The organism is Pseudomonas sp. B6001 (genome assembly GCF_013386015.1).
Classification (GTDB): Bacteria; Pseudomonadota; Gammaproteobacteria; order Pseudomonadales; family Pseudomonadaceae; genus Aquipseudomonas.
The window spans coordinates 520025-577129 of the sequence record NZ_JACAOX010000002.1 but is presented as its reverse complement, the minus strand read 5'-3'; the positions used below and the strand labels follow the sequence as shown (position 1 = coordinate 577129).

51 protein-coding genes (1 of these 51 running past the window's edge) are annotated in these 57105 nt (G+C 60.9%); 24 read left to right on the top strand and 27 right to left on the bottom strand.

Annotated features, from left to right (window positions below):
• The 3 genes from HX821_RS05000 to HX821_RS31730 form a co-directional block, all read left to right on the top strand.
• Positions 1-1901: the 3' portion of a GGDEF domain-containing phosphodiesterase gene (locus tag HX821_RS05000; protein WP_008439498.1), read on the top strand. The gene continues 973 nt to the left of window position 1, outside the view; the window shows 1901 of its 2874 coding nt (coding positions 974-2874); the start codon falls outside the window, past its left edge; its stop codon occupies positions 1899-1901.
• A gap of 162 nt (positions 1902-2063) precedes the next feature.
• Positions 2064-2930, top strand: a complete 867-nt coding sequence (hexR, locus tag HX821_RS04995; RefSeq protein ID WP_003213447.1) for a transcriptional regulator HexR — start codon at positions 2064-2066, stop codon at positions 2928-2930.
• A 222-nt stretch (positions 2931-3152) separates the two neighbouring features.
• Entirely contained in the window at positions 3153-3350 is a 198-nt protein-coding gene (locus tag HX821_RS31730; protein WP_003213445.1) for a PA3496 family putative envelope integrity protein, read from the top strand.
• Here HX821_RS31730 and HX821_RS04990 read toward each other — a convergent pair.
• Positions 3280-4254, bottom strand: coding sequence for a LysR family transcriptional regulator (locus tag HX821_RS04990; RefSeq protein WP_177035365.1), 975 nt, complete (start codon positions 4252-4254; stop codon positions 3280-3282). The two genes, HX821_RS31730 and HX821_RS04990, sit on opposite strands and share 71 nt — an antisense overlap.
• Before the next feature lie 194 nt (positions 4255-4448).
• Between HX821_RS04990 and HX821_RS04985 the strand changes: the two genes are divergently transcribed.
• Together HX821_RS04985 and oadA are read left to right on the top strand one after the other, a co-directional pair.
• Positions 4449-5864, top strand: a complete 1416-nt coding sequence (locus tag HX821_RS04985) for an acetyl-CoA carboxylase biotin carboxylase subunit (RefSeq protein ID WP_003213442.1) — start codon at positions 4449-4451, stop codon at positions 5862-5864.
• An 11-nt stretch (positions 5865-5875) separates the two neighbouring features.
• Positions 5876-7684 (top strand): sodium-extruding oxaloacetate decarboxylase subunit alpha, encoded by a 1809-nt coding sequence (gene oadA, locus HX821_RS04980; protein ID WP_102370189.1) that lies wholly within the window; start codon positions 5876-5878, stop codon positions 7682-7684.
• Positions 7685-7754: 70 nt separating this feature from the next.
• Here the strand turns inward: oadA and HX821_RS04975 are convergent, their stop codons facing one another.
• Positions 7755-9083 carry an autotransporter domain-containing protein gene (locus tag HX821_RS04975; RefSeq protein ID WP_177035364.1) on the bottom strand — a complete coding sequence of 443 codons (1329 nt, stop codon included), beginning with the start codon at positions 9081-9083 and terminating at the stop codon, positions 7755-7757.
• A 111-nt stretch (positions 9084-9194) separates the two neighbouring features.
• Positions 9195-12167, bottom strand: a complete 2973-nt coding sequence (locus tag HX821_RS04970; RefSeq protein WP_177035363.1) for an autotransporter domain-containing protein — start codon at positions 12165-12167, stop codon at positions 9195-9197.
• A gap of 87 nt (positions 12168-12254) precedes the next feature.
• On the opposite strand from HX821_RS04970, the gene HX821_RS04965 reads away from it, so the two are divergent.
• Positions 12255-12530, top strand: coding sequence for a helix-turn-helix domain-containing protein (locus tag HX821_RS04965; RefSeq protein WP_087694596.1), 276 nt, complete (start codon positions 12255-12257; stop codon positions 12528-12530).
• A 220-nt stretch (positions 12531-12750) separates the two neighbouring features.
• Here the strand turns inward: HX821_RS04965 and HX821_RS04960 are convergent, their stop codons facing one another.
• From HX821_RS04960 to HX821_RS04950, 3 genes are read right to left on the bottom strand one after another with little or no spacing between them, the layout of a single operon-like run.
• Positions 12751-13422: a GNAT family N-acetyltransferase gene (locus tag HX821_RS04960; protein ID WP_177020311.1), complete on the bottom strand. Its 672-nt coding sequence runs from the start codon at positions 13420-13422 to the stop codon at positions 12751-12753.
• 13 nt (positions 13423-13435) lie between these two features.
• Positions 13436-13882 (bottom strand): GNAT family N-acetyltransferase, encoded by a 447-nt coding sequence (locus HX821_RS04955; RefSeq protein WP_003213433.1) that lies wholly within the window; start codon positions 13880-13882, stop codon positions 13436-13438.
• Complete coding sequence (locus tag HX821_RS04950; RefSeq protein ID WP_177035362.1) at positions 13879-14514, bottom strand: FMN-binding negative transcriptional regulator; 636 nt, start codon at positions 14512-14514, stop codon at positions 13879-13881. The genes HX821_RS04955 and HX821_RS04950 overlap by 4 nt, the downstream gene beginning before the upstream one ends.
• A gap of 90 nt (positions 14515-14604) precedes the next feature.
• Between HX821_RS04950 and HX821_RS04945 the strand changes: the two genes are divergently transcribed.
• A complete protein-coding gene (locus tag HX821_RS04945; protein WP_177035361.1) occupies positions 14605-16167 on the top strand; it encodes a PLP-dependent aminotransferase family protein in 1563 nt (520 codons plus the stop codon).
• Positions 16168-16188: 21 nt separating this feature from the next.
• Here the strand turns inward: HX821_RS04945 and HX821_RS04940 are convergent, their stop codons facing one another.
• The 6 genes from HX821_RS04940 to aspA form a co-directional block, all read right to left on the bottom strand.
• Positions 16189-17280, bottom strand: coding sequence for a polyamine ABC transporter substrate-binding protein (locus tag HX821_RS04940; protein ID WP_008439486.1), 1092 nt, complete (start codon positions 17278-17280; stop codon positions 16189-16191).
• Positions 17277-18311, bottom strand: coding sequence for a histone deacetylase family protein (locus HX821_RS04935; RefSeq protein WP_008439485.1), 1035 nt, complete (start codon positions 18309-18311; stop codon positions 17277-17279). Before HX821_RS04935 ends, HX821_RS04940 begins: the two co-directional genes overlap by 4 nt.
• A 154-nt stretch (positions 18312-18465) precedes the next feature.
• Positions 18466-19458: an AraC family transcriptional regulator gene (locus tag HX821_RS04930; protein WP_177035360.1), complete on the bottom strand. Its 993-nt coding sequence runs from the start codon at positions 19456-19458 to the stop codon at positions 18466-18468.
• 50 nt (positions 19459-19508) lie between these two features.
• The gene (locus tag HX821_RS04925) at positions 19509-20486 is read right to left on the bottom strand and encodes an asparaginase (RefSeq protein WP_087694602.1); all 978 of its coding nucleotides are present in this window, start codon (positions 20484-20486) and stop codon (positions 19509-19511) included.
• 77 nt (positions 20487-20563) lie between these two features.
• On the bottom strand, positions 20564-22015 hold the full coding sequence (locus tag HX821_RS04920) for a sodium:alanine symporter family protein (RefSeq protein ID WP_003213417.1): 1452 nt from the start codon (positions 22013-22015) through the stop codon (positions 20564-20566).
• Between the two features lie 392 nt (positions 22016-22407).
• Complete coding sequence (gene aspA, locus HX821_RS04915; protein ID WP_003213415.1) at positions 22408-23832, bottom strand: aspartate ammonia-lyase; 1425 nt, start codon at positions 23830-23832, stop codon at positions 22408-22410.
• Between the two features lie 181 nt (positions 23833-24013).
• Here aspA and HX821_RS04910 point away from each other — a divergent pair, with 181 nt between their 5' ends.
• From HX821_RS04910 to HX821_RS04890, 5 genes are all read left to right on the top strand, one after another.
• The gene (locus HX821_RS04910; RefSeq protein WP_003213413.1) at positions 24014-24922 is read left to right on the top strand and encodes a LysR substrate-binding domain-containing protein; all 909 of its coding nucleotides are present in this window, start codon (positions 24014-24016) and stop codon (positions 24920-24922) included.
• 332 nt (positions 24923-25254) lie between these two features.
• Entirely contained in the window at positions 25255-25746 is a 492-nt protein-coding gene (gene purE / locus HX821_RS04905) for a 5-(carboxyamino)imidazole ribonucleotide mutase (RefSeq protein ID WP_003213411.1), read from the top strand.
• Positions 25747-25758: 12 nt separating this feature from the next.
• Positions 25759-26844: a 5-(carboxyamino)imidazole ribonucleotide synthase gene (locus tag HX821_RS04900; protein WP_177035359.1), complete on the top strand. Its 1086-nt coding sequence runs from the start codon at positions 25759-25761 to the stop codon at positions 26842-26844.
• A 103-nt stretch (positions 26845-26947) separates the two neighbouring features.
• Complete coding sequence (locus HX821_RS04895; protein ID WP_003213408.1) at positions 26948-27193, top strand: GlsB/YeaQ/YmgE family stress response membrane protein; 246 nt, start codon at positions 26948-26950, stop codon at positions 27191-27193.
• A 78-nt stretch (positions 27194-27271) separates the two neighbouring features.
• On the top strand, positions 27272-27805 hold the full coding sequence (locus tag HX821_RS04890) for a DUF3299 domain-containing protein (protein ID WP_023659290.1): 534 nt from the start codon (positions 27272-27274) through the stop codon (positions 27803-27805).
• Positions 27806-27925: 120 nt separating this feature from the next.
• Here the strand turns inward: HX821_RS04890 and HX821_RS04885 are convergent, their stop codons facing one another.
• Together HX821_RS04885 and HX821_RS04880 are read right to left on the bottom strand one after the other, a co-directional pair.
• Positions 27926-28825 (bottom strand): D-hexose-6-phosphate mutarotase, encoded by a 900-nt coding sequence (locus tag HX821_RS04885; protein ID WP_177035358.1) that lies wholly within the window; start codon positions 28823-28825, stop codon positions 27926-27928.
• Between the two features lie 58 nt (positions 28826-28883).
• The gene (locus tag HX821_RS04880) at positions 28884-29288 is read right to left on the bottom strand and encodes an acyl-CoA thioesterase (protein ID WP_003176975.1); all 405 of its coding nucleotides are present in this window, start codon (positions 29286-29288) and stop codon (positions 28884-28886) included.
• Between the two features lie 457 nt (positions 29289-29745).
• On the opposite strand from HX821_RS04880, the gene HX821_RS04875 reads away from it, so the two are divergent.
• The 8 genes from HX821_RS04875 to HX821_RS04840 all read left to right on the top strand — a co-directional run bounded on the left by HX821_RS04875 (position 29746) and on the right by HX821_RS04840 (position 40222).
• Positions 29746-31035: an MFS transporter gene (locus HX821_RS04875; RefSeq protein ID WP_177035357.1), complete on the top strand. Its 1290-nt coding sequence runs from the start codon at positions 29746-29748 to the stop codon at positions 31033-31035.
• 330 nt (positions 31036-31365) lie between these two features.
• Positions 31366-32355 carry a phosphate ABC transporter substrate-binding protein PstS gene (locus HX821_RS04870; protein ID WP_076013198.1) on the top strand — a complete coding sequence of 330 codons (990 nt, stop codon included), beginning with the start codon at positions 31366-31368 and terminating at the stop codon, positions 32353-32355.
• Positions 32356-32785: 430 nt separating this feature from the next.
• A complete protein-coding gene (locus HX821_RS04865; RefSeq protein WP_177035408.1) occupies positions 32786-34819 on the top strand; it encodes an ABC transporter permease subunit in 2034 nt (677 codons plus the stop codon).
• Between the two features lie 15 nt (positions 34820-34834).
• The gene (gene pstA / locus HX821_RS04860) at positions 34835-36505 is read left to right on the top strand and encodes a phosphate ABC transporter permease PstA (RefSeq protein WP_008439475.1); all 1671 of its coding nucleotides are present in this window, start codon (positions 34835-34837) and stop codon (positions 36503-36505) included.
• A gap of 138 nt (positions 36506-36643) precedes the next feature.
• Entirely contained in the window at positions 36644-37477 is an 834-nt protein-coding gene (pstB, locus tag HX821_RS04855; RefSeq protein WP_003213395.1) for a phosphate ABC transporter ATP-binding protein PstB, read from the top strand.
• A gap of 72 nt (positions 37478-37549) precedes the next feature.
• Positions 37550-38311 carry a phosphate signaling complex protein PhoU gene (gene phoU, locus HX821_RS04850; RefSeq protein WP_003213392.1) on the top strand — a complete coding sequence of 254 codons (762 nt, stop codon included), beginning with the start codon at positions 37550-37552 and terminating at the stop codon, positions 38309-38311.
• Positions 38312-38435: 124 nt separating this feature from the next.
• Positions 38436-39335: a response regulator gene (locus HX821_RS04845; RefSeq protein ID WP_177035356.1), complete on the top strand. Its 900-nt coding sequence runs from the start codon at positions 38436-38438 to the stop codon at positions 39333-39335.
• Between the two features lie 236 nt (positions 39336-39571).
• Positions 39572-40222 carry a M23 family metallopeptidase gene (locus HX821_RS04840; protein ID WP_003213387.1) on the top strand — a complete coding sequence of 217 codons (651 nt, stop codon included), beginning with the start codon at positions 39572-39574 and terminating at the stop codon, positions 40220-40222.
• 3 nt (positions 40223-40225) lie between these two features.
• On the opposite strand, the gene HX821_RS04835 is transcribed toward HX821_RS04840, so the two are convergent.
• The 3 genes from HX821_RS04835 to phoB form a co-directional block, all read right to left on the bottom strand.
• A complete protein-coding gene (locus HX821_RS04835; RefSeq protein WP_003213385.1) occupies positions 40226-41566 on the bottom strand; it encodes a hemolysin family protein in 1341 nt (446 codons plus the stop codon).
• A 124-nt stretch (positions 41567-41690) separates the two neighbouring features.
• Entirely contained in the window at positions 41691-43013 is a 1323-nt protein-coding gene (phoR, locus tag HX821_RS04830; RefSeq protein WP_008439473.1) for a phosphate regulon sensor histidine kinase PhoR, read from the bottom strand.
• 43 nt (positions 43014-43056) lie between these two features.
• Complete coding sequence (gene phoB / locus HX821_RS04825) at positions 43057-43746, bottom strand: phosphate regulon transcriptional regulator PhoB (RefSeq protein ID WP_003195617.1); 690 nt, start codon at positions 43744-43746, stop codon at positions 43057-43059.
• A gap of 152 nt (positions 43747-43898) precedes the next feature.
• On the opposite strand from phoB, the gene HX821_RS04820 reads away from it, so the two are divergent.
• Complete coding sequence (locus HX821_RS04820; protein WP_003213380.1) at positions 43899-44279, top strand: hypothetical protein; 381 nt, start codon at positions 43899-43901, stop codon at positions 44277-44279.
• 33 nt (positions 44280-44312) lie between these two features.
• On the opposite strand, the gene ubiA is transcribed toward HX821_RS04820, so the two are convergent.
• A complete protein-coding gene (gene ubiA / locus HX821_RS04815) occupies positions 44313-45203 on the bottom strand; it encodes a 4-hydroxybenzoate octaprenyltransferase (protein ID WP_177009045.1) in 891 nt (296 codons plus the stop codon).
• Complete coding sequence (locus tag HX821_RS04810; protein WP_003213376.1) at positions 45203-45766, bottom strand: chorismate lyase; 564 nt, start codon at positions 45764-45766, stop codon at positions 45203-45205. The genes ubiA and HX821_RS04810 overlap by 1 nt, the downstream gene beginning before the upstream one ends.
• 195 nt (positions 45767-45961) lie before the next feature.
• Here HX821_RS04810 and HX821_RS04805 point away from each other — a divergent pair, with 195 nt between their 5' ends.
• From HX821_RS04805 to HX821_RS04795, 3 genes are all read left to right on the top strand, one after another.
• Positions 45962-46129 carry a rubredoxin gene (locus HX821_RS04805; protein WP_003213373.1) on the top strand — a complete coding sequence of 56 codons (168 nt, stop codon included), beginning with the start codon at positions 45962-45964 and terminating at the stop codon, positions 46127-46129.
• Positions 46130-46176: 47 nt separating this feature from the next.
• The gene (locus HX821_RS04800) at positions 46177-47325 is read left to right on the top strand and encodes an NAD(P)/FAD-dependent oxidoreductase (protein WP_003213371.1); all 1149 of its coding nucleotides are present in this window, start codon (positions 46177-46179) and stop codon (positions 47323-47325) included.
• Positions 47326-47516: 191 nt separating this feature from the next.
• Positions 47517-47792 (top strand): HU family DNA-binding protein, encoded by a 276-nt coding sequence (locus HX821_RS04795; RefSeq protein WP_003213368.1) that lies wholly within the window; start codon positions 47517-47519, stop codon positions 47790-47792.
• Positions 47793-47901: 109 nt separating this feature from the next.
• On the opposite strand, the gene HX821_RS04790 is transcribed toward HX821_RS04795, so the two are convergent.
• From HX821_RS04790 to HX821_RS04755, 8 genes are all read right to left on the bottom strand, one after another.
• A complete protein-coding gene (locus HX821_RS04790; RefSeq protein WP_177035355.1) occupies positions 47902-48276 on the bottom strand; it encodes a hypothetical protein in 375 nt (124 codons plus the stop codon).
• Between the two features lie 134 nt (positions 48277-48410).
• Positions 48411-48608, bottom strand: coding sequence for a hypothetical protein (locus HX821_RS04785; protein ID WP_017476743.1), 198 nt, complete (start codon positions 48606-48608; stop codon positions 48411-48413).
• A 129-nt stretch (positions 48609-48737) separates the two neighbouring features.
• The gene (locus HX821_RS04780; protein WP_177035354.1) at positions 48738-49499 is read right to left on the bottom strand and encodes a pentapeptide repeat-containing protein; all 762 of its coding nucleotides are present in this window, start codon (positions 49497-49499) and stop codon (positions 48738-48740) included.
• A 33-nt stretch (positions 49500-49532) separates the two neighbouring features.
• The gene (locus tag HX821_RS04775) at positions 49533-49670 is read right to left on the bottom strand and encodes a hypothetical protein (RefSeq protein ID WP_177035353.1); all 138 of its coding nucleotides are present in this window, start codon (positions 49668-49670) and stop codon (positions 49533-49535) included.
• 71 nt (positions 49671-49741) lie between these two features.
• Positions 49742-50329, bottom strand: a complete 588-nt coding sequence (locus tag HX821_RS04770; protein ID WP_177035352.1) for a hypothetical protein — start codon at positions 50327-50329, stop codon at positions 49742-49744.
• On the bottom strand, positions 50329-54651 hold the full coding sequence (locus tag HX821_RS04765) for an RHS repeat-associated core domain-containing protein (protein ID WP_177035351.1): 4323 nt from the start codon (positions 54649-54651) through the stop codon (positions 50329-50331). The genes HX821_RS04770 and HX821_RS04765 overlap by 1 nt, the downstream gene beginning before the upstream one ends.
• Positions 54652-54665: 14 nt before the next feature.
• Positions 54666-55100 carry a DcrB-related protein gene (locus tag HX821_RS04760; protein ID WP_017476738.1) on the bottom strand — a complete coding sequence of 145 codons (435 nt, stop codon included), beginning with the start codon at positions 55098-55100 and terminating at the stop codon, positions 54666-54668.
• Between the two features lie 15 nt (positions 55101-55115).
• Positions 55116-57062 (bottom strand): type VI secretion system Vgr family protein, encoded by a 1947-nt coding sequence (locus HX821_RS04755; RefSeq protein WP_134327538.1) that lies wholly within the window; start codon positions 57060-57062, stop codon positions 55116-55118.
• Positions 57063-57105: the final 43 nt, after the last annotated feature.

Below are 57105 nucleotides of genomic sequence, written 5' to 3'. Positions count from 1 at the left end.
AGCCACGCCTGCACCCGGACGACTTGCCGCTGCTCAAGCGCGCGCTGGTGGAGCACCTTAAAGGCCGCAGCGAGGACTACCTGGTGGAATACCGGGTGCGCCATGGCGATGGCCATTGGGTATGGATCCAGGACCGTGGCCGCGCCGTGGAGCGCTCGCCCAGTGGACGCGTCACGCGGATGCTCGGCACCCGCCGCGACATCAGCGCCGGCAAGGTCCTGGAAGAACAGCAGCGCCTGGCATCGACGGTGTTCGAGGCGGCCAGCGAAGGCATTGTGATCCTCGACCCGGACTACGTGCTGATAGCCGTCAACCAGGCATTCAGCCGCGTTACCGGCTTCGACATTGACGACATGATCGGGCGCAATGTCGTGGAGCTGCCCAGCAGCCGCGACGCACGGCGCCACTTCCCGGTGATCCGCCAGGCGTTGCTCAGCCACGGCACCTGGCAGGGCGAGCTCGTGGAAACCCGCAAGAACGGCGAACTCTACCCGCAATGGCTACAACTGAATGTAGTCCGGGATATTCGGGGAAATGTCAGCCATATCGTGGGTTTCTTCGCTGATCTGTCCGCGCGGCGCGAATCCGAGGAGCGCATGCGCTACCTCACGCACTACGACGAATTGACCGGGCTGGCCAACCGCTCGCTGTTCCGCGAGCGGTTGCGCGAAGCCCATCAGCGGGTGCGCCAGGGTGGCCGCAGCCTGGCTTTACTGCATATCAACCTGGACCGTTTCAAGCTGCTCAACGACAGCCTCGGGCATGAAGTGGCCGACCAGTTGTTGCAGAAAATGGCCCGCCGCTTGATCAACGCCTTGCCCGAAGCCGACACCATAGCGCGGCTCTCTGGCGATGAATTCGCCGTGCTGTTCGACGCCTACGGCAACCTGTCGAGCCTGGCGCGGGTGGCCACGCGGTTGCTGGCCAAGTTGCGGGTGCCGGTGACGGTGGAAGGGCACGAGCTGGTGGTCAGTGCCTCAATGGGCGTCAGCCTGTTGCCCGACAATGCGCGGGAAATATCCGCGCTGGTCAGCCAGTCGAACATGGCCATGCAGCACGCCAAGCACCTGGGCGGTAATAACTTCCAGTTCTACACCGACAGCCTGCAGGCCAGCACCCTGGAACGTTTGCAGCTGGAAAACCAGCTGCGCAAGGCGATTGATGAGCGCCAGCTTACGGTGTTCTACCAACCCAAACTGTGCCTGGCCAGTGGCAAGCTGAATGCGGCCGAAGCATTGATTCGTTGGGAACATCCGCAGTGGGGCATGGTGCCGCCCGGCGACTTTATCGGGCTGGCCGAAGAAACCGGCCTGATCGTGCCGCTGGGGGAGTTCGTGTTGCGCCAGGCGTGCTGGCAGGCTTGTGAATGGCAACGCCAGGGGCTGGCGCCGATTCGGGTGTCGGTCAACCTGTCGGTGCACCAACTGCGCCAGGGCAAGCTGATCAGCCTGGTGCGCCAGGTGCTGGAAGAAACCGGGCTCGATCCGCAATACCTGGAGCTGGAACTGACCGAAAGCCAGCTGCTCGACAGCGTCGAGCACATCATCTCGACCTTCCAGCAACTGCGCGACCTGGGAGTGAAGCTGGCGATTGATGATTTTGGCACCGGTTACTCATCCCTCAGTTACCTCAAGCGCATCCCCGTGGACTACGTGAAGATCGACCAGACGTTCATTCGTGGCCTGGGCCAGGGACGCGAAGATGCCTCGATCACCCGCGCAATCATTGCCATGGCCCACGGGCTGTCGCTCAAGGTGGTGGCCGAGGGTGTGGAAGATCAGCAGCAGCTGGACTTTTTGCGGGATGAGCAATGCGACGAGGTGCAAGGCTATTTGATCAGTCGGCCGGTGGAAGCGGATGGCTTGGCGGATTTGTTACGAAAAAATGCCGATTTTCCATAGTTGAGCCCAAGCCGCACGCGGGGCTACATCGAGCCTGCCCGCTGAATCAGCGGGCAGCAGCGTGATTAAGTGATGCATCGAACGGGCAAATCGTTAATTCTTGTAGTATAACTACAAGCTTGCTACATCCCTGGCGTCTGCCAATAACAAGAGTCCAGCCCTTTGAACCTGTTGCAACATATCGCCCAGTCGCGCCACCTGTTACGCAAATCGGAACTCAAGGTTGCCGATCACGTGCTGCTTGACCCTGCGGCCGTGATGCACAGTTCCATGGCCGACCTGGCCCACAGCGTGGGCATCAGCGAGCCGACCATCGTGCGCTTCTGCCGCGCCATCGGTTGCTCCGGTTTCCAGGACTTGAAGCTCAAGCTGGCCCAGAGCCTGGCAGCGGGTGCGAGCTTTGGCCAGTTTGCGATCCACGAAGACGATTCCGTCGCCGACTACAGCCTGAAAATCTTCGACACCACCCTGCACACCCTGATGGAAGTGCGCGAAAAGCTCGACCCGGTGGAGCTGCAAAAAGCCGTGACCGCCATGTCCCAGGCCCAGCGCGTGGAATTCTATGGTTTCGGCGCGTCCGGCGCGGTGGCGGCGGATGCCCAGCACAAGTTCTTCCGTTTGCTGCTGACGGCGGCGGCCTACAGCGACCCGCACATGCAGGCGATGTCGGCGGTGACGTTGAAGCCCAGCGACGTGGCGATCTGCATTTCCCAGTCCGGCCGCTCCAAGGATTTGCTGATCACCGCCAACCTGGTGCGTGAAAGCGGCGCGACCCTGATTACCCTGTGCCCGAGCCAGACGCCATTGGCAGAGCTGTCGACCGTCAACCTGGCGATCGATGTGCACGAGGACACCGAGATCTACACGCCGCTGACCTCGCGTATCGCCCACCTGGTGGTGATCGACGTGCTGGCGATGGGCGTGGCCATGGCGCGCGGCCCGAGCCTGGTCAACCACCTCAAGAGCGTGAAGCGCAGCTTGCGCAGCCTTCGGTTGTCACCCAAGTCCGTAAAAGCCCTCGACGACTGATAGTTTGTACGCGGACCAATTGTGGGAGCGGGCTTGCTCGCGAATGCGGAGTGTCAGTCACTGAATATGCTGGCTGGCCCACCGCATTCGCGAGCAAGCCCGCTCCCACATTTTGATTGGGTCCTGCCCCGCAAGATTCATCGTCCTGTCATCCCCATGCCGCTAAACCGTCATTGCCCGAGCCCATCCTGAACTCCCCTTACTCGCATTGGGAGACTCGAAATGGCTCGGCAATACGAAGAAAGCAACAGCACCGTCAAGACCCGCCGCCAGCAGGAAGACCAGCGCCGCATGGCCTTCCGTCGCGCAATTGAAGACCGCTGCGATCAGCGTCAATTGCAACAGAGCATCAGTGACTATCCAGAACTCCACTGGCAGGCACCCGCGGCTGCCCAGCGAAGCGTTCAGCCAGCGCGCTGATCTGTAGTCGCTCGCTGCGGATAAAGCCCAGGAATGCATGGGCCACCGGTGACAGGCGCTTGGCCTTGGCCTGCACCAGGCACCAGCTGCGGTACAGCGGCAGTTCTTCCACCGGCAGCTCCCTGAGCCCGCCGGTGGCCAGTTCCAGGTTGACCGCGTGGCGCGTCAGCAGCGCCACGCCCAACCCGGCGGTCACGCACTCGCGCTGCGCCTCGGCCGAAGACACTTCCACCGTCTGGGTGAAGTGCACGCGCTTCTCCTTGAAATACTCCTCGCACGCCATCCGCGTGCCGGACCCCGGCTCGCGCAACAGCAGCGTGTAAGGCTCAAGGTCCTGCAGGCGCAACGGCCCTTGATGACTCAGCGGATGATCGTGGGGCGCCACCGCGACAATCGGGTTGTTCAGGAACGGCAGGAATTCCAGGCCCATGTCCTGGGGCACCATCGACATGATCACCAGGTCGTCGCGGTTGTCTGAAAGCCGGCGAATCACCTGGGCGCGGTTGACCACCGTCAGGTGCAGGTTGACCTCCGGATGCTGGCGCTTGAAGGCGGCAAACAGGTGCGGCACGAAGTACTTGGCGCTGGATTCCACCGCCAGTTTCAGCTGGCCCTGCAACGAGCCCTGCATGTCGGAGAGCTGCATATCGAGGTTTTCCAGGCGGCCGAAAATGTCCCGGCTGGCCCGTTGCAAGGCTTCAGCAGCTTCAGTCATATAGAGCTTTTTGCCGACGTAATCGAACAATGGCTGGCCCAGCAGCTCTTCCAGCTGCTTGATTTGTAGGCTAACGGCCGGTTGCGTGAGGGACATTTCCTCGGCTGCGCGGCTGTAGGAACGCAAATCACAGACTTCATTGAAAATCTGCAATTGACGCAATGTCATACGCATCAATGACTTACGCATAGTTCAAACACTCCCGCCGACCCTTGATGCGACGACTATAAGTCTTTGCTTATACACAACCCAATAATTATTGATTTTTGTTAATCCCTGCAGGGGCATAGTGTGTGTCACGCGACTGCCATGAAACATTTGGTCACGCGCCGACCCGCTTCCAGGGTCGAAGTAGGTAGCAATCGGCTCAAGGGAATTTCCAAGTGATAAAAAAGATCCTGATCGCCAACCGTGGTGAGATTGCCGTACGTATCGTGCGTGCCTGCGCCGAGATGGGCATTCGTTCGGTCGCGGTCTATTCCGATGCCGATCGCCATGCCCTGCATGTAAAGCGTGCAGATGAAGCCCACAGCATCGGTGCCGAGCCATTGGCCGGTTACCTGAACCCGCGCAAGCTGGTGAACCTGGCGGTGGAAACCGGTTGCGACGCGCTGCACCCCGGCTACGGCTTCCTCTCGGAAAACGCCGAGCTGGCAGATATTTGCGCCGAACGTGGGATCAAGTTCATCGGCCCATCGGCCGAAGTGATTCGCCGCATGGGCGACAAGACCGAAGCCCGCCGCAGCATGATCAAGGCCGGTGTGCCGGTCACCCCGGGCACCGAAGGCAACGTTGCCGACATCGCCGAAGCCCTCACCGAAGGCGACCGCATTGGTTACCCGGTGATGCTCAAGGCCACCTCCGGTGGTGGCGGTCGCGGTATCCGTCGCTGCAACAGCCGTGAAGAACTCGAACAAGCCTTCCCCCGGGTAATTTCCGAAGCCACCAAGGCCTTCGGTTCGGCGGAAGTGTTCCTGGAAAAATGCATCGTCAATCCCAAGCACATCGAGGCGCAGATCCTCGGTGACAGCTTCGGCAATGTGGTGCACCTGTTCGAGCGCGATTGCTCGATCCAGCGCCGTAACCAGAAGCTGATCGAAATCGCCCCAAGCCCCCAGCTGACCCCTGAACAGCGCGCCTACATCGGCGACCTGTCGGTGCGCGCGGCCAAGGCCGTGGGCTACGAGAACGCCGGCACCGTGGAGTTCCTGCTCGCCGAGGGCGAGGTGTACTTCATGGAGATGAACACCCGGGTGCAGGTGGAACACACCATTACCGAAGAAATCACCGGCATCGACATTGTGCGTGAGCAGATCCGCATTGCGTCGGGCCTGCCGCTGTCGGTCAAGCAGGAAGACATTCAGCACCGGGGTTTTGCGTTGCAGTTCCGCATCAACGCCGAAGACCCGAAGAACAACTTCCTGCCCAGCTTCGGCAAGATCACCCGTTACTACGCACCCGGCGGTCCCGGCGTGCGTACCGACACGGCGATCTACACCGGCTACACCATCCCGCCGTTCTACGACTCGATGTGCCTGAAGCTGGTGGTGTGGGCGTTGACCTGGGAAGAAGCCATGGACCGCGGCCTGCGCGCCCTGGACGACATGCGCCTGCAAGGCGTGAAGACCACCGCCGCCTATTACCAGGAAATCCTGCGCAACCCGGAATTCCGCAGCGGCCAGTTCAACACCAGTTTTGTGGAAAGCCACCCTGAGCTGACCAACTACTCGATCAAGCGCAAACCCGAAGAGCTGGCCCTGGCCATCGCCGCCGCCATCGCCGCCCACGCAGGCCTGTGAGGAATATAAGAATGAGCAAGAAGATCTTCGTAACCGACACCATCCTGCGCGACGCCCACCAATCGTTGCTGGCAACCCGCATGCGCACCGACGACATGCTGCCGATCTGCGACAAGCTCGACAAAGTCGGCTACTGGTCCCTGGAAGTCTGGGGCGGCGCGACCTTCGACGCCTGCGTACGCTTCCTGAAAGAAGACCCGTGGGAGCGCCTGCGCAAACTGCGCGCGGCGTTGCCCAACACGCGCCTGCAAATGCTGCTGCGTGGCCAGAACCTGTTGGGCTACCGCCACTACAGCGACGATGTGGTCAAAGCCTTCGTCGCCAAGGCCGCTGTCAACGGTATCGACGTGTTCCGCATCTTCGACGCGATGAACGACGTGCGTAACCTGCGAGTGGCCATCGAAGCGGTAAAAGCCGCCGGCAAACATGCCCAGGGCACCATCGCCTACACCACCAGCCCGGTGCACACCATCGAGGCGTTCGTGGCCCAGGCCAAGCAAATGGAAGCCATGGGTTGCGACTCGGTGGCGATCAAGGACATGGCCGGCCTGCTGACGCCATACGCCACCGGCGAGCTGGTCAAGGCGCTGAAGGCCGAGCAGAGTCTGCCGATCTTCATCCACTCCCACGACACTGCGGGCCTGGCTTCGATGTGCCAGCTCAAGGCCATTGAAAACGGTGCCGACCATATCGACACCGCCATCTCCAGCTTCGCCTGGGGCACCAGCCACCCGGGTACCGAGTCGATGGTCGCGGCCCTCAAAGGCAGCGAATTCGACACCGGCCTCAGCCTGGAACTGCTGCAGGAAATCGGTTTGTACTTCTACGCTGTGCGCAAGAAGTACCACCAGTTCGAAAGCGAATTCACCGCCGTCGACACCCGCGTGCAAGTCAACCAGGTACCGGGCGGGATGATTTCCAACCTGGCCAACCAGCTGAAAGAGCAGGGCGCGCTGAACCGCATGAGCGAAGTGCTGGCCGAAATCCCGCGGGTTCGTGAAGACCTTGGCTTCCCGCCGCTGGTCACCCCGACTTCGCAGATCGTCGGTACCCAGGCGTTCTTCAACGTGCTGGCCGGCGAGCGCTACAAGACCATCACCAACGAAGTGAAGCTGTACCTGCAAGGCGGCTACGGCAAGGCGCCGGGCACCGTGAATGAAAAACTGCGGCGCCAGGCCATCGGCAGCGAAGAGGTGATCGACCATCGCCCGGCAGATCTGCTGAAGCCGGAAATGACCAAGTTGCGCGGCGAAATCGGCGCGTTGGCCAAGTCCGAAGAAGACGTACTGACCTACGCGATGTTCCCGGACATCGGGCGCAAATTCCTTGAAGAGCGCGACGCTGGCACCTTGAGCCCTGAAGTGCTGTTGCCGATTCCTGAAGCCGGCGGCGTGGCCCGTGCCGGTGGTGAAGGTGTGCCGACCGAGTTCGTGATCGACGTGCACGGCGAAAGCTATCGCGTGGACATCACCGGGGTGGGCGTCAAGGCCGAAGGCAAGCGCCACTTCTACCTGTCCATCGACGGCATGCCGGAAGAAGTGGTGTTCGAGCCGCTCAACGAGTTTGTCAGCAGTGGCGGCAGCAAGCGCAAGCACGCCACCGCGCCAGGCCATGTCAGCACGGCGATGCCGGGCAACATCGTCGACGTGCTGGTCAAGGAAGGCGACGTGGTGAAGGCCGGCCAGGCTGTGTTGATCACTGAAGCGATGAAGATGGAGACCGAAGTACAGGCGTCGATCGCCGGCAAGGTCACCGCCGTACACGTGGCCAAGGGCGACCGGGTCAACCCGGGTGAAATCCTGATTGAAATCGAAGGCTGATCAACAGCCTTCGAAACTACCGCTTAATCCTCGGGGGGGCATGTGCCCCCTTTTTTTTCGCCCGCAATAATCAGAACGCCAGGGTCCACTCGCCCAGCAAACCCTGGTTACTGCTGTGGGTGCCGACCTCGGCGGTATAGGCCAGGCCCACGGTGTGCCGGGTCGACAGCGCCAGGTCCACTCCGGTGTGCAGCGCCAGGCTGTCGCGGTCCAGGGAGGTGCCTTCGATGGTGAAGTCACTGTTGAAGCCCGGCCGTTTTACCCACGCGGAGGACTGGCGCACGGTGCTGCTCACGTCACCGTAGAGGTGCTTCCAGCCTGTGCTCAGGTGCGGCTTGAGGGCCATTTGGTTGTCCAGCGTGAAGGCACTGGCCAGGCGCAAGCCGAAGGTGCTGCTGAGGTTTTCCTGGGTCTGGGCGCCGACATTCAGCGCTGTAAAGCCGCCTTTTTCCTTGTAGCGGTCGCGGTGATAGCGCTGGTAGCCGATCCCCGCATAGGGTTCGACGCTGAAACTGCCCTTGTCCAGTTGATAGCCCAGCTCGGCGAAAGCGTTCTGGCTTTGGGCGTTGTATTTGCCTTTGGACTGCTCGCGGCGCTCAACGAAATCAAAGTCTACGGTGCGTTGGGTTTGGCCGGCATGGCTGCTGTAGATCGCCCCCAGGCGCAGTGCAAGGGGGCCGTCCTGACGCACGGCGTAACCGCCGAGGTGCCAGCTGTCCAATTCGCCCTTGAAGCGTTTGGCGTTCAGGTCGCTGGCGGACTTGGCGCCCATCACACCCACCCGCCAGGCATCGTCCACTGCCCAGTCGCCGCCCAGCATCAGGCCTTGGGTGTGTTGCTGCAGGCCCACGCTACCGTGCTGTCCTTCAAGCTTGCCAGCGTTGCCCAGGGCCTGGAGCCATACGTGGCCATTGCCTTCGGCATCCGTAAGGTTGCGTTCGTCGCCTGTCCGGCGCATGACTGAAAGCAGGCTGCTGTTGAGCTGTTTCATGCTGTCTTGAGTGGCGGCGCCAAGGTTGGCGTTCTGGCTGCCTGCCAGCTGCTCCAGAACTGCACCCACACGGCCCGGTGCCAGCCTGCCAAGTTCCCGGGCGATATTGTCCAGTTCGTACTCCTCCCAGTCATTGAGTTCGCCCGACTTGATGAGGGTGTCCACGGCAGAGTCCAGTACGCGGGCAACCTGCTGGCCGTTACGGGTGGTGGCGTGGTCGGTAAAGTAAAAGTCGGGAGTGGGCTTGGGTGGCTTGGGGCGCTGATGGCCTTGCTGGCCGACCTCTGGCGCCGGGATGAACCACTCGCTGTCTGGATCGATGTCCCCTCGCGCCTGGACGAATTGAGCGTTGGTGGCACCCAGCGCGAAGGTGATGGCGAGTGCGAGTTGTTTCTGAAGGAGTGGCATGCAGGTCCGACCTCTTGATGTATGAGGTCGGGAAATCTAGCGGGGTAAAGGGCGGATAAATGTCAGGCCATCCACCCTTTGCCTGCCAGAGATGTCTCTAGTGGGCCGCGATTAAAAACTCATCTGCCATTGCCCGATCAGCCCGTGATTGCGGCTGTTACTGCCTATTTCGCCGCTGTAGCCCACGCCGAGGGTATGGCGTGCCGACAGGCCTACATCCAGCCCGGCTTCCAGCAACAGGCTGTCGCGGTCCAGGGCGCTGCCTTCGACGTTGAACGCGGTGCCGCCCATCAGGAAGGCCTGGCGGGTGCTGCTGTCCACGTCGCCGTAGGTGTGCTTCCAGCCGGCGCTGACCCGCGGTGTGAGACTGATGCCGTTGTCCAGCTGGCTCAAGTGCGCCAGGCGCAGGCCGAAGGTGCTGCTGAAATTGTCCTGGGTTTGCCCGTCGACATGCAGGGCGGCGGCGCCGCCTTTTTCGTTGTAGCTGTCGCGGTGGTAGCGCTGGTAGCCGAGGTTGGCGAACGGCTCGGCGCTCAGGCGCCCGCTGCCCATGGCATAACCCAGTTCGGCGAAGGCTTGTTGGCTGTCGGCGTCGTAGTCACCTTTGGGCCGATCGTTGAAACCGTCAAAGGCCACCGTACGTTTACTGTCTCCCTGGTGCCCGCTGTACGCAGCACCCAGGCGCAAGGCCAGCGGTCCGCTCTGGCGCATGGCGTAGACGCCGGCGTGCCAGCTGTCGACGCTGCCGTCGACGCCGGTGGTGTCCAGGTCGGTCTTCGAATAACCGCCCAGCACGCCCACGCGCCAGTCCGAATCGAGCGCCCAATCGGCCCCCAGCACGCTGCCTTTGGTGCGCTGGGTCAGGCCATTGCTGCCGTGGTCGCCGTCGAGCTCGCCGTAGCTGCCGATGCCTTGCAGCCACAGGCGGCCCCGGGCATTGGGATCGTTGAGGTTGCGGGCTTCGGCGGGTACGCCGGTGGCGGCCAGTACGGGGGTGTCTTTTTGATCAAGGCCCACCAGCAGTCCGGCACCGCCGCCCAGTTGGTGCATGGCGTTCAACATGCTGTTGCCGACCTGGGCGCTGGCGCCGAGGGTGGCACTGGTCAGGTTGGCGGTGCTGCTGCCGGCCAATTGCTCGATGGCGGCACCGGCGCTGCTGTTGGTGGTGTTGAGCAAGGCGTTGTACAACGCGTTGTTCTTGCCCAGGCTCGCCAGGGCGTTGGCGGCGCGGGTGCCGTTGCCGGTGTTGGCGAACTGATTGAACGCCACGTCATTGCGGGAATAGGTCAGGCCGACCTGGGTAGGGCTGTAATCCAGTGTGGGGGTGAGGAAGGCATAGTCGCTGGTGACCTTGCCGAACGTGCCATTGATGCTGCCGGCCTGCAGTACCGTGTAGTGGCTCTGCCACGGGTAGGTGCCGGTGCCGGGATTGACCGCCAGGGTCGCGCCATTCAGGTACGCGGTGCCGCCGACCTGGACCGGTGCGCTGCTGCCGTCGGCGTTCACGCCATAGGCCAGGGTCGAGCCGCTGGTCATCGTCAGGTCGCGGGTGATGCTGGCGGTGCCGAGGGCGGTGCTGGTCTGCAAGGTGCCTTTGACCAACAGGCTGCCGACACTGCCGCCACCGGCATAGATACCGCCTTCATCGACGGTCAGGTTGCCAGCGATCCCACCCTGGTTGATCAGCTTGGCGCCGCTGAAAATCTCGCCGCCGTCGCTGAAGTCGCCGCTGCCGGTGAGGGTCCAGGTGCCTTGCTTCACGTCCAGCCATTCGAAGTTGCGGCTGTCGCCGAAACTGCCGCCGGCGGCGTCGTCCATGATCACGCGGTCATATCCGGTGCCGCCATCCACCACGCCGACAAAGCGGCTGCCGCCGAGCAGGGTCAGCGTGTCATCGCCGCCGCCCAAATCCAGGGCGAGGCCGTTGCTGCCGCTGATCAAGCCGGCGTTGACCACCGTGTCGGCAAACTCGCCGACGAACTTCACGCCGAAGCCGTTCAGGCCCTGAATGGTGCCATGGTTGATCAGGGTGGTTGCAGCAAGTCCCGGGCCGTCGCTGCCGTCGTCCACCAGCACCGCGTTGTTGGCACCGCTTACCAATGCACCCACGCCGTTGAACACATAGCCACCACCGAGGGCGATGCCTTCGCTGCCGTTGGCAAAGCCGTTCTTGTCGACACCACCGGCGCCGACGCCCTGGATGACTCCGTAGTTTTCGATGTGGGCAATCTTGTCGATGTCCACGCCGTCACCATCGCCGTCCGGCTGCAGTCCGGAGAATGCGCCGGTAATAGTGCCGTGGTTGATCACCGTGCCATCGCCGTCGGAACCAAAACCCGAGCCGTTGCGGCCGATTACCGTGCCGTAGTTGGTCAGCGTGGCGCCCAGGTCGGTGGTGATGCCGTGGCGGCCGCCGGAGATGAGGCCGTAGTTGGTGACGGTCACGCCAGTAGCGGAGTCGATGTCGACGCCGTCGAATTTGTCATCGCGCGAGTGGGTGTCGCCGGTGGAAATCTCGCCGTAGTTGGTGATCGTAGCGTTGCCGCCGGTCTTCATGCCGTCGCTGGCGTCACCGCGAATCAGCCCGCCCTGGCGGTTGATGATAGTGGTGGTGACGTTGGAGCTGCGGATCGCATCCAGGTCCAGCCCTTGGCCGGTGGCGGAGCGAATGGTGCCGTTGTTGTCGATCAACAGGCTGCCGCTGGCGAAGTTGCTGTCGATGCGCAGCGCGTCGTTGGCGCCCTGGATCACACCGCCTGCGCGGTTGTAGATGGTGTAGTTGCGAGCGGCGGTGAGGTCGCCGCTGCTGTCGATTCCGCGGCCGCCAGTGGAGGCGATAGTGCCCGAGTTATCGATCCGCACGCCGTTGCCGCTGGTGCCGTCTTTCAAGGTCACCGCGACTTTGGAGGTGGTGATACTGCCCGGTGCCGAAATCGTCAACGAGTCACTGCCACCCAGGGTTTGCCCGGTGGTGGTGGGCGTGTCGATCTGCAGCGTCTTGGTTGGCGTGGGCGCCGCATCGACAAAACCGCTGCTGACCAGCAGGCCGAGAGTGAGCGCAAGGCGCTGGGGCGAAGGGGGCATGGCGGGCGACCTTGTTTTTGGAAAAGAGTCGACCTGTATAGCGGAGGTTTTTTACAGAATGATGGCGAGGAGGTGACGGGGATTGAAATGAGCCTGACGGTTGAAGAACGAACCCGGTTGATCGAAAGCATTCAGGATGCATTGGCCGAGGGAACGCTGGAAATAGCCGAGGCGGTACGCCGGCTGCGAACGGAAGTCACTGGGCTGCATCAGAGCCAGTTTGCCAAGATGTGCAAAATCTCCGTACGCACGCTGGTACATATCGAACATGGCGAGGGCAATCAGACGCTGAAGTCGTTGAACGCAGTGTTCAGGCCGTTTGGGTTGAAGATGGGAGTGGTGAAGGTTCGCAGAAGCTTGTAGGAAAAGGCGATGGCGTGGTGTTTGATCGTGAGCAAGTATTTCAAGGTATAGATGCTCGCCTATTCGCCTCGGCTGAGCACAAGGCCCGGATACGCTGAAGATACAATGTGGGAGCCGGGCTTGCCCGCGATGACGGTGGGTCAGTTGATACATTCGTGACTGATACACCGCTTTCGCGAGCAAGCCCGCTCCCACATTTGTCAGGGGGTGGCAGGGTGGCTTAGGTACGGCACTCCACCAGCGTTTTCAACTGTCCCGAACCGGTCTGGTTGGCATCCGACAGCCACGCTTCAAACCCGGCCCCAATCGCCGGCCATTCCCCATCCAGGATCGAATACCACGCCGTATCCCGGTTCTTTCCCTTCACTACGGTGTGCTGGCGAAACACCCCTTCAAAACTGAAACCCAAACGCTCGGCGGCGTTTTTGGAGCGGGCGTTGGCGTTGTTGCACTTCCACTCCAGGCGGCGATTGCCCAGCTCAAACGAGTGCCTGGCCAGCAGGTACACCGCCTCGGTGCTTTTCGGAGAGCGTTGCATCGGGGCACCGAAGGTCACGTGGCCGATTTCAATGCGGCCTTGCTCGGGCACGATGGACATCAGGCTGAGGATGCCTTGCACCTCGCCGCTGGCCTTGTCGATCACGCTGAAGAAGTACGGGTCGCTGTGGGACGCGTGGTTGTTCAGCCAGGCATCGAAGGCGGCGCGCTCGGGGAACGGGCCGTAAGGCAAATAATCCCACAGCTTCGGATCCGCGCCGGGACCTTGCAGGGCGTTGAACAGGTCATCGCCGTGGCGGGCGGGGTCGAGTTTTTCCAGGCGCACGAAGCGCCCTTCGATAAGGGTGACGGTGGGCGCCGGGACACCTTTCCAGTCGGCCAATGATGTCGTCATGCTGTGCTTCTCCTTAAAGACCTTTGCGAAACTGGATAAAACCGGGGCGTTCGGCGATGCGTTCGTACAGCTGGATGGCGGTGGCGTTGGTCTCGTGAGTCAGCCAGTGGACCTTGCAGCAACCGTCGGCCTTGGCGGTGGCGTAGACGAATTCGATCAGCTTGCGGCCGACGCCGGTGCCGCGCTGGGCCGGATCTACCAGCAAATCCTGCAGGTAGCAGGAGTTCTCGATGCTCCAGTTGGAACGGTGGTAGATGAAATTGACCATGCCTACGGCCTTGCCGTCCTGCCAGGCCAGGGCCGAGTGGGTCGGCTCATTGGCGTCGATCAAGCGTTGCCAGGTGTTCTGGCTGACGGCGTCGGGCAGCTCGGTGTTGTAGAAGCGCAGGTAGGCTTGCCACAGGGGCAACCAAGCGGCGTGGTCGGCGGCACTGACCTGGCGGATTTCGATCTGGCTCATGATGGCTCCTTGGGAATAAAGCGGGCGAGGGTCTGGTCGCGTACGGCGGTGCTGGCGGCCAGGCCGTCGCGAACGCCGGCGATGTCCGCCGGGCTGCGGTTCTGGCTGAGTTTGCGTTTGCCTTCCAGGCGTTGGATCGGCAGGGCAAAGCCGACGATGGCCTTGAGCATGCCGTCGATGTAGTCGGCCGGGGCGTCGCTGACTTTCCAGGGTTGGGCGCGATTGCCTTCATGGCGGTCGGTGAGGGCGCTGACCAGTTCGAGCAGGCGCTCGGCGTCGGTGAACACTTCGCCGGTGCCGTAGGCGTGTACCGCGATGTAATTCCAGGTCGGCACCACTTTGCCGTGTTCGGCCTTGGCCGGGTAGAACGACGGGCTGATGTAGGCCTCGGCCCCGGCAAAAATCACCAGGGCCTCGCCGCCATTTTGCAGGTCCTGCCATTGGCGATTGGCCTTGGCCATGTGCCCGTAAAGGGTGCCGTTGGGCCCTTCATCCGGGTTGAGCAGCAGCGGCAAATGGCTGGCTTGCAGGCCTTGTTCGCCCAAGGTCACCAGTTGCGCCAGGCGCGTGTGCTGGATCAGTTGCTGGATTTCAGGCAAGTCATCGAGGGCAAAGGCGCGTGGTGTGTACATGAAGATTTTCCTTGGCGAATGCCTGCATCCTAGGCAGGCTATTGGTTCGTTGTAAGAGCCATCTACAGTCAATTTTATAGGTCCAATTCCATGCCTGCGCTAGAACCACCGCTCTCGTTCAACCCGGCGGGTATCGAGTTGGACCGCCGCCAGGGACTCACCCGCCAGCTCTATCAGGCGCTGCGCCAGCGAGTACTGGATGGCCGGTTAGTCAGTGGCACCCGGCTCCCCGCCAGCCGTGACCTGGCGGCGGCACTGTCGATCTCGCGCAACAGTGTGGTTCGCGCCTACGACCAACTGTATGCCGAAGGATTTATCGAAGGCCGCGTGGGTGATGGCACCTATGTGGCGCAATTGCCGCAGACGTCGACGCCCGCAAAAAAACTATCCACAAAAGTGTCCACAGGGTTATCAACAGGCTTATCCCCAGGTTTATCCACAAATCGCCCGGATTTACCTGTGTTTTCGTCCAGTCAAGTTATCCACAGCGGTGCGCTGGCGCGGGTGGAAAACAATCATTTGGCGCTTCCGCCCAGTGGTCCGCCGAGGGCTTTCAGGGTGGGCGTACCGGCTTTCGATCTGTTCCCGTTTGACGTGTGGGCCAAGCTGAATGCGGCTTTCTGGCGCAATCCGGACTTGCAGCAGTTGTGTTACGGCGACCCGGCGGGCGACGCGCGCCTGCGTGGATTGATTGCGGCCTATCTACGCAGTTCTCGCGGCATGCAGTGCACGGCTGAGCAAATAGTGATCACCAGTGGCGCGCAGCAGGCAATCAGCCTTTGTGCACAGCTGCTGGTGGAGCCCGGCGATGAGGTTGCCATCGAGAATCCGGGGTATCGGGCAGCAGGCCATGCGTTCGCGGTGGCGGGCGGCCAATTGCATGGCGTGACGGTGGACAGCGAGGGCATCGACTGCGCTGCCTTGAACCGCCTCGGCGGTTGCCGCCTGGCCTACGTCACCCCGTCCCATCAATACCCCACCGGCGTGGTGATGAGCCTGGCCCGGCGCCTGGAACTGCTGGCCTGGGCCGAGCGTACGGGCGGCTGGATCGTCGAGGATGACTACGACGGTGAGTACCGCTACAGCGGCGCGCCCCTGGCGCCACTGGCGGCCCTCGATCGCACGGGGCGGGTGCTGTATGTCGGGACTTTCGGCAAGGTGGCCTTTCCGGCGCTGCGCCTGGGTTACCTGGTGTTGCCGGCCGGCCTGGTCCAGGCCTTTGCCCGGCGCCGCGCGGTGGACGTGCGCCACTCGGAAGTCAGCACTCAGGCGGTGATGGCGGAGTTCATGGCGACCGGGCATTTCCAGCGTCATGTACGCCGCATGCGCCGCGCCGCGCAGAGCCGGCTCAATGCGCTATTGGCCGAATGGCCTGCCGACATTGAAGGCGTTGGCCGTCTGCCGTCGGTGGCGGCCGGGCTGCACCTGACCGTGCGGGTCGACAGCCTGGCGCGGGAACAGGCGCTGATCCAACAGGCGGCGGCAGTGGGTGTGGAGGTCAATGGCTTGAGCAGCTATTGGTTGCCGGAGTCACTCACGCCGCAGGATCAGCGTGCCGGATTGGTATTGGGGTTTGCTGCCGTGCCCGAGGCACAGATCAGCCAGGCGTTGAAGCGCTTGGGCCAGGTTTGGCGCGCGCCGGTTGCGCACTGAGGCGCAACCGGCGGCAACCGATCAGGTGCCGGACTTGATCTTGGTCCAGGCGCGGGTCCTGGCTCGTTCGGCGTCACGTCCCAGGGGCTTGAGGGTATACAGCGTGGCCATGGCCGCCTCGGTCGGGTACAGGTTGGGGTTGTTGCGAATCGCCGGATCCACCAACCCGGTGGCGTCCTTGTTGGGGTTGGGGTAACCGACAAAATCGCTGATCGGCGCGATCACGCCCGGTTGCAGCAGGTAGTTGATAAAGGCGTAGGCGTCTTCCGGGTCCTTGGCGCCTTTGGGGATCGCGAGCATGTCGAACCAGATCGGCGCGCCTTCTTTGGGTAGCCGCATGTCCACGGTCACACCGTTCCTGGCTTCCTTGGCGCGGTTGGCGGCCTGGGAGAAGCTGCCGGAATAGCCGACCGCCACGCAGATGTCGCCGTTGGCAATGTCGGCCATGTACTTGGACGAGTGGAAATAGGTGATGTACGGGCGGATCTTCATCAGCAGTGCTTCGGCTTTGACATAGTCCGCCGGGTTGCTGCTGTTGGGGTCCAGGCCCAGGTGTTGCAGGGCCAGGGGCAGGATTTCCGACGGCGAATCCAGCAGCGCCACGCCGCATTGCTTGAGCTTGCTGATGTTCTCGACGTTGAAGATCAGGTCCCAGCTGTCCACGGGCGCGTTGGCCCCCAGCGCGGCCTTGACCTTGTCCGGGTTGAAGCCGATCAGGATGGTGCCGTACATGTAGGGCACGGCGAATTTATTGCCGGGATCGTTGGCCTCGATCAGCTTCATCAACTTGGGATCAAGGTGGTTCCAGTTGGGCAGTTTGCTGCGGTCCAGCGGCTGGAACACCGAGGCTTCGATCTGCTTGGCCAGGAACACGTTGGACGGCACCACCACGTCATAGCCGGAGTTGCCGGTCAGCAGCTTGGCCTCCAGGGCTTCGTTGGTGTCGAAGATGTCGTAGACCAGCTTGACGCTGGGGTTCTGCGCCTTGAAATCTTCCAGGGCCTTGGGCGTGATGTAGTCGAACCAGTTGTAGACCCGCAGGGTTCTTTCTTCGGCGTGCGCGGCCCCGCTCAGCACGGCGGCGCAGAGGACGAGATGCTTGAGCATGTTCATTGGGCGAATCCCTCAAAACCTTCGAGAACGTTGACGGCATTGATGCCGATTTCTTCCACGGCGTAGCCGCCTTCCATCACAAACAGCGTCGGTTTGCCGAGGCGGGCGATTCGCGCACCCATCGCCAGGTAGTCGGGGCTGTCGAGCTTGAACTGGGAGATCGGGTCGTCCTTGAAGGTGTCGACGCCCAGCGAGACCACGATGATGTCGGCGCCGTAGCGCTCGATATCCCCGCAGGCCTGCTCCAGGGCGGCGCTCCAGCGGTCCCAGCCAGAACCTGCGGGCAACGGATAGTTGAAGTTGAAACCCTCACCGGCGCCTTCGCCCAACTCGTCGGCGTAGCCCAGGAAGAACGGAAATTCCGCCTCCGGATGGCCGTGGATCGAGGTGAACAGCACATCGTCGCGCTCGTAGAAAATCGACTGGGTACCGTTGCCGTGGTGGTAGTCCACGTCGAGGATGGCCACCTTTGTGTGGCCCTGGTCGAGAAACGCCTGGGCTGCGATGGCCGCGTTGTTGAGGTAGCAATATCCGCCCATCAAGTCGCTGGCGGCGTGGTGCCCGGGCGGACGGCACAGGGCGAAGGCACTGCGGGCGCCTTGCTGGATCGCCTGTTGCGCGGTGAGAGCGACTTGCGCCGCGCTGTAGGCCGCTTGCCAGGTGCCGGCGGTGATCGGCGCGCCGCCGTCGAAACTGTAATAGCCGAGCTGGCCGTGCAGGCTGGTGGGGATGACCCGGCGCAAGGTGCGTGCGGGCCAGGTGTAGGGCAGCAAGTCTCCGTCCTGGCCAAATGCCGTCCAGCGTTGCCAGGCGCCTTTGAAGAAGTCCAGGTACGCGGGGCTGTGAATACGTTGCAGCGGCGCCAGGCCAAAATCCTCAGGCGCTTGCACCGGGCCCAGTTCGCGGTCCTTGACCCGTTGCAACACATGGTCGGCGCGCGAGGGCATTTCGAAACAGGGCATCAGTTGCCCGTCCATCAACTCGCACCGGCCATGGTGCAGGTGGTGATCGTCCGAGTAGATCGTCAGCATATTGTTGTTCTCCGCAGGCTGAATCGGTGAGTCCAGTCTTGCGGCGGGTGGGATTAATGAGAATGGCAGGAGCGGCCAAAAGGGGATAAATATGGCCAAAGTGTGTGACCGCAATTCGCCCCGAAATGGCGCGGCCGTGCCCCAGCAAGTGGCTTCAGGGGCGGAACTGGCTGGGTGCGACGCCGCTCCAGCGGACAAAGGCGTGACGGAAACTCGCGGTTTCGCTGAAGCCCAGCGCCTCGGCAATTCGGTAAATGGGCAGCTCATCCTCGCCCAGCAATCGCTTGGCCCGCTCGAAGCGTAGCTCGTCCAGCAACTCCTGATAGCTGCAGCCCAAGTCATGCAGGTGCCGGCGTAGCGTGCGCGGGGAGCAGTTCATCTGCTCGGCCAGGCCGTCGAGGCCCGGCGCGGCGCTGAGTTGGCTGGCGAGCAGGTGGCGAATCTTGCCCTGCCAGGCCTGGCGCCCGGTGAACTCGGTGTTTTGCTTGCGGCAGCGCTCGGCCATGGCCTGGTGGGTGACGGCGTCGGCTAATGGCAGGGGCTGGTCCAGCCAGCTTCGGTCGAAGGCAAACGCGTTGGCGATGGCGCCGAATTGCAGCGGGCAGGCAAAGATTTCGGCGTACCGTGCGCGGTAATCCGGGGCGTCGTGTTCAAAGCGCGCCCCCAGCAGCGGCAGGGCATGCCCCAGCAGGTCGTCGCAGATCACCTTCAACGAGGCCAGGCAGAGTTCGACGTTGAACGTTTCCAGCGCCGGATTTTCCCGGTAATCCGCGGCGCTGAACCAGATGCGCGTGCCGTCTTCCTCAAGGTCCAGCTCGAAAAGTGTTCCCAGCAGCGCCGGATACCGCAGCGCCAGGCGCAAAGCGTCACCGAAGGTGGCACTGGTGAGCAGTGCGTAACCGAGCATGCCATAGGAAGAAACGTGCATTTGCCGGCCCAGCTCCAGGCCGATATCCCGGCGCAGGGCCACGGCGTTGGCGCACACGCGCATCTCCTGGTTGGTGGTGATGCGGGTGTCGGCGCGGCTCAAGTCCGCCGCGCAAATACCGCTGCCGGCCAGCAAGGCCTCGGCGGGTTGGCCTTCGGCCTTGAAGGTATTGAGCACCAACGAGACGGCATTGAGGGTGGTGAGGTGGGAGTGCAACATGGGTGCTTCCAGCCAGGGGATGGCTGGAAGAGGAGCAAGTTATATGCCGGTCAGCTCAGTTCGCCGCACAGGTCGAGTTCGACCAGGCGGCGGATTTCGGCGGTGTCCAGCCCGGCGCCGATCAACGCATTGAGCTTGCCGAACGCGGCTTCACGGGTCATCCCGCCACCTGACAACACCCCGACGCCCCGCAAGCGGCTGCCGGCCTCGTACACGTCCAGCTCCACACCGCCTTCATGGCATTGGGTGATTGCCACCACGACCACGCCGTTATCCTGCGCGCGCTGCAGGCTGGCGAGGAACTGTGGGTTGTCGCTCGGCCCGGTGCCGCTGCCGAAGCATTCCAGCACCAGCGCCTGGATGCCGCTGTCGATCAACGCGTCCAATTGCGCGGCGGCGATGCCCGGCACCAGTGGCAGCACACCCACATTGGCCAGCGCCTTGGCCTGGCGGTAATGCAGCGCCGCCGGAACCAACTCGGCTTGGGCGACGCCGCCGTTACGCTGCAACGCGGCAAACGGGTGGCGACCAAAACTGCGGATTTTCGCGCAACGGGTCGGGGCCATCAGTGCACCGTGGAAGTACAGTTGCACGCCAGGCGCCAGGCCTTGGCCCAGGGCTGCCAACGCACCGCTGACGTTTTCCCAGGCATCGCTGTCGGGCACACCGGCCGGCAGCATCGAGCCGGTAAACAGCACCGGCGCGGGCAGGCCCAGCAGTTGGAAACTCATGGCCGCGGCGCTGTAGGCCAGGGTGTCGGTGCCGTGCAGCACCAGTACGGCGTCGCAACCCTCGTCCACCGCCTCAACCACGGCGGCGCGCAGGCGCTGCCAATAGGCGGGGGTCATGTTCGCACTGTCGATCAGCGGGGACATTTCCCGAAAGCGCCAGGCTGGCATATTCAGTTGGGCGAGGGCTTCGCTCATGCGCGCTTCAAACCCCGAAGCGGGGGCCAGGCCGTTGGCGCTGGCCTGCATGCCGATGGTGCCGCCGGTGTAGAGCACCATGACGTTGTTGGCTGGTTGCATTGAAGAATCTCCTGAACGAAAAACGCCGCCGGGCCCAGAGCATGCCCAAGGCCGGGCGGCGTGTCATCTATCTAGGTTTAGCGTTGCGCTTGAGCGTTCAATTCTGCGGTCGCTTGAGCGGCTGGCTCAGGCTTCACCGGATTCGCCGGCCAGGCCTTGCGGTCCAGGTCCAGGTCCGGGAACTTGCTGGAATCAAACACCGGGGTCTTGATGCCCGCAGCACGCTGGCCGTCGTAGTCATTCAGGATGCGCATGGCGATCTTGAACAGGAACGCCAGGGCGAACAGGTTGACGAACGCCAGCATGGTCATGGTGATGTCGGCGAAGGCGAACACGGTGCTCAGGTTCTCGATGGAACCCCAGAAAATCAGCACCAGCACCAGCGCGCGGTAGCCCATCAGCACCTTGCGGTTGTCGCCTACGATGAAGCGCAGGTTGCTCTCGCCGAGGTAGTAGTTGTACATGATCGAGGTGAACACGAACAACGCCAGGGCCACCGAGATGAACATCCGGCCCCAGTCACCCACCACCGCTGCGAGGGAATTCTGGGTCAAGGCAATGCCGTCGCCTTCGAAGCCCGGGGTGTAGAAACCCGAGAGCAGGATCAGCAGCGCGGTGCAGGTGCAGATGACGAAGGTGTCGAGGAACACGCTGAACGCCTGAACCACGCCTTGGGCGATCGGGTGTTCAACCGAGGCGACTGCCGCCACGTTAGGCGCACTGCCCAGGCCGGCTTCGTTGGCGAACACGCCGCGTTTCACACCCATGATGATCGCGCTGCCCACCAGGCCACCGAAGGCCTGGTCGAGGCCGAAAGCGCTCTTGACGATGGTCGCGAGCATGGCCGGCACGTGGTCGAATTGCAGCACGATCACGTACAGGGTCACCGCGATGTAGACCAGGGTCTTGACCGGCACCAGCAGGTCGGCGATCGAGGCGATACGCTTGATCCCGCCGATGAACACCAGGCCCAGCAACACCGCCAGGGCCAGGCCGGTGTAGGTGGTGTCGAGGCCAAACGCGTTGTTCAGCGAGTGGGTTACGGCGTGGGCTTGCAGGCCATTGAAGGCGAAGCCGAAAGTCACCAGCAGCAGGAACGCCATCACCATGCCCAGCCAGCGTTTGTGCAGGCCGTGCTGGATGTAATACGCGGGGCCACCACGGTAGGTGCCTTCAGCGTCGGTGCGTTTGTACAGTTGGCCGAGGGAGCACTCGATAAAGCTCGAAGACATGCCCACCAGAGCGGTGACCCACATCCAGAATACGGCGCCCGGGCCACCCAGGGTCACGGCAATGCCGACGCCAGCGATGTTGCCGGCACCCACGCGCCCGGCGAGGCTGAGCATCAGCGCCTGGAACGAACTGAGCTGGCCGGCGCTGCTTTTCAGGCTGTCGCGAAACACCGAAAACATGTGGAAAAAGTGACGCAACTGAACGAAACGCGAGCGGATCGTGAAGTAACCACCGAGCCCGACAATGAGCACGATCAATACTTTCCCTGAGAGGAAGTCGTTGATGACTTCTAGCATGGAGTGTTCCTCGCTGATTTTTCTAATGGCAAACGCAGGACGGTCCGACGCATCGCTCGGCACCAGGCAGTGCACGACGCTTCGACCCCAATCCTTTTGCGGGTGTTGTTATTCATGCGGTTTCGCGCTTCCCAGGGTCTCGTTACCGACGACCGCTGACGCGAAGAGGGGCGGCACTATACCTAGGAGTGGGTGATCCGTCTGCACGAGGCGATTAAAGGTTTCAGCCAAGGCGTTACGGGCAAGGCGGGTTTGTTGGGCGATCTTGGAGTTTTTATTGGCGTCATTTCACAACCTTGAGGCAAAAAAAAGGGCCTGAAGAACGAGCCTTCAGGCCCTCAAAAGGTGAGAGGTGTCTAGTCCCTCAACCTGGTGAGCGGTGCAACAAACGCTTAGGCCTTCAGAGGCACCAAGCGTGGGGCAATCATGTTTTCGGGGCGCAGGATGTCGTCGAGCATGGCGTCGTCGAGCAAGCCTTCTTCGCGCACCAGTTCCAGCACGCCGCGGCCGCTTTCAAGGGCGATACGGGCGATGCGGGTGGCGTTTTCATAGCCGATGTACGGGTTCAGCGCGGTGACCAGGCCGATGGAGTGTTCCACCAGCTCGCGGCAGCGGGCTTCGTTGGCAGTGATGCCGACGATGCAGTGCTCGCGCAGCATGTCCATGGCGCGTTGCAGCAGGCGGATCGAGTCGAAGATCTTGTAGGCGATCAGCGGCTCCATCACGTTCAGTTGCAGCTGGCCGCCTTCGGCCGCGATGGTCAGCGCCAAATCGTTACCGATGATTTGGAACGCCACCTGGTTCACGGCTTCCGGGATCACCGGGTTGACCTTGCCGGGCATGATCGAGCTGCCTGGCTGACGCGCCGGCAGGTTGATTTCGTTGATGCCGGTGCGCGGGCCGCTGGACAGCAGGCGCAGGTCGTTGCAGATCTTCGACAGCTTCACCGCGGTACGCTTGAGCATGCCGGAGAACAGCACGAAAGCGCCCATGTCGGAGGTGGCTTCGATCAGGTCGGCAGCCGGTACCAGCGGCTGGCCGCTGATGGTCGCCAGGCGCTGGACGGCCAGGGCCTGGTAACGCGGGTCGGCGTTGATGCCGGTACCGATGGCGGTGCCGCCCAGGTTCACTTCGGTCAGCAGCTCAGGCGCCAGGGTCTTCAGGCGGGCCAGGTCTTCACCGAGGGTGGTGGCGAAGGCACGGAATTCCTGGCCGAGGGTCATCGGCACGGCGTCTTGCAGCTGGGTACGGCCCATTTTCAGGACGTGGCTGAATTCTTCACCCTTGGCAGCGAACGCCTGGATCAGGCTGTCGAGGCTGGCCAACAGCGCGTCGTGGCCCAGCAGCAGACCCAGGCGGATCGCGGTCGGGTACGCGTCGTTGGTCGACTGCGCCATGTTCACGTCGTTGTTGGGGTGCAGGTATTGGTATTCGCCCTTGCTGTGGCCCATGGCCTCCAGCGCGATGTTGGCGATGACTTCGTTGGCATTCATGTTGGTTGAAGTGCCAGCGCCGCCTTGAATCATGTCTACCACGAACTCTTCGTGGAAATCGCCGCGGATCAGACGGGCACAGGCTTCGCTGATGGCAGCGTGCTTGGCTTCGCTGAGTTGGCCCAGCTCGCGGTTGGCGTCAGCAGCTGCCTGCTTGACCATTGCCAGGCCGACCACCAATTTCGGGTAATGCGAAATCGGAACGCCCGAGAGACGGAAGTTGTTCACCGCTCGCAGGGTCTGGATGCCGTAATACGCTTGAGCGGGTACTTCGAGTACGCCAAGCAGGTCTTTTTCTGTGCGGAAAGATGCAGCGGAGGACATGACGGAAATCATCTCGATATGGACCCGGGCTAGGCCGGAACGCTGTGAATGCTAGGCTTGCAGGAGATTTTGGGCCAATGCTGTTAAACACTGGCCTATGCATAAACGGCATAATGTCGGTGTGACCCCGTTACCATGACGGACGTGTGTGCCAAAATGGTGCGTGCCCCGGGAGGATGTGATGAACCTTGAAAGCAAATGGCTGGAAGACTTTAGCGCCCTGGCTGCCACCCGCAGCTTCTCCCAGGCGGCTGAGCGGCGCTTCGTCACCCAGCCGGCGTTCAGTCGGCGCATCCGCAGCCTGGAGGCGGCGCTGGGGCTGACCCTGGTCAATCGCTCGCGCACGCCGGTCGAACTGACGGCGGCGGGGCAGTTGTTCCTGGTCACCGCGCGGACCGTGGTCGAGCAGCTCGGCGAGGTGCTGCGCCACCTGCATCACCTGGAAGGCGGGCAGGGTGAAGTCATGCAAGTGGCGGCGGCGCACTCCCTGGCCCTGGGTTTCTTCCCGCGCTGGATCGCGCAGTTGCGAAACGAAGGGCTGAACATCGCCACGCGGTTGGTCGCCACCAACGTGGGCGACGCCGTGCATGCGCTGCGTGAAGGCGGTTGCGATTTGATGCTGGCGTTCTACGACCCGGATGCGGCGATGCAGATGGACCCGGAGATCTTCCCGTCGCTGCACCTGGGCAACACCGAGATGCTGCCGGTGTGCGCCGCCGATGCCGACGGCAAGCCGCTGTTCGACCTGGAAGGCGAGGGCAGCGTGCCGCTGCTGGCCTACAGCGCCGGAGCTTTCCTGGGGCGCTCGGTAAACCTGCTGCTGCGCCAGCGGGCGCTGCGCTTTACCACGATTTACGAAACGGCCATGGCCGACAGCCTGAAAAGCATGGCCCTTGAGGGCTTGGGCATTGCCTGGGTGCCGCAGTTGAGCGTGCGCGCCGAGCTGGCCCGGGGTGAGCTGGTGGTGTGCGGCGGCCCGCAATGGCATGTGCCGCTGGAGATCCGGTTGTATCGCTGTGCGTTGGTGCGCAAGGCGAACGTGCGGTTGTTGTGGCGCAAGCTGGAAGGCGGCGCGGCGCAGAATACCTGAGCCCACACAGATCAAATGTGGGAGCGGGCTTGCTCGCGAAAGCGTAGTGTCAGTCAACCCATCGGTGGCTGATCCACCGCATTCGCGAGCAAGCCCGCTCCCACATTAGTTTTCTGGTGTGTTCGCTGACCTGGAAGTCAATAAAACCGCCTGTTTGAGGTGTAAGACAGATGGTCATTCCAGGGGCTGTTTATCTGCGTTATTACGGTATACTGCGCGGCCTTCGGCCGGTCCAACCGGCCTTAATTCGTACAACAAGCCACGCTGGATTTCCCGCGTGGCTTGTTGTTTTTTGACGCGCCTGCGGGCGCCCAGAGAGAAGAGGCACGACGATGAGTGCATTGGTTGGCGTGATCATGGGCTCCAAGTCCGATTGGTCCACCCTTAGCCACACCGCCGATATGCTGGAAAAACTCGGCATTCCCTACGAAGTGAAGGTGGTTTCCGCCCACCGCACTCCGGATTTGCTGTTCCAGTATGCCGATGAAGCAGAATCCCGTGGCATCGAGGTAATCATCGCCGGTGCCGGCGGCGCAGCTCACCTGCCAGGCATGTGTGCGGCCAAGACTCACCTGCCAGTGCTGGGCGTACCGGTGCAGTCGTCGATGCTCTCGGGCGTGGATTCGCTGTTGTCCATCGTGCAGATGCCCGCCGGTATTCCGGTGGCTACCCTGGCGATCGGCAAGGCCGGCGCGATCAACGCTGCCTTGTTGTCCGCCAGCATCCTCGGCGCCAAGCACCCGCAGTTCCACGCGGCGCTGAAAAAATTCCGTGCTGAGCAGACAGACAGCGTCCTGGACAATCCAGACCCACGCATTGCCTGAGGTGGTTGATTGATGAAAATCGGTGTAATCGGTGGCGGCCAACTGGGCCGCATGCTGGCCCTGGCGGGTACGCCGCTGGGGATGAACTTCGCTTTCCTGGATCCGGCACCAGATGCCTGCGCGGCTGCGCTGGGTGAACACCTGCGTGCGGACTACAGCGACCCGGATCACCTGCGCCAGCTGGCCGATGAAGTCGACCTGGTGACCTTCGAGTTTGAAAGCGTCCCGGCTGAAACCGTGGCCTTCCTGTCGCAGTTCGTGCCGGTATACCCGAGCGCCGAAGCCTTGCGCATCGCTCGTGACCGCTGGTTCGAGAAGAGCATGTTCAAGGACCTGGGCATCCCGACACCGGCTTTCGCCGACATCCAGTCCCAGGCTGACCTGGACGCCGCGGTCGCCTCCATCGGCCTGCCGGCCGTGTTGAAGACCCGCACCCTGGGTTACGACGGCAAGGGCCAGAAAGTCCTGCGCACCGCCGCCGACGTGGTCGGTACCTTCGCCGAACTGGGCAGCGCCGGCTGCCTGCTGGAAGGCTTCGTGCCGTTCACCGGTGAAGTCTCGCTGATTGCCGTGCGTGCCCGCGATGGCGAAACGCGTTTCTACCCGCTGGTGCACAACACCCACGACAGCGGCATCCTCAAGCTGTCCGTGGCCAGCACTGACCACCCGCTGCAAGCCCTGGCCGAAGATTATTCGAGCCGTGTGCTGAAGCAACTGGATTACGTCGGCGTGATGGCGTTCGAGTTCTTTGAAGTCGACGGTGGCCTCAAGGCCAACGAAATCGCCCCGCGCGTGCACAACTCCGGGCACTGGACCACCGAAGGCGCCGAGTGCAGCCAGTTCGAAAACCACCTGCGGGCGGTAGCGGGCTTGCCATTGGGCTCCACGGCAAAAGTCGGCGAGAGCGCCATGCTCAACTTCATCGGCGTGGTGCCGCCGGTTGATCGCGTGATCGCGATTGATGACTGCCATCTGCATCACTACGGCAAGGCGTTCAAGGCCGGGCGCAAGGTCGGCCACGCCAACCTGCGCTGCAAGGATCGCGCGACGCTGCAAGCGCAGATCCTCAAGGTCGAAGCGCTGATCGCCGAGCAATAACCCAAGGCCGGGCGGAACCATTGGTACCCGCCACCCTCTGATTGCAGGAAGCCAAAGTCTGACTAGGCTTTGACTGAATTCACTTCAATCAGAGGGAAATGCCATGGGTATCATTGGGACCATCTTTATCGGTTTGATCGTCGGCCTGCTGGCGCGTTTCCTGAAGCCAGGCGACGACAGCATGGGCTGGATCATGACCATCCTGCTGGGTATCGCCGGTTCGCTGGTTGCGACCTATGGTGGCCAGGCACTGGGTATCTATCAGGCGGGCCAGGGCGCAGGCTTCATTGGTGCGCTGGTGGGTGCCGTGGTGCTGCTGGTGATCTACGGTCTGCTGAAAAAGAAGTAATTTAGCGACCAAGCCCTCTGCGCTGCGCAGGCGCAGAGGGCTAGAATGCCGGCACTGTAATCCTTGCCGAGCCTCTCCATGCGCCGTCTTCTGTTATCCCTTCTTCTATGCACCGGGTTGGCCCACGCTGGCGAACTGCCGGAAACCGACTGGCTGGAACTGATGCCCAAGTCGGACCAGAAAGCCCTCGAAGAAATGCCGGAAATCGACCACAACTCCCCGGAAGCCCAAGGCACGTTCACCGCAAAGGGTGGCCTGAAGCAGAGCAAGGGTTTGCCGGCGGTTATGTATTCCACCAAGACGGTGGCTGCCATGAACGGCAAGAATATTCGCATTGGCGGCTACCCCGTGCCGCTGGAAACCGACGCCAAGGGCCGCAGCACGCTGTTCTTCCTGGTGCCTTATCCGGGCGCCTGCATCCACGTGCCGCCACCGCCGCCCAACCAGTTGGTGCTGGTGCGTTATCCCAAGGGCTTGAAGCTGGATGACATCTACACGCCGCTGTGGGTGACGGGCACGCTGAAGGTGGAGAAGGTCAACAATGACCTGGCCGATGCGGCGTATGCGTTGGATGCGGGGAAGGTGCGGGCGGTCAAGGAATCGGATCTCTGATCTGATGCAGAACCTAATGTGGGAGCGGGCTTGCTCGCGAATGCGGTGTGTCAGTCAGCACATGCACGAACTGGAACACCGCATTAGCGAGCAAGCCCGCTCCCACATTTTTGATTGGGGTTACAGGGCGATACCGCTGATGCTCACGCCCAGGGTATGGCTTTCACCTGGCGCCAGCGTCACCACATCGTCCAGCACATTCGCGGTCTCGATGCACAACATGCCCTGCCAGCCGTCGTCGGCCATGTCGCTGAAAGCCTTGGCACGTTCGGTCCACGGGTTCCAGATCACCGTCGAGCGCGAGCCTGTGCTGGTGAGCTGAACGCGGCGCTGCCAGTCTTTATCGACGATGTTCACTTGAGTCGGGGTGTCGAGGTAGATGCGGTCGGTCTCGGCGGTGAAGTGCAGCAGCCCGGATTGCTGCTTTGGGGTCCAGCCGTCGGCGGTATCGATATAGTCCCGCCCGTCCAGGCCGTCGACCTGCACGTTGCGTACATCGCTGACCGCAAAATAGCTGTGCAGCGCCTGGCTGAGGCTGACGGTCTCGGCGCCGTGGTTGTGGCTGGTCAGGCGGATGTGCAGTTGATCATCCAGCAGGATGCTCATCTTCAGGTCAACCTGATGCGGCCAACCCGGGAAGCCACCTTCAGGCACTGGCAGTTCCAGCTCAACCCTCAGCGCTGTGCCTTCTGCCTCAACGCCAGCCAACGTCCAGTCAGCGGTCCGCACGAAACCATGGGCACCGGCCGGCTCGGCGCCCTGGTACATGGCCTTGACGCTCTGCGGGTTGCGATCGAACACACCAAACCACGGCCAGCACACCGGCACGCCGGTACGGATGCCTTTGCCTTTCTTGAACACCACCTGATCGTTGGGCCAGATGATTGGCTTCTCGCCAGCGCGCTGGTAGCTGACGATATGCGCGCCTTGCTGGGCCACCACCAATTCGGCGCCGTTGTGGCGGATGCGCCAAGCGTTCAGCTCATCCAGTTTTACGGTTTCAACGTTGGGCGTAGACATAGGCGCGCGCTCTCAATGGCAGACAATGGGGCAATGGACCGTCAAAACGTCGCGATGTTTAACGCGCCCGCGACGGAACCGAGCGGGTGCGGCCGCTGCCATCGATGGCAACGAACACAAACACCGCCTCGGTGACTTTGCGCCATTCGCTGGACAGCGGGTCGTCGCTCCACACTTCGACCATCATCTGGATCGAGCTGCGGCCGATTTCCAGGGCCTGGGTATAGAAGGACAACTGCGCGCCGACGGCCACGGGCACCAGGAATGCCATGCGATCAATCGCCACGGTGGCTACGCGGCCACCGGCAACCTTGCTCGCCATGGCGGTGCCGGCCAGGTCCATCTGCGCGACCAGCCAGCCGCCGAAGATGTCGCCGAAACCGTTGGTCTCACGCGGGAGTGCGGTGATTTGCAGGGCGAGATCGCCTTGCGGGATAGGATCTTCTTGTTCGAGTTCGATCATGCCGGTGCCTCTGACCCGTGACGCTTCATGGGTATTTCAAGTGGATAGCCGTCTTCTGGAAAAACGTTTCAGCACCAACATACACCGCTCGATGCGTTTCTCGTAAGGCGTACTAAAGGGAAACTCTGCCAAATCGGCTGGTGTATAACCAACGGCGTTTTGGCACAGCAGCCCCTCAAGGATGCGGGTCTGGCGCTTGCAAGGGCCGAGTATATCGAGCCGTCGGCGCCACGACGACCTCCCGACGCTCATTTGGTCGGTAAATAGACGCTGTATCGCGGCTTTTTCCGGCAACTGTGCTCCTGCTCATATTAATTGCACGTCTGCTACGGAAATATTTCGCGGATCTGAACTGTTAACGGCTCAACGCTGTGCTTTTTCAAGCGATTTGCTATCTTGCCAAGCCTGCCGCAAGTCCCGGGCTTGCCGTCCTGACTACTATAAGAGAAGCCTTGCCATGTCCTCCGTGCCCGCAAGCAGTGCGCAACCGTCGCGCCCGCTGACCCGCAACGACTACAAAACCCTGTCGCTGTCTGCCTTGGGCGGGGCGCTGGAGTTCTACGACTTCATCATCTTCGTATTTTTTGCGACGGTAGTCGGGAAGCTGTTCTTCCCGGCGGACATGCCCGAATGGCTGCGCATGATGCAGACCTTCGGCATCTTCGCCGCCGGCTACCTGGCGCGGCCGCTGGGCGGGATCATCATGGCGCACTTCGGCGACCTGCTGGGGCGCAAGAAGATGTTCACCCTGAGCATCTTCATGATGGCCGTGCCGACCCTGATCATGGGCCTGCTGCCGACCTACGCGCAGATCGGCCTGTGGGCGCCGATCCTGTTGCTGCTGATGCGCGTGATCCAGGGCGCGGCGATTGGCGGTGAAGTGCCGGGCGCGTGGGTGTTCGTATCCGAGCACGTGCCGCCCCGTCACATCGGTTATGCCTGCGGCACCCTGACCAGCGGCCTGACGGCCGGCATCCTGTTGGGTTCGCTGGTGGCCACCGCCATCAACACGCTCTACAGCCCGGAACAGGTGTCGGATTACGCCTGGCGCATTCCGTTCCTGCTGGGGGGTGTGTTCGGCCTGTTGTCGGTGTACCTGCGTCGCTGGCTGCACGAAACCCCGATCTTCGCCGAGATGCAGCAGCGCAAGACCCTGGCGGCCGAGCTGCCGTTGCGCGCGGTGTTGCGTGACCATCGTGGCGCCATCGTACTGTCGATGCTGTTGACCTGGCTGCTGTCGGCCGGTGTGGTCGTGGTTATCCTGATGACGCCGACCGTGCTGCAAACGATCTACCACTTCAGCCCAACGGTGGCGCTGCAGGCCAATAGCCTGGCCATCGTCACCCTGAGCCTGGGGTGTATTGCTTCCGGCGCCCTGGCCGACCGTTTTGGTGCCGGGCGCGTGCTGATCATCGGTTGTGCCTTGTTGCTGGCAACGTCCTGGACGCTCTATCACAGCCTGATGGCTCACCCGGACTGGCTGTTCCCGCTGTACGCCTTGACCGGCCTGTTTGTAGGCACCATTGGCGTGGTGCCCTATGTCATGGTGAAAGCGTTCCCGCCGGTGGTGCGTTTCAGCGGTTTGTCGTTCTCCTACAACGTCGCCTACGCCGTATTCGGTGGCCTGACGCCGTTAGCGGTGTCGCTGCTGATGAAGGAAAGCCCGATGGGCCCTGCTTACTACGTGGCTGTCCTGTGCGTGATGGGGATGGCCGTGGGTGCGTATCTGTGGAAGCGTGGGCGCTGACACGTTTTTTGAAAACTGACGGATAACCTTGTGGCGAGGGAGCTTGCTCCCGTTGAACTGCGCAGCAGTTCCATTCTGGGGGCCGCTACGCGACCCAACGGGAGCAAGCTCCCTCGCCACAGATTTTGCCTTACAACGATTACAGATTGTTTCTACGAAATCGCTCCAACCTCCTCGCAAGCCCCGGATTTATTGGCGTTTCTCCTTCCTGTCAGCTTTTTCATAAATGCTGGCCTTTCATCTAATTGTCATATTCCAGACATAGAGTGTTCACACGGCCTACCGATACTTGGCCCCGATCCAACTATCCCTATCTGCTAGGAGCAAGGCATGAAACTGAAACGTTTGATGGCGGCAATGACTTTTGTCGCTGCTGGCGTTGCGACCGCTAACGCGGTAGCCGCTGGTGTTGACCCGGCGATTCCGGCTTACGTGAAGACCACTGGTGTGTCGGGCAACCTGTCCAGCGTTGGTTCCGATACCCTGGCAAACCTGATGACCCTGTGGGCTGAGGGTTACAAAAAGGAATACCCGAACGTCAACATCCAGATTCAGGCCGCCGGCTCCGCCACTGCACCTCCTGCACTGACTGAAGGCACCTCCAACCTGGGCCCGATGAGCCGCAAGATGAAGGACACCGAACTGGCTGCCTTCGAGCAGAAGTACGGCTACAAGCCAACCGCGATCCCGGTTGCCGTGGATGCCCTGGCCGTGTTCGTGCACAAGGACAACCCGATCCAGCACCTGACCATGGAACAAGTCGACGCGATCTTCTCCTCCACTCGTCTGTGCGGCGCCAAGGCTGACGTCAAGACCTGGGGCGACCTGGGCGTGACCGGCGACCTGGCCAACAAGCCAGTGCAGCTGTTCGGTCGTAACTCGGTATCCGGCACCTACGGCTACTTCAAGGAAGAAGCTTTGTGCAAAGGCGACTACAAGCCTAACGTGAACGAACAACCTGGTTCGGCGTCGGTTGTGCAGTCCATCAGCTCCTCGCTGAACGGCATCGGTTACTCGGGCATCGGTTACAAAACCGCCAGCGTGAAGACCGTGGCCCTGGCCAAGAAAGGCAGCACTGACTTCATCGAAGACACCGAAGAAAACGCCCTGAACGGCAAATACCCGCTGTCGCGCTTCCTCTACGTTTACGTCAACAAAGCCCCGAACAAGCCTCTGGCCCCGCTGGAAGCCGAGTTCGTGAAGCTGGTTCTGTCCAAACAGGGCCAGGAAGTGGTAGTGAAAGACGGCTACATCCCGCTGCCAGCCAAAGTTGCCGCCAAGGCACTGGCTGACCTGGGCCTGAAAGAAGGTGGCAAATAAGCCGCCGGTAAACCTGCCTTGAACCGCGGTTTACCCACGGTTCAAGGCCCGGGCGGGGTCTGTAAGACCTGGACCTCGCCTCCCATTTTTTAATCCGCTGCCAGCCCTGCTACGCGGCGGATTTCTTGCGTCACTGCATTGTCATCTTTCTGTCATACAGGATCGCTAGGGTGTGCGCATGAATGATCTGGCCAATTCCACCATGACGACGACTTCTCCCCCCAAGCGCATTGATTTCAATACGCCTGAGCTGCAACGCAAGCGCCGCATCCGCGCGCTCAAGGATCGCCTGACCCGCTGGTACGTGCTGATTGGCGGCCTCGCCGTCCTGGGCGCGATCACCTTGATCTTCTTCTTCCTCGCCTACGTGGTCGCGCCGCTGTTCCACGGCGCCAACCTGACCAAGGAAGAGGCCCTCGCGCCTGCCTGGCTGCAGGACGCCGGCAAGCCGCTGATGATCTCCATGGAAGAACAGAACCAGGTCGCCATGCGGGTTTCCGACAAGGGCCAGGCGCTGTTCTTCAACGTTGACACGGGTGCCGAACTCAAGCGCGTTGACCTGCCGTTGCCTGCGGGCGTGACAGTCGCCTCCATTGGTGAAGACCAGCCCGGCAGCCCGCTGGTGATCCTCGGCCTGTCCAACGGCCAGTCCCTGGTGTTCCGTCACACCTATAAAGTGTCGTACCCGGACGGCAAGAAGACCATCTCGCCCGCCGTCGAATACCCTTACGGCGAAACACCGATCGTCCTCGACGCACAGGGCCGCTCCCTTGAGCATGTCGCCTTGAACGCGACCGACTCGACGCTGGTGGTGGCTGGTTCCAGTGGTGCTCATCTGAACGTGCTGTCCATCAGCCGTGAAGAAAACATGATGACCGAGGAAGTCACCACCGAGCAGAAACGCATCGAGCTGCCGCAAATGACCGAGCCGGTCAAAGCCATCTTCGTTGATCCGCGCCAGCAGTGGCTGTACGTGATCAACGGTCGCGCCCAGGCCGACGTTTTCAGCCTGCGGGACAACAGCCTCAACGGTCGCTACAAATTATTGGAAGACGGCGTGGCGCAAGTCACGGCCAGCACCCAACTGGTGGGCGGCATCTCGCTGATCATCGGTAACTCCAGCGGTGGCCTGGCGCAGTGGTTCATGGCCCGCGACCCGGACGGCGAACAACGCCTGAAGCAGATCCGTACCTTCCAGATGGGCACCGCGCCTATCGTTGAAATCACTGCTGAAGAACGTCGCAAAGGCTTCACCGCCCTCGACGCTTCCGGCAAGTTCGGCGTGTTCCACAGCACTGCCCACCGTACGTTGCTGGTGGACCAGGTGGTCGACGGCAACGGTATCTTCGGCATGTCGCCACGGGCCAACCGGGTGATCGTCGAGGCCGGCGGCAAGCTTCAACCGCTGCTGCTGGACAACCCGCACCCGGAAGTTTCCTGGAGCGCGCTGTGGAGCAAGGTCTGGTACGAAAACTACGACGAACCTAAATACGTCTGGCAATCGACCGCCGCCAACACCGATTTCGAACCCAAGATGAGCCTGGCGCCCCTGACCTTCGGTACCCTGAAGGCCGCGTTCTACGCCATGCTGCTGGCCGCGCCACTGGCCGTTGCCGCTGCGATCTACACCGCTTACTTCATGGCCCCGAGCCTGCGCCGCAAGGTCAAGCCGGTGATCGAGTTGATGGAAGCGATGCCGACGGTGATCCTCGGTTTCTTCGCCGGCCTGTTCCTGGCGCCGTATGTCGAAGGGCATTTGCCGGGGATTTTCAGCCTGCTGATGCTGCTGCCGATTGGCATCCTGGTGGCCGGCTTCGTCTTCAGCCGCCTGCCTGAGTCGATCCGCCTGCGGGTCCCGGATGGCTGGGAAAGCGCGATCCTGATCCCGGTCATCCTGTTTGTGGGCTGGCTCTCGTTGTACATGAGCCCGTACCTGGAAACCTGGTTCTTCGGCGGCGACATGCGCATGTGGATCTCCCACGACCTGGGCATCACCTACGACCAGCGCAACGCCCTGGTAGTCGGCCTGGCCATGGGTTTCGCGGTGATCCCGAACATCTACTCCATCGCCGAAGACGCCGTGTTCAGCGTGCCGCGCGGCCTGACCCTCGGCTCCCTGGCCCTGGGCGCCACGCCATGGCAGACCATGACCCGCGTCGTGATCCTGACCGCCAGCCCGGGCATCTTCTCGGCGCTGATGATCGGCATGGGCCGCGCGGTCGGTGAAACCATGATCGTGCTGATGGCCACCGGCAACACGCCGGTGATGGAGATGAACCTGTTTGAAGGCCTGCGCACTCTGGCAGCCAACGTCGCGGTGGAAATGCCCGAATCGGAAGTCGGCGGCAGCCACTACCGCGTGCTGTTCCTCTCGGCGCTGGTGCTGCTGCTGTTCACCTTCATCATGAACACCCTCGCCGAGCTGATTCGTCAGCGTCTGCGCAAGAAATACTCGTCGCTTTAAGAAAGGTAGAAGTCTGTGAAACAGAACTCCCTGAATGGATGGTTCAAGAGCGGCGCCCCGGGCGTCTGGATCAGCGGTGGCGCGGTGTCCATCGCGGTCATCATGACCATTGGTTTGCTGGCCGTGATTGCCGTGCGTGGGCTGGGCCACTTCTGGCCGGCCGACCTGATCCAGGCCAACTACAACGTGCCGGGCCAGGAAAATCACATCGTCGTCGGCGAAGTGGTGCAGAAAGAAGAAGTGCCCCGCGAGCGCCTGAAAAGCGCTGGCTTGCCGGTGCCGGACCAAGGCCCGGAGTTCATGACCCGCGAGCTGATCAAGGTCGGCAACCGTGACTTGAACGGCAATGACTTCACCTGGATCGTCGGCGAGTGGCTGACCAACCAGACCAAGCCGGTCGAGTTGATGGCCATCGAGCGTCGTGAGTGGGGCAACTTCTACGGCACCCTGGTCAACGTCAAGCAGGACGGCAAGGTGATCGCCGAAGGCGAGGCGGCCTGGCCGGAACTGCAAGCCCGCGTGGACCGCGTCAACAAGCTCGCGGCCCAGCTCAAGACCCTCGAGAAGTCCGACATCGGCGCCATCAACGCCGGCCTCGAACGCATCCGCCTGCACGGTCGCAAGCTGGAGCTGGAAGGCAAGCTGGACGCCACCGCCCAGGCCGACATGGACAGCGGCCGCGCCGAACTGAACAACCGCTACAAGGATATCGAAGCCCGCCTGGCCGACCTGCACACCCAGTTCAACCGCGACAGCCTGACCGCCCGCGATGCCAACGGCAAAGAAATCGAAATCGGCATTGGCAAGGTGGTGCACGCTTACCAGCCGAACGCCATGGGCTACATGACCAAGGTTGGTTTCTACTTCAGCAAGGTCTGGGAATTCCTCAGCGACGATCCACGGGAAGCCAACACCGAAGGCGGGATTTTCCCGGCGATCTTCGGCACCGTGATGATGACCCTGATCATGGCGATGATCGTGACCCCGTTCGGCGTGCTGGCGGCGGTGTACCTGCGTGAATACGCCAAGCAGAACACCCTGACGCGGATCATCCGCATCGCGGTGAACAACCTGGCCGGTGTACCCGCCATCGTTTACGGCGTGTTCGGCCTTGGCTTCTTTGTGTACGTACTGGGCGGCTCGGTTGACCGGCTGTTCTTCGCCGAAGCCTTGCCGGCACCGACCTTCGGTACGCCTGGCCTGCTCTGGGCGTCCCTGACCCTGGCGCTGCTGGCGGTACCGGTGGTGATCGTGGCCACTGAAGAAGGCCTGGCGCGGATTCCTCGCACCGTACGTGAAGGTTCTTTGGCACTGGGCGCGACCAAGGCGGAAACGCTGTGGAAGATCGTGCTGCCGATGGCCAGCCCGGCGATGATGACCGGCATGATCCTCGCCGTGGCCCGCGCCGCCGGTGAAGTGGCGCCGCTGATGCTGGTGGGTGTGGTGAAACTGGCGCCGTCGCTGCCGGTGGACGGCAACTACCCGTACCTGCACCTGGACCAGAAGATCATGCACCTGGGCTTCCATATCTATGACGTCGGCTTCCAGAGCCCCAACGTCGAAGCCGCGCGGCCGCTGGTGTACGCCACCGCCTTGCTGCTGGTGCTGGTGATCGCCACGCTCAACTTGTCGGCGGTGTGGATTCGTAACCACCTGCGCGAAAAATACAAAGCGCTGGACAGTTAATTGAAGTGAACGCGGACTAAATGTGGGAGCGGGCTTGCTCGCGAATGCGGTGTATCAGTCATACATGGTCAACTGACCTGACGCCTTCGCGAGCAAGCCCGCTCCCACAAAACGAATTGGTAGCACAGGGAGCATCCCATGCAACATGAAACCCATTCCCACGGCATCAACATGTCAGCCCTGGGTCGCGACAAGCAGAGCCTGAGCCTGGCCCAGGAAACCGTGGCCATCGAAGTCCCGGGCCTGAGCCTGTACTACGGCGACAAGCAGGCGCTGTACGACGTCAGCATGAACATTCCGAAGCAGCGCGTGACCGCCTTCATCGGCCCGTCCGGTTGCGGCAAGTCGACCCTGCTGCGCACCTTCAACCGGATGAACGATCTGGTGGACGGCTGCCGCGTCGAGGGCGCGATCAACCTGTACGGCACCAACATCTACCGCAAGGGCGAAGACGTAGCCGAGCTGCGGCGCCGGGTGGGCATGGTGTTCCAGAAGCCCAACCCGTTTCCCAAGACCATCTACGAAAACGTGGTCTACGGCCTGCGCATCCAGGGCATCAACAAAAAGCGCGTCCTCGACGAAGCCGTTGAGTGGGCACTGAAAGGCGCGGCGCTGTGGGACGAGGTCAAGGACCGCCTGCACGAGTCGGCCCTCGGTTTGTCCGGCGGCCAGCAGCAACGTCTGGTGATCGCCCGCACCATCGCCGTGGAGCCGGAAGTGCTGCTGCTCGATGAACCGTGCTCGGCACTCGACCCCATCTCCACGTTGAAAGTCGAAGAGCTGATCTACGAACTCAAATCCAAGTTCACCATCGTCATCGTGACCCACAACATGCAACAGGCGGCGCGGGTTTCCGACTACACCGCGTTCATGTACATGGGCAAGCTGGTGGAATTTGGCGACACCGATACCCTGTTCACCAACCCGGCGAAGAAGCAGACCGAAGACTACATCACCGGTCGCTACGGCTAGCAGGTGGCTGGTTGCTCACTGAACTGATGCTGCGGTCGACCGCACCTTACTGGACGTTCCAAGGACGCCAACATGATTAGCAAAGAAGGCCTTACCCATCACATCTCCGCGCAGTTCAACGCCGAGCTTGAGGAGGTGCGCAGCCACCTCCTGGCCATGGGCGGGCTGGTGGAGAAGCAAGTCAACGACGCCGTCACCGCGCTGATCGAGGCCGACTCGGGCCTGGCCCAGCAAGTGCGCGAGATCGATGACCAGATCAACCAGATGGAACGCAACATCGACGAAGAATGCCTGCGCATCCTGGCCCGTCGTCAGCCGGCGGCGTCCGACCTGCGTTTGATCATCAGCATCTCCAAGTCGGTGATCGACCTGGAGCGCATCGGTGACGAAGCCACCAAGATCGCCCGCCGCGCCATCCAGTTGTGTGAGGAAGGCGAAGCGCCGCGTGGTTATGTCGAAGTGCGCCACATCGGTGACCAGGTGCGCAACATGGTTCGCGACGCCCTCGACGCGTTTGCCCGTTTCGACGCCGAGCTGGCGTTGTCGGTGGCCCAATACGACAAGACCATCGACCGCGAATACAAGACGGCGCTGCGCGAACTGGCGACCTACATGATGGAAGACCCGCGCTCTATCTCGCGGGTACTGAGCATCATCTGGGTACTGCGTTCGCTGGAACGCATCGGCGACCACGCACGCAACATCTCGGAACTGGTGATTTACCTGGTGCGGGGTACTGACGTGCGGCACATGGGCCTCAAGCGGATGAAAGCAGAAGTTGAAGGTACGACCGATCAAATCCCTAATGTTCCGGGCGTTCCTGACGATAAGTAAGATTGCCCGAGAAATAAACGCCCGGCCTTTGGTCGGGCGTTTTCGTTTGTGGTGTTGGAATTTTTGGCAAAACGCCATCAGCGAAGCGTTATGCTTGCCGGGGTTTTTATAGGATGAAGGGTCGATGAGCAAAGTCAGTGTATTGGTGGTGGATGACGCCTCGTTTATTCGCGACCTGGTGAAGAAGTGCCTGCGTAACTACTTCCCGGGGATCAAGATCGAAGATGCGGTGAACGGCAAAAAGGCCCAGGCCATCCTGATGCGCGAAACCTTCGACATGGTGCTGTGCGACTGGGAAATGCCGGAAATGTCCGGCCTGGAACTGTTGACCTGGTGCCGTGAACAGCCTCATCTCAAAGCCATGCCTTTCGTCATGGTGACCAGCCGTGGCGACAAGGAAAACGTGGTGCAGGCGATCCAGGCCGGGGTTTCCGGCTACGTCAGCAAGCCATTCACCAACGAGCAGTTGCTGAACAAGGTCAAGCAGGCACTGAACAAGATTGGCCGCCTCGACGCGCTGATCGCCAGCGCACCGACCAAGATGAACTCGGCGTTCGGTAACGATTCCCTCAGCGCCCTCACTGGTGGCAAGCCTGACGCAGTCAAGCCGGCCCCGGTGGCCGCGCCCAGCAAAGGCCTGCTCAACAGCCCGCCGGTGCAGGTGGCTGCGGCAGCGTCGCCTGCCAGCGGTCGTGGCCAGGGCCAGTTGCGCCTGCCCAGTGGCACCCAGCAGTGTGTGATCAAGGCCCTGAGTATCAAGGAGGCGCTGCTGGTGGTGCGTCGTGGTGAAATCCTGCCTCAGGTACTGGAAAGCGCCGTGCTCGACCTGGAGCAGGGTGAGAACGCTGAAGTGGCGCGTCTGAATGGCTACCTGCATGCCGTGGTGGCCTACGAGCCCAAGCCCGACAGTGACTGGCTGCAACTGACCTTCCGGTTTATCGACCAGGATGCGCAGAAGCTTGACTACATTTCGCGGCTGATCGCCCGCGGGACCGCACAGAAGCATTTTGTGCCGGGTGCGTGACTTGATGGGGTCTCCAAAAAACCTGTGGCTAGGGGGCTTGTCCCCCGTTGGGCTGCGTAGCGGCCCCAAACCCTGTAATTGAGTTCTGCCTGACCCTGCGCGATAACTCTACTGGGGCCGCTGCGCAGCCCAACGGGGGACAAGCCCCCTCGCCACAGGGTTAGTGTTTGGTTCACATAGCACTGTCATGATCCCTTGTTAGCCTGCCATCCAGTCGTCCCTGGCAGGCCAACCCGATGCTCGTGCGCTCACTGCTGCTGTGTGGACTGTTCGCCGTTGTCATGCCGGCGATGTCCATGACCCTCTACAAATCCATCGACGCCGACGGCGCTGTGGTCTTCAGCGACCGGTACACGCCCGGGGCGCAGGCGTTTGTGTATCAGGATCGGGTGATTCCCAAGCCTGTATATCCGTCGCAACCCACTTCATATCGTTATCCCTTGCCCTGGCGTGGCGGCCCGTTCCGTCTCACCCAAGGCCCCAACGGTACCTTCAGCCACTCCGAGCTCAAAAGCCGTTATGCGATGGACATTGCCATGCCTGAAGGCACGCCAATCATCGCGGCACGTGGCGGTGTCGTACTGAAAACCGAGAACGATCAGAGCGGGCGCGGCAGCGATCCATCGGGCAATTTCGTGCGGGTGCAGCACGATGACGGCACGCAAGGCGTGTACCTGCACCTCAAGCAAGGGTCGGTCAGCGTCAGGGAAGGGCAGCGCGTGGCGGTGGGCACCCCGCTGGCGCTGTCGGGCAATACCGGCAACAGCAGCGGGCCGCATCTGCATTTTGTGGTGCAGCGCACGACGGCGTCGGGGCTGGTGTCGATTCCCTATGAATTCAACCAGCCGGTGCAGGCGTTGCCCAATTTTGCATTGGGCACGCGATAAGGCTTAATCCAGCAACAGCACCTTGGCCAACACGATCTTCGGCCCTTTCATCTTCTTGATGATAATGCGCAGGCCTTCGACTTCCAGCACTTCTTCCTCTTCCGGCACCCGTTTCAGGGTGTCGTAGATCAGCCCGGCCAGGGTTTCGGCCTCGATGTGGTCCAGGTCGACGCCCAGCAGGCGCTCCACCTTGAACAGCGGCGTGTCGCCACGCACCAGCAATTTGCCCGGCTGGTAAGCGAGGATGCCGCGCTCGGCCTTGCGGTGTTCGTCCTGGATGTCGCCTACCAGTACTTCCAGCACGTCTTCCATGGTCAGGTAGCCGATGACCTTGCCGTCGGCCTCTTCCACCAGGGCGAAGTGCGCGCCGCCTTTACGGAACTGCTCGAGCAGTTGCGACAGCGGCATATGGCGCGATACGCGTTCCAGCGGGCGGGTCAGCTCGGCCAGGTTGAACGACTCGGGAATGTGGTCCAGGGCCGCCAGTTCCAGCAGCAGGTCCTTGATGTGCAGCAGGCCGACGAACTCGTTGCGCACGGCGTCGTACACCGGGTAACGGCTGAACTTGTGGCGACGGAACAGCGCCAGGATCTCCTTGAGCGGTGCGTTGAAGTCCAGGGTCACCAGGTCTTCCCGGGAGTTGGCCCAGTCCACCACTTCCAGCTCGCCCATTTCCACGGCGGAGGCCAACACGCGCATGCCTTGGTCGCTCGGGTCCTGGCCACGGCTGGAGTGCAGGATCAGTTTCAGTTCTTCACGGCTGTAATGGTGCTCGTGGTGCGGGCCAGGCTCGCCTTGGCCGGCGATGCGCAGGATGGCGTTGGCACTGGCGTTGAGCAGGTAGATCGCCGGGTACATGGCCCAGTAGAACAGGTACAGCGGCACGGCGGTCCACAGCGACAGCAACTCGGGCTTGCGAATGGCCCAGGACTTGGGCGCCAGTTCACCAACCACGATGTGCAGGTACGAGATCACGAAGAAGGCGGCAAAGAACGACACGCCCTTGATCACTTCCGGCGACTGCACACCGATCGCCCCCAGCAACGGCTCGAGGATGTGCGCGAAGGCCGGCTCACCGACCCAGCCCAGGCCCAGGGAGGCGAGGGTGATACCCAACTGGCAGGCCGACAGATAGGCGTCGAGCTGGCTGTGTACGGTGCGCAGGATCTGCCCGCGCCAGCCGTTCTTGTGGGCGATGGCCTCGACCCGGGTCGAGCGCAGTTTGACCATGGCAAATTCCGCCGCAACGAAAAAGCCGTTGAGCAGTACCAGGATCAGTGCAAAAAGAATCATGCCGAAGTCGGCGAAGAGTGTCGCGAGGGTGATGCCAGGGGAAGGGTCCATGATGGGGTTTTGCGGGTTCCGTCTAATCGAAAAGGGTGAGCAGGTGGGCCTGAAAGGCAGGCGCAAGTCCGCCAATGTAGCGGCTGACGGGGCGCTTGCCTAGTGGCGGCTGCCGGGCGGAGGGTCACTCGTCCTGATGAAGGACCCGGGAACGTGTCACCTGGGCCGGCGGGAAATGGCAGGTAAAGGTACTGCCGTGGCCGAGCACGCTACTGATTTCCAGCCGCGCGCGATGGCGCAGCAGCACATGTTTGACGATGGCCAGGCCGAGCCCGGTGCCGCCGGTGTTGGAGTTGCGGCTGGAGTCGACGCGGTAGAAACGCTCGGTGAGGCGCGGCAAATGCTTGGCGTCGATGCCCATCCCGGAGTCCTGCACGCTGAGGTGTGCGCCCTGGTCGTCGGCCCACCAGCGGATGCGGATGTTGCCTTTGTCCTGGGTGTATTTGACGGCGTTGAACACCAGGTTGGAAAACGCGCTGCGCAACTCGCCCTCGCTGCCCTTGAGCAGTATCGATGGGTCGGCTTCAAGGGTGATCTGCTGTTCACGCTGCCCGGACAATGCCTGGGCGTCGCTCTTGATCGTCTGCAACAGGCTTTGCACCGGCACCGGATGGTTGTCCGAGGGGTAATCGGTGGCTTCGAGCTTGGCCAGCAACAGCAGGTCGTTGAGCAGGGTTTGCATGCGCGAGCCTTGCTGCTGCATCTGTTGCAGGGCACGGGTCCAGCGCGGGTTCACGTCTTCGACGTTATCGAGCAGCGTCTCCAGATAACCGCAGATCACCGTCAGCGGTGTGCGCAGTTCGTGGGAGACGTTGGCGACGAAGTCCTTGCGCATCTGTTCCAGCTGATGGATGCGTGTGACATCACGCACCAGCATCAAGTGTTCGTTATTGCCGTAGCGCGTCAGGTACAGCTGGATACGCACGCGGTCGTTGGTCGGTGACGGGATTTCCAGGGCTTCTTCGTAGTTGTCCTGCTCGAAATACTCCTTGAAACGCGGGTGGCGCACCAGGTTGGTCACCGGCTGGCCGCTGTCCTGGGGCGTCTTGAGGCCCAGCAAGGTCTCTGCGGCGCGGTTCCACCATTCCAGGTTGCCGTCGCTGTCGAGCATGATCACCGCGTCTTTCAGTGCGGCGGTGGACTCCTGCACCCGGTCGATCACCGCTTGCAGGCGCCCGCGTACACGCTGGTCGCGGCGTTGCAAGTGGTAGATGCTGTCGAATACCTCGCCCCACAGGCCGTAGCCGTCGGGTGGTGCTTCGTCGGGTTTGTGCTGGCGCAGCCATTCGTGCAGGCGCAGCAGTTGCTTGAGGGTCCAGCCCAGGTAAAGGCCCAGGCCGACGGCCAGGCTCCAGCCGTAATAGCCGCTGACCAGGCCCACCAGCAGGCAGCCGGTGATCAACAGGAGCATGTGGCGGATCAGGGTGCCATGCCAGTTTTGGTTCACTTAAACACGCGTCCTTTCAGCTGTCTGGGCAGTTCGGGCTGGCTCAGCCTTTGGTGGAAAACCGGTAGCCGGTGCCGCGCACGGTTTGTACCAGATTCTCGTAAGCGTCGCCCAAGGCTTTGCGCAGGCGGCGGATATGCACGTCGACGGTGCGCTCTTCCACATACACATTGCCGCCCCAGACCTGGTCCAGCAGTTGGCCGCGGGTGTAGGCGCGCTCCTGGTGGGTCATGAAGAATTGCAGCAGGCGGTATTCGGTGGGGCCCATCTCGGCGGGTTTGCCGTCGATGGTTACGCGGTGGCTGATCGGGTCAAGGATCAGGCCGTCGACTTCGATAGGCGCTTCACCATCGGTGGGGCCGGCACGGCGCAGAACGGCTTTCAGACGGGCGACCAGTTCCCGTGGGGAAAAGGGCTTGGTGATGTAGTCATCGGCGCCGACTTCCAGGCCCTGGATCTTGTTGTCCTCTTCGCCCTTGGCGGTGAGCATGATGATCGGGATATCCCCGGTCAGCTCGTCACGCTTGAGGCGGCGGGCCAGTTCGATGCCGGAGGTGCCGGGCAGCATCCAGTCCAGCAGGATCAGGTCCGGCTTGCGGTCGACGATAATGGCATGGGCCTGCTGGGAGTTCTCCGCCTCCAGGCAGTCATAGCCGGCCATTTCCAACGCAACGGCGATCATCTCGCGAATGGGCGCTTCGTCGTCAACGATCAGAATGCTCCTGCCAACCATGCTAAATCCTCTTGTCATTTAACTGTCTTGCGCCGCATTAGATAACGGAATTATTGCAGTCGTGTGACAGTAATTTAGTCGCCTGGGCAATCCTTGCCTCTCTGGACTACGCTTTGGGTCCGAATCCTGACAACCACAAAAGGAAGGTTCCCATGACTCACAGTACTTTTTCCTGGAAAGCCCTGCTGGTAACGGCCGCGTTAACGCTGCCGACACTGGCGTTTGCGGCAGACCCGGCGATGACCAAGGACGGGATGCTGGTGGACCACAACGGCATGACCCTCTACACCTTTGCCAAGGACGCTGATGGCAAATCCATGTGCAACGACAAGTGCGCCACCAACTGGCCGCCGTTGATGGCCGAATCCACCGACAAGCCCATGGGCAAGTGGACCGTCATCACCCGTGACGACCAGAAAAGCCAGTGGGCCTACAGCGGCAAGCCGCTCTACACCTTCATCATGGACAAGAAGGCCGGTGACATGACCGGCGAAGGCAAAATGGACGGGGCGTGGAAGGTCGCCAAGCCTTGATGTGAGCCGGATAAGGGTGAGGGGCCTGGCCTCTCACCGAAATCCGTAGTCCGCGACAATCCCGACAAAAATCGCCAACCCGGCCCAGTGGTTGTGCAAAAACGCCTTGAAGCATTTGAGCCGGTCCTTGTCCCGGGTGTACCAGAACTCCCAGGCAAAACACCCGGCCGCCGCCAGCAAGCCCAGGTGGAACCAGCCGCCCAGCTCAAAACGCATTCCCGCCAGCCACAGGCACACCAGTGCCAGGCCCTGCAGGGTCAGGATGATCACCCGGTCGGCATCGCCGAACAGAATCGCGGTGGATTTGACCCCGATTTTCAGGTCATCGTCGCGATCGGTCATGGCGTAGTACGTGTCGTATCCCACCGTCCACAACAGGTTGGCGATGTACAACAGCCATGCCGCGGCGGGCAGGCTGCCCGTCTCGGCGGTGAACGCCATCGGCATGCCCCACGAGAACGCCGCGCCCAATACCACCTGCGGGTAATAGGTGTAGCGCTTCATGAACGGGTAGCTGGCCGCCAGCGCGAGGCCGCCCAGAGACAGCCAGATCGTCATGGAGTTGGTCAGCAGCACCAGCAGGAAACTGATGACCATCAGCACCGCGAAGAACACCAGGGCCTCTTTCGAGCTGATCCTGCCGCTGACCAGCGGGCGCTGTTCGGTGCGCTTCACATGGCCGTCGACCTTGCGGTCGGCCCAGTCATTGATGACGCAACCGCCGGCCCGAGTGAGTATCACGCCGAGCACGAAGATCAGGATATTGAGCAGCGATGGCGAACCCTTGCCGGCAATCCACAGCGCCCACAGCGTGGGCCACAGCAGCAGGTAAATGCCGATGGGCTTGTCCATGCGGGTCAACTGGATGAAGTCCCAGGCCCTTGGGTTCAGGTGATTCAGGGATTTGAGCAGGCGCTGGTACATCAGAAACGCTCCGGATGGTCGTGCACGGCTTGCCACAGGGTGGGCAGGAAGATCTCGGCCACCAGCACGCTCAGCGGCCCGCGGTCGAAGCGCGAGCGGCGTGCCCACAGGTGATCGGCCTGGTCCGCCGGGGGCAGCCATTCCCGTGGGTAGCGGCACACCTCGATGGCCTGGCGCGTGAAGGCGTGGTCACAAAACAGCAATTCCCCGAGAGACCGGCTGCCCAACTCGTCCATGTGCAAGCCGTCGCCCTGCAAGGCGCTGCGGGCCGCCACGCTGCGGGCAAACACCCACGGCTGGCCATGGCCACGCAAATACACCTCGCGCACCCAGCCGATGCTGGCGGCGGGCAAGTCCAGGGTGGCGCATTCGTCGTCTCGCAGTGGCTGCCAGCCTTCGAACAACGGCGTCACGCTGAAGCCATCGTCGGACAGGCGCGTCAGGCGCCGGGTCAGCGAACCTTCATCGAACAGCCAGTTGAGTGTCAGCGGCGCGGGCAGTGGGCTCAGAAGGCTCTGGGTCAGCCATCGGCAAGCATCGGGAAGGGCGTTTGAATGCGGCACGGAGGGTCATTATTGGCAGTTAATGAGGCGGCGAGCTTACCATGGTGCCCTGGACTTTTGCCGGAGTGCGCCAGGCCCATGCGTCGATCATGCTTGCATCTGCGCCTGCTGATCAGTACAAAACGCCCTGAGCCGCACGGCAAGGTTGCATCTATCGACCGTCGGCCAACGCGCCTGGACCTGAGGAAACAAGTAATGAAGAAGTGGCAATGTGTCGTCTGTGGCCTGATCTACGACGAGAAAGACGGATGGCCGGATGACGGCATCGCGCCGGGCACCCTGTGGCAGGACGTCCCTGAAGACTGGCTGTGCCCGGACTGCGGCGTGGGCAAAATGGATTTCGAAATGATCGAAATCGGCTGATGCTGATTTAAATCGCAATTCAAGAAACGTACTACAAGGAGAAAGGAATGAACGCACCTGTCGTGATCGTCGGCACGGGGTTGGCCGGTTACAACCTGGCTCGGGAGTTTCGCAAGCTCGATAGCGAAACCCCGCTGTTGCTGATCACCGCAGATGACGGGCGCTCCTACTCCAAGCCCATGCTTTCCACCGGCTTTGGCAAGAACAAGGAAGCCGACGGCCTGAGCATGGCGGAACCGGGCGCCATGGCCGAGCAACTGAAGGCCGAAGTGCGTACCCACACCCGCATCAGTGGCATCGACCCGGGCCACAAGCGCTTGTGGATCGGTGAGGAAGCGGTGGCCTATCGCGACCTGATCCTGGCCTGGGGCGCAGAAACCGTGCGGGTGCCGGTACAGGGCGACGCCGCCGAGCTGATTTTCCCGATCAACGACCTTGAAGACTACGCACGCTTTCGTGCCGCTGCGGCCGGAAAACGCCGGGTGCTGTTGCTGGGGGCCGGGCTGATCGGCTGCGAGTTCGCCAACGACCTGATCCTCGGCGGCTACGAGATCGACCTGGTGGCGCCGTGCGAGCAAGTTATGCCGACCCTGCTGCACCCGGCAGCCGCCGCAGCGGTGCAGGCCGGTCTGGAAGGCCTGGGGGCGCGTTTCCACCTGGGCCCGGTGCTCAATCGCCTGCAGCGCACCGCTGACGGCCTGGAAGCCCACTTGTCTGATGGCGAAGTGATCCAGTGTGACCTGGTGGTGTCTGCTATCGGCCTGCGCCCGCGTGTCGACCTGGCCGCCGCCGCCGGGTTGCAGATCAACCGCGGGATCATGGTCGACCGCCACCTCAAGACCTCCCACGCCAACATCTACGCCCTGGGCGACTGCGCCGAGGTCGATGGCCTGAACCTGCTGTACGTAATGCCCCTGATGAGCTGCGCCCGCGCCCTGGCCCAGACCCTGGCGGGTAACGCGACGGCCGTCAGCTACGGCCCTATGCCCGTCACGGTAAAAACCCCGATCTGCCCGCTGGTCGTCTCGCCACCGCCACGGGGCACCGAAGGTGTGTGGAGCGTCGAAGGGCAGGGCGGCGACATCAAGGCCCTGTGCCGCGACGCCAGCGGCCGACTGCTGGGCTACGCCCTGACCGGCACGGCCGTGATGGAAAAACTGGCCCTCAACAAAGAACTTCCGCCGCTGCTGGCGTAAATGCTGGTCGTTCTGTCGGAATAAGCATCATTTTGACCGTAGAAAGGTCGCCGTGAGACTGGCGCAGGCCCCGATGGCATGCCATCCTCACTCCCGTCTGCCGCAGAGTAGAGCCTGCGGCGCCTTGGGCGCTGCTCCGATAGAGAGCAGCACGGACATAACAACAAAAAACCGTCAAAGAGGCTTCACTTATGCGTAAACCAGAACTCGCAGCCGCTATTGCAGAAAAAGCAGACCTGACCAAAGAACAGGCCAACCGCGTACTCAACGCCGTACTCGAAGAAATCACCGGCGCGCTGCATCGCAAGGACAGCGTCACCCTGGTAGGCTTCGGCACCTTCCTGCAGCGCCACCGCGGCGCCCGCACCGGCAAAAACCCGCAAACCGGCGAGCCGGTGAAAATCAAGGCGAGCAACACCGTTGCGTTCAAGCCAGGCAAGTCGCTTAAAGACAGCGTCAATCCGTAAGTAAAGAAGCCTGCGCTACGCACATGCGAGTGTGAGCGCGGGATAAAAAATGGGCACGCCGACTGGGTCGGGTGCCCATTTTTTGTTGGGGGCTGGTACGTATGCCAGATTAAGCCAGTTCGCCTAAACGCGTTTTTAGAGCGTCGACTTGCTCTTCCACTGCCTTGATGACATCAGCACTGCCTCCCCACATATCAAGAAACCCCCAGTCTTCATTGGTTGGGTCAATCATTTGGGTCAGTATTGAAATCGCGTGCTGGATCAGGGGCTTCAGTTCTGCCAAATGCTCCGCTGGCCATATATAGGGGTTGCCTAGGGTTTGTAATAGATAACAGGCAGCCCTAAAGGCGTCATAACGTTTTTCAGTGGGATCAAACTGGTTAATTTCGTTGATCAGGACTGCGAAATTCTGTTGTTTCCAAAATTCTTGAAACCAGTCGGCGGCTTCATCGTTTTTCCAAGGATTGTAATTCCAGGCGCCCATTTTTTACTTCTCAGAAAACTTTCCCGCCGGTGACCGGCACGGGTTTATTTAATTTACCTGATGATGATTGGTCTAAATAAATCTGCCCATTTTATAGTTCTCAGGCCTAGTGCTCACCCTATAAGGATTGCACTTTATAATACTATGGGGATGTACGAAATAATTTTGTCGGCGATGAACTCAGCAGTCCAGTCATGTTGGAAGATATAGTCGACAGCATCCGGATCTAAAACACTATTTGCCAATAAGTCTATGTTCGCACTTGCCTCTTCTTCAGTTCCTTCGTTGTGCTGGATTTTCAATATAAGCTTTATTAATTCGTGGCGAGACATAGGCAACTCCTAATAAGTGATTTTCTCTGCCTAGTACATCCAATTGAGTTTATAGGCGTAGGAGGGCAGATGGGTGTGCGGTAATTAAACGGCCATCCCCTCTTAATGTGTCTTTTTCCTGCGCCTTGCTTAAGCATCTTGAAGAAGTGAAATAAATCGTGAGGTGAATTCCTTTCCCTCATAATCTTCAAGGTTTTCAATATTGAAAATGGCGCCCTTTTGAGTTGTAAACTTTAACAGTCGAAGCTTCAATATTTTATTGATCTGACTTTCAGGTTCTGCAGATATGATAGTAAGTGCTTTTTTCGCACGGACCGCCACGTCTTTGAAGAAAATGTGTTTAGGCTCGATGGGCGGGATTACATTTTCCAGGTTGCAGTTTTCAAAGGTTACATAATCGAGTTTGCAAAGTTCAAAGTCGGCAGAAAGTGGGGTGTTGGGTTGGTCTGATATGAAATTAACTTCCTGGAGTTTTCCAGCGAATTTAATAGTGGATATGTTTTTTGCATTAAATGAATTGTCAATAATTTTGCACTGAGAGAACGTGCAGTTGACGAAGGTGCAGTCCCTCAAGGACGCTTCTCGAAAGTCGCACTTCACAAACGTGCAGTTCCCAAATTTGCTATTGCTGAACCCTGATCCTTGAAAGTTTGTGTTTTTGAACGAGCAATGGGTCAAGGATGTTTTATTGAAGAATCGCGAGCCGGAAAAGTCAGCTTTCTCAAAGTCGCAATTTTCCACAAAGCATTGATCAAAAATCGGATCGCAGAGTTTCGCGTCTTTTAATTTGCAACCGCTGATCAGCTCGTTTTCAAAACGCGTTTTTTTAGGTAAAACGAGTCCGTCCTGCGAAACGCTGGAAAGTAATTTTGATGAAATTTTGTCACTCACCATAATATTCCTTCATAACCATTGCCCCAATCCTTAGGGTAAATGGTCTTCGTCTTCGTAAAGCTGCCGGGCGAAATCCTCTGCGCCGTCGGCCTCCATCGAGGCGGGTTTCTTTTCAGCAAGAGCCATCTCCACGCCGCAAAAAACGTGACAGTCAGTCAGCTGACTCATGTCCGATCTCTTAAAGCGTGCTTTGACATTGCGCTTAAGCTCTTGGCTCAGATCCTATAATAGTTCTCCAATTACATTAGGTTGATGGGATGGAACTCCAAAAAAGAGTGATCGAAATCCAACGCCAGCAACTTCTCTTTGTACGCTTCACAAATGACGATGTTGAACGCTCCCCCCCAGCCCACCAAACGAAAGACCTCGGCAGTCTCAGGGATTTTTTTGGCGATCAGTACCGGATCGAAGAAAAAACGTCCTCTTGGATTTTGCCATTCCTTGACCACGTGCTCTTCCGGCCAGGCTTCGTATTTGGATAAGGCCCAATCGACGCAGTCGACATGATTGTAGGCATGCAAGAGTCGGTAACGTGCTTTTTGGCTTTCATGGGCGATGCGTAAATATTGCACACGCTCGGCCGACAGGTTATCCAGCCCTTTAATAGACTCATCGAATACAAAGAAATCCGCTCCGATTGTGTTGACTGGGGCGGTTATACCGTCGACAAGAATTTCATAATGCAGCGGTTTCAAATTGCACGGTCCTCGGCTATTGGAAAGCGCTATGTCATCGACCTCCTCCCCCTTGTAAATGAGCTCTCCAAGATTGACGTACCCCTCCCATTTCTCACTGCTGACATTCGGATTGAGCTTGAAATAGTTCATTAATCAACCATCCTCAAAATTTTGTTAAGAGTGGATGTGGGGTCTAGTGCTTCCTTTTTAAGCTCTGCGAGCTCCGCTTTAAACTGATCCGATCCTTTTCTGCTAGCAGCTTTCAAACGTTTATAAATCTCTGCGTGCATTTTTTCAGGGTGCGGGCCTTTGTGTCCAGGCACATCAACTTTGTTCAACGGGTCATTGAGGACATCTCTGCGGGACTTGCCATTTTTGAACTTGCCCAACCCGTTTTTCTCAAACAGGACGCGAAATTTAGCAGTCCATTTAGAGTGTTTATTGGTGGCAATGTGATGTGTCGGCGCGCAAGCCGAAAGCCCCCAAGGATCAACCCAGCCTGTCGGGTTTACCGCGTACTGATATAGATTGATCCCCCCAGCCAACCCAATCGGATCCGGCGTTGTAAACCGCCCGACAGCCGGATCGTAAAACCTGAACGTATTGAAGTGCAGCCCCGTCTCCCGATCCAGGTATTGCCCCTGAAATCGCAGGTTCTGCTCCTCAATGTAGGACGGTTCACGCACCTCTTCCGAGGTGTTACCCCATACCCGATAGCTCGCGCGCCAAACATCACGACCGTCATCCTCAGTTAGCTGCTCCGGTAGGCCACTGAGGTCGTTGTGGTAATAGCGGATTTTTTGCAGCGGCCCCATACCGTCGACACGCGCAAGGGGTTCGTAACCCTCGTCCTCATAAATATAGAGGCTGGTTTGACTGTGTTTATGTTCCTGCAGCAGGCGTAATCCGTCCCAGGTGAAGCGTGTCACCCCCAGTGGATAGCCATCGTTGTCATGCTCTGTTTTTTCAGTGCGACGGCCCAATGGGTCGTAGGTCATCCTGACCACATTACCGTCTTCATTGCGCACTTCAACCAGTCGGCTTTCTGCGTCGTAGGCAAACCGTTGCAAGCCTCGAGCAGAACTACGCTTTTCGATCATTCGACCAAAAGCATCGTATTTATAGCGTTTGTCTTGGTAGGTGAGCAGCCTGTTATGCCTTACCAAGCCACCCTGTCGTGGGCCGTCGAGCAGGTTGGCTGCCGCGTCATAAGCAAAGGTTTCGGTCTGTCCTACTTGGTGGCTGACGAGAATACGTTCGGTACTGTCGTAACCCAACTGCTCTTGACGATCATGAACACGGTCAACACGCCGACGCCCGATCAGGTTATCGCTGGGATCGTAGCTGTAGTCAGTCTCAACCAATGGCGGCAACTGCCACGGTTGGTCAATACTGCGGCGCTGGCGCGAGCGAACCCTTCCACTGCGGTCATACGCGGTGTTCGTCCTGAGTTGGCCTTGAGTGCGCTGCACTTCGCGATGCAAACGATCACGCTCGAAGTCGCTGATGACCTTTCCATCGAGATTCAACTGATGCAGGTGACCGCTGCCGTAGTAGAGGCGGTTCAGCCATCGACCGTCGGGCAACTGGGTCTGAATCAGGTTCCCCAATTCGTCGTAGTGATGCTGCAAGGAGCCCGCTGTGCCTTGCTCCTGCAGCAGTTGCCCCAGCGCGTCGTAGCTGAAACCCAGTCGCTGCTGCTGACCGTCAAGCGCGGTGAATGTGACGCCGACCAGTTGGTCGTTCAGGTCATGTTCGTAAACGGTGGTGCCGTCGGCGGTGACTTTGCTGACCAGGCGTCCAACCGGATCTCGCTGAAACTGGTGTGACAATGGCGCTACCGGTTCGCCTTCTGTCCCCGGCAGGAAGTCCACGGCGACGACATCATCCAGCGGATCATAGGTGTAGCAGCGCTGACTCTGGTCGAGGTCTTGCTGCCGCACCATGCGGTCGCATGCATCCCACTCAAAGCGATAGCTTTCGCCGTTCTCATTGGACAGCCTGCGCAATCGGCCATAGGCGTCATGGTCGAACATGACCGTGCGGTTGTGCGCATCCCAGCGCTGTTTGACCAGGCCACGCAGGTCATAGGCATAGCGCGTGGTGCTGCCGGCCGGGTCGACATGGGCCGTCAGGTAACCGCTGGCGCTGCGTTGGAACTGTTCCACGCGGCCATCCGGGAGCTGGCATTCCAGCAATAGCCCCTGGGGACCGTACCGGTAGCGAACCGACTCACCTTCCGCATTGGTCTGCACCACCAGATTGCCAAAGGCATCGTATTGATAACGGGTGGGATAACCCGAGCAATCCACCGCTTCGACCAGTTGGCTCCATTCGTTCCAATGCAGCGTTTTGGTTTTTTCCGTGGCGTCGATGATGCGCACTGGTTGACCGAACCCGTCGTAGACGTAGCGCGTGCTATTGCCCAGCGGGTCGATTTCCTCGATGCAGTTGCCTCGCTGGTCATAGCGATAGTGCCAACTGTTGCCCGCAAGGTCGGTCTCTACTTGGGGCAACGCCCAGTGCGCGAGCCACTGCGTGCCGCTGGTTCTGGACAGTGGATCGATCACCGCGCTCAGGTTGCCGGACGCGTCATAATTGAAGCGCCACTGACCGTTTTGCGGGTCAATCGCGCCGAGCAACTGGCGATCTTCGCTCCACTCGAACTGCCACGTATGGCCCAGGTTATCGACGTAGCGAGTGATCTGGTACTGCGGGTTCCAATGCCGTGTACTGACGCGCATCAGGCCATCGGTCACGCGGGTAATGCCGGCGTCGAGATCGTAGTCGAAGGTGTATTCATCGCCTGCGTCTGTCCAGTGGCGGCTCACGCGCCACTCTTCACCGTCCGGGCCGGTCACTGCACTCCATTGATAGAAGCAGCGCAGGCCACTCGGCAACTGGTGTTCGACCATTCGCCGGCCATTGTCATAAGCAAAGCGTCGAAGGGTTGTGCCTTGCACATCCAACACTTCAGCCAGGTCGCCGTTGCTGTCATAGCGGTAGCTGACGAGCACATCGCTGCGCGCATCGAAATGTTCCTGGCGCAGATAACGCCGTTCGATGTGGCTCACGCGCCGTGGGTGTTCAGCCGAGTAGCTCAGTTCGACGTGCATCAAGTCATGGGTGTCGCGCAGGCGATACAGCCGCCCCTGAGCGTCGTAGTCGAGAAAGATCCGCCCTTCATTGCGATCACCCAGCAGCTGCAGACGCATCCGCGCGCTGTTCAGCGGGTCGGGCTCGAACAGGCGATACAGGCCGTCGATGCTCTCGATCAATACCGCGCCGTCGGCACTGCGCCTGACCGCAAGGCCTTCGCCCGGGTCGAATGCTCCGCCGGACAAGGGGATGTAGCCGATCTCCAGGCGGCGCCCTTGCTCATCGATGTAGAGCAGGTTTTCGTCTGCATCTATCTCAATCGACACTTCATACGCAACGCTCCAGCCCGCGCCGAAGAGACCGTCCTGGCGTGTGTCGAGGCTGCTGTAGAAACGCTGCCAATCTATCGGGAGCAAACCCGGCAGCACGAAGTCCAGCTCCTCGTCCCCACCCAGGACCTTGGCCCCGGTCGCGCTGTGAACCGGATTGGACGAGCCATTCATGGCGCTCTTGAGCGCAGAGGTAACCTTGCTGGTTGCATAAGAAATGGCACCGCCCACCACCAAGCCACCGACCAGGCACGGCAGCTTGGTCCAGAAACACTTCAGGTTGCCCCGCAACGCCATCACCACCGCAATCGCCAAACCCACGCCCGGCGTCTTGCCGCTGCGAATCTCTTGCACCACGATGGTCCCGCCACCGATGCGCACATCCGGCGAGATCAGGCCCGGGGCTGTGCCGATCTTGGCGTCGCACGTGCTGCGATCGCCACTGCGCGCCGCAGGCTGGCCATTGATGAATACCGAGCTGGACCCCTCGGCAATGAATTGCAGGGGCATTGGCGGGTGCTTGTTGCACCCTACGGTGTCCAGCGGGCAAGGCTCGGTGCCGGGGGCGGGGGAGGCGACGGTCGGGCGCCACATCTGTGAGAAAAACTCCCCGGCCATGTCCAGGAAGCTGGGGGCTGGCGGTTCGCTGGGTGCGACCGGAACCGCAGTCATCTTGCCTGCGGCGCGGGCAGCTTTTTTGCCATTGATGAAGACGTTGTCCGAACCGCTGGTGATGAAGGCATCGATCACCGGCGGGAACACCCAGTTGGCGGCGGACTCGCACCAACTGGATATTTTCAGGTCAGCCCCTGTGAGCCCTGCGGTGATCCCAACGACTGCCCCCACTACCAAGACCAATGCAACGCCGCCTGTGGCGATGGTCGCACCGGTCGCGAGGAAAACCGCCCCTGCAACGGCCAGGCAGCCCACGGTAGTGAGTGCGGCATAGGCGGCCACTTCCAGCACGCCGCCGAGAATATCAGCCATCACCGAGGTGTGCAGCAGCGCGTCGCCTTCGCGGGCAGCCCAGAGGTCTTCACTCATTGTTCAGACTCTGCTCAGGGGGTGACGGCAAAGTTGAGCGTGTTCTTGAGCGTTGCCCAATGTGCCGCCTCGGCAGGCCCCAGGGGCTGGGTCTTGACGTAGCTCAAGGCGATCAGGTTGCGTGTGCCGGGTATCTGCATTGCCAACTGATATTGGTAAATATTGTCGCTGCCTTTGTTGAAACGGTTCTGCACTTCAAAGGCGTCGATGTCCTGCGCCGGCCCCACCTTGATGGCTTGCGCCGGCGAATAACGAAGGTCCTTGACCTGCTGTTCGAGCTTTTTCAGCTGGCCCTCGAAGTTGTTTTGCAAGGTCTCGCCATCTGCCAACGGGCTGCGACTCACCACCAGGGTGGTGCCCAGCTTGGCGAACTTGAGGATATTGATTGAGGTGTCCTGTACCTCTGCATCGGGCAGGGTGAATTGGGCTTCGTTGATCAGGTAATTCATGGTGGAGAAATCTCGTTATTGACCAGCGCCGGGCTTGCCGGGAAATTTTGATTCGACGGCGGACTTGATCGTGCTTTGCACGCCTTGGGCGCCGGGCACCGTGCCCTTGTCGCTGCCAAGGTTGATATCCAGTTTGCCCTTCGTCTGGATTTTGCTGCTGCCGGTGGAAAACAGGTTGAACGAGCCACAGGTCAGGTTGATGTCTCCGCCAGCCTTGAGCTCAATCACACTGTCGCCGCACACCAGGCGAATACTGTCGCCAGCCTCGACGGTGTAGGTCGTGGCGGCGCTGTCGGACTTGGCCCCGCCCACAATCACGGTGTCGTTGTTGCGCACGACCCGCAGGCGGTTTGAGCCAATCGTCACCGTCTCGTTATGCCCAATACTCTTGTTCCGGTCATGCCCCACCGAGTGGCTCTCATCCACCTCCACCACAATGTCCTGATTGCGCTCGGCATGGATGTACAGCTGCTCCAACCCCTTCTTGTCCTCCATGCGGATTTCATTGAAGTTGGCCGGTGTGCCGCCTTTGCTGGAGCGGCTTTTCATCCCGCTTTGGGTGGCGTTTTCCGGCAAGTCGTAAGGCACGGTCTGCTCGGCGTTGTACACCCGGCCGGTGATGATCGGCCGGTCTGGATCGCCTTCCAGGAAGCTCACAATCACTTCCTGGCCGATCCGTGGGATCTGCATCGAGCCCCAGTTTTTTCCGGCCCAGGACTGCGATACGCGAATCCAGCATGAGCTGTTTTCGTTGGACTGGTCGTGGCGGTCCCAATAGAAATGCACCTTGACCCGGCCATATTGGTCGGTCCAGATTTCTTCGCCTTTGGGGCCCACCACCAGCGCGGTCTGCGGGCCTTTGACGATGGGCCGGTAGGTGTTGGCCAGCGGGCGGAAACTCTGTTGTGCGTCGATGCAGGTGAGGGTGCTTTCGAACTGGGCCGAAGGCGCGCCACCGCCGCTTTCGAGGCTTTCCTGGGAGATGTAGTAGCGGGCGCCGACGATCAGGTATTCGCGGTTCTGGTCGCGGCGACTGAAGCCGGTGAGGCTGAACAGGTGGCCGGAACCCAGGCCGCGCGCATTGCCGCTGAACTCCACTTGTTCGTGCAGGGTTTGCAGGGCTTCGATGCGGGTGCGGGCGTAGTGTTCGCCGTCTTCGCTTTTGACGTAGGTGCCGGGGTAGTCGTACAGCGGGTAGTCGCCGGCGGTGTGCGGGCGCGGCATGGCCGAGCGCACGTCGATGCTCGCGCTGGGGCGCTGGAAGTCGTAGTCGTTGAGCTCAAGGGAGCCGGGCTGTACTTCCTGTGCCAGGTGCCAGTTGTGCATATGGTCGCGTTCGCGCTGCTGCTCGTCCTTGGGGTAGTAAGGCACCGAGGCGTAGCCGGGCACGTTGGCGTGGGCACCGTAGGCATCGGCCAGCACCAGCACGTGGCGGTCCTGCTCGTGGCGGAAGAAGTAGTAGATGCCTTCCTGTTCCATCAGGCGGCTGACGAAATCGAAGCTGGTCTCGCGGTACTGCACGCAGTATTCCCACTCGCGGTACGGCCGGCTCAGGGCGTCTTCGAAGTCGGAAAAGCCCAGGTCGCGAAACACCTGCTTGATGATCTGCGGGATGCTCAGGTTCTGGAAAATCCGGCAGTCGGAGGTGCGGCTCAGCAGCCACAACCACGGGCGCAAAGTCACCTGATAGCTGGCGAACTGGCCCTGGTCGATGTTCTGGCTGCAGCGGGCGACGATACCGTGGAAGTGCCGCTCGCCACCGTCCGCCAGTTGCAGGTTCAGGCTCATGGGCTTGCCCAGCAACTGGTTGAGGTCGATGTTGGCGTCCAGCGAGGTCAGCTGCAGTTCGAAATTGAACAGCCGACCCAGCTCTTCGCCGCCACCCATTTCATTGAGCAGCAGCACATCCGGCCCCAGGGGGCTGGTGATCTTGGCCAGGCGTGAGGCTTGGTTGAATAACATCGGTTAACCCGTAAATAGCGTAATAACTGTAGGAACCGGCTCC

Coding starts and splice junctions, on each gene's coding strand:
- HX821_RS04795 (WP_003213368.1), top strand. CDS start 47,517: ATGCGTAAACCAGAACTCGCAGCCGCTATTGCAGAAAAAGCAGACCTG.
- HX821_RS04950 (WP_177035362.1), bottom strand. CDS start 14,514: ATGTACACACCACGCGCCTTTGCCCTCGATGACTTGCCTGAAATCCAG.
- HX821_RS04785 (WP_017476743.1), bottom strand. CDS start 48,608: ATGTCTCGCCACGAATTAATAAAGCTTATATTGAAAATCCAGCACAAC.
- oadA (WP_102370189.1), top strand. CDS start 5,876: ATGAGCAAGAAGATCTTCGTAACCGACACCATCCTGCGCGACGCCCAC.
- HX821_RS04820 (WP_003213380.1), top strand. CDS start 43,899: ATGACTCACAGTACTTTTTCCTGGAAAGCCCTGCTGGTAACGGCCGCG.
- HX821_RS04895 (WP_003213408.1), top strand. CDS start 26,948: ATGGGTATCATTGGGACCATCTTTATCGGTTTGATCGTCGGCCTGCTG.
- HX821_RS04935 (WP_008439485.1), bottom strand. CDS start 18,311: ATGCTGACGATCTACTCGGACGATCACCACCTGCACCATGGCCGGTGC.
- HX821_RS04945 (WP_177035361.1), top strand. CDS start 14,605: ATGCCTGCGCTAGAACCACCGCTCTCGTTCAACCCGGCGGGTATCGAG.
- HX821_RS04760 (WP_017476738.1), bottom strand. CDS start 55,100: ATGAATTACCTGATCAACGAAGCCCAATTCACCCTGCCCGATGCAGAG.
- HX821_RS04885 (WP_177035358.1), bottom strand. CDS start 28,825: ATGTCTACGCCCAACGTTGAAACCGTAAAACTGGATGAGCTGAACGCT.
- HX821_RS04990 (WP_177035365.1), bottom strand. CDS start 4,254: ATGCGTAAGTCATTGATGCGTATGACATTGCGTCAATTGCAGATTTTC.
- purE (WP_003213411.1), top strand. CDS start 25,255: ATGAGTGCATTGGTTGGCGTGATCATGGGCTCCAAGTCCGATTGGTCC.
- HX821_RS04845 (WP_177035356.1), top strand. CDS start 38,436: ATGAGCAAAGTCAGTGTATTGGTGGTGGATGACGCCTCGTTTATTCGC.
- HX821_RS04840 (WP_003213387.1), top strand. CDS start 39,572: ATGCTCGTGCGCTCACTGCTGCTGTGTGGACTGTTCGCCGTTGTCATG.
- HX821_RS04790 (WP_177035355.1), bottom strand. CDS start 48,276: ATGGGCGCCTGGAATTACAATCCTTGGAAAAACGATGAAGCCGCCGAC.
- HX821_RS04955 (WP_003213433.1), bottom strand. CDS start 13,882: ATGAGCCAGATCGAAATCCGCCAGGTCAGTGCCGCCGACCACGCCGCT.
- HX821_RS04900 (WP_177035359.1), top strand. CDS start 25,759: ATGAAAATCGGTGTAATCGGTGGCGGCCAACTGGGCCGCATGCTGGCC.
- HX821_RS04920 (WP_003213417.1), bottom strand. CDS start 22,015: ATGCTAGAAGTCATCAACGACTTCCTCTCAGGGAAAGTATTGATCGTG.
- HX821_RS04775 (WP_177035353.1), bottom strand. CDS start 49,670: ATGAGTCAGCTGACTGACTGTCACGTTTTTTGCGGCGTGGAGATGGCT.
- HX821_RS04925 (WP_087694602.1), bottom strand. CDS start 20,486: ATGCAACCAGCCAACAACGTCATGGTGCTCTACACCGGCGGCACCATC.
- HX821_RS04965 (WP_087694596.1), top strand. CDS start 12,255: ATGAGCCTGACGGTTGAAGAACGAACCCGGTTGATCGAAAGCATTCAG.
- HX821_RS04805 (WP_003213373.1), top strand. CDS start 45,962: ATGAAGAAGTGGCAATGTGTCGTCTGTGGCCTGATCTACGACGAGAAA.
- pstB (WP_003213395.1), top strand. CDS start 36,644: ATGCAACATGAAACCCATTCCCACGGCATCAACATGTCAGCCCTGGGT.
- HX821_RS04755 (WP_134327538.1), bottom strand. CDS start 57,062: ATGTTATTCAACCAAGCCTCACGCCTGGCCAAGATCACCAGCCCCCTG.
- HX821_RS04880 (WP_003176975.1), bottom strand. CDS start 29,288: ATGATCGAACTCGAACAAGAAGATCCTATCCCGCAAGGCGATCTCGCC.
- phoU (WP_003213392.1), top strand. CDS start 37,550: ATGATTAGCAAAGAAGGCCTTACCCATCACATCTCCGCGCAGTTCAAC.
- aspA (WP_003213415.1), bottom strand. CDS start 23,832: ATGTCCTCCGCTGCATCTTTCCGCACAGAAAAAGACCTGCTTGGCGTA.
- HX821_RS04960 (WP_177020311.1), bottom strand. CDS start 13,422: ATGACGACATCATTGGCCGACTGGAAAGGTGTCCCGGCGCCCACCGTC.
- HX821_RS04870 (WP_076013198.1), top strand. CDS start 31,366: ATGAAACTGAAACGTTTGATGGCGGCAATGACTTTTGTCGCTGCTGGC.
- HX821_RS04910 (WP_003213413.1), top strand. CDS start 24,014: ATGAACCTTGAAAGCAAATGGCTGGAAGACTTTAGCGCCCTGGCTGCC.
- HX821_RS04975 (WP_177035364.1), bottom strand. CDS start 9,083: ATGCCACTCCTTCAGAAACAACTCGCACTCGCCATCACCTTCGCGCTG.
- HX821_RS04970 (WP_177035363.1), bottom strand. CDS start 12,167: ATGCCCCCTTCGCCCCAGCGCCTTGCGCTCACTCTCGGCCTGCTGGTC.
- phoB (WP_003195617.1), bottom strand. CDS start 43,746: ATGGTTGGCAGGAGCATTCTGATCGTTGACGACGAAGCGCCCATTCGC.
- HX821_RS04770 (WP_177035352.1), bottom strand. CDS start 50,329: ATGAACTATTTCAAGCTCAATCCGAATGTCAGCAGTGAGAAATGGGAG.
- HX821_RS04800 (WP_003213371.1), top strand. CDS start 46,177: ATGAACGCACCTGTCGTGATCGTCGGCACGGGGTTGGCCGGTTACAAC.
- HX821_RS04930 (WP_177035360.1), bottom strand. CDS start 19,458: ATGTTGCACTCCCACCTCACCACCCTCAATGCCGTCTCGTTGGTGCTC.
- HX821_RS04835 (WP_003213385.1), bottom strand. CDS start 41,566: ATGGACCCTTCCCCTGGCATCACCCTCGCGACACTCTTCGCCGACTTC.
- HX821_RS04875 (WP_177035357.1), top strand. CDS start 29,746: ATGTCCTCCGTGCCCGCAAGCAGTGCGCAACCGTCGCGCCCGCTGACC.
- HX821_RS31730 (WP_003213445.1), top strand. CDS start 3,153: ATGGCTCGGCAATACGAAGAAAGCAACAGCACCGTCAAGACCCGCCGC.
- HX821_RS04765 (WP_177035351.1), bottom strand. CDS start 54,651: ATGAGTGAAGACCTCTGGGCTGCCCGCGAAGGCGACGCGCTGCTGCAC.
- HX821_RS04940 (WP_008439486.1), bottom strand. CDS start 17,280: ATGAACATGCTCAAGCATCTCGTCCTCTGCGCCGCCGTGCTGAGCGGG.
- HX821_RS04890 (WP_023659290.1), top strand. CDS start 27,272: ATGCGCCGTCTTCTGTTATCCCTTCTTCTATGCACCGGGTTGGCCCAC.
- ubiA (WP_177009045.1), bottom strand. CDS start 45,203: ATGTACCAGCGCCTGCTCAAATCCCTGAATCACCTGAACCCAAGGGCC.